Source organism: Gemmobacter aquaticus (assembly GCF_007859075.1).
GTDB classification, from domain to species: domain Bacteria; phylum Pseudomonadota; class Alphaproteobacteria; order Rhodobacterales; family Rhodobacteraceae; genus Gemmobacter; species Gemmobacter aquaticus.
Map to the genome: position 1 here is coordinate 1108172 of NZ_VOAK01000011.1, position 56060 is coordinate 1164231.

The window sequence follows — 56060 nt, forward strand, 5'->3', positions numbered from 1 at the left end:
CGGCTGACAGAGGCGAATCGATACGGATCTCGACAGACATGCAGACCTTCCCATATGCCGTGCGGTACAGCCCGCCTGCGGCATCGCAAACATTGGCGGCAGATCACCGCCGCCACAAGATGCGAAAGGCAAAGATAACCGTCGGCGCAGTACCGAGGCCAGACGATTCAGGGGCGCAAGAGTTCAATTGCCTCGACCCAATCAAATAGCAAAACGAGTTGATCAGAAATACGCGCTATATAACAATATATTGCACGAAAGTATTTAGGCCTCCCTGCCCTGCCTGCAGCATTCCTTTCGCCCCCTGCGCAAAGATGATCTTCCCCCTTGCACTCGATGAATGGCTTCGCTAGATACGCCGCACGGTTGGGGCGTCGCCAAGTGGTAAGGCAGCGGTTTTTGGTACCGCCATACCTAGGTTCGAATCCTAGCGCCCCAGCCAACAACCATCCTTGATCGTTGCGCTGAGTACCCCAATCGGATGGTGATTGGGGTTGGCCCTTGAGGTACCCCAAACGCGTATTTCGGGTTGCCCCGCGAGCATCCACCCGCAAACCGAAGCTGCGCCATGACGAAATTCAGGCGACCAGGCAGTGAGCATACCCTCGAACGATGCAGTCTCAGCCAAGCTTCAACCTGGGTTGCCTCTCTGAGACTTGAACCTCTTCGGGCTGGCACCCGTCCAGCGCAGCATGGCGCGCGTGAACGATGATTGGTATTCATAGCCAAGATCGCCGGAAACCGACTTCGCAGTTGCATTTGGCATCGACATAAGCCTCATGGCGTGGGTTTGACGCACCTCTTCCACCAGATCGGAATACACAAGGCCTTCACCAGACAGCCGTCTTTGAAATGTTCGAACGCTGGTGCCGCTGAGTTTTGCCATTTCTCGAATGGTCGGGATGTCCTCGGCCAACATTGATACCAACATGGTCTTTACGCTGCCCCCGAAACTACCGTCACCGCGGATGGGTTCGAGAGCGGGAAGGCGCCCGCTAAGAAGATGATCACGCGCCACCCTGGGAAAGGGCCGCTCGGCCATCGACGCATCCAGCACAATATGAGTTCCGCGACGCTCGGAGGGCCGGACGGCATCGCCGAACCAGGTACGCAGATGCTTCACACCAAAATCTGGATGTGGCGGCAGATCGATCAGGGTCATTCTCGGACCAGCAGCGCCAGTCATACCAAGCAGCCGATCCGCCATGGCGACCGCATATTGCAACAACAAGTGCTCGGTCTCGGGATCGAACTTGACCGTGTACGAGTGCCAGACGTCGACAGATGACGGCGCGACCTTGATTGCGAGTTGTTCGTGCGAGCAGAAGACTGGCAACACCGCAGATATACGCGAAAGCGCCTCAATGGGTGTACGGGTCCCGAGTGCCACTGCGCCAAGAAGCGCAAGCTCGGTCGTGCTTGCCTCTGCGACGATCCGGCAGGCGACGTCGGGTCCTTCTTTGCGGGCAAGCGCCCGCAGAAAACCGCCGACATGCAGCAACGGAACGGGGCGAAATGGGTCGCCAAACGGCGCTGAAGACAGTCCGAAGGGTTGAAGAAACGGCTCACAATCGATGTCACGCGCCTTCAACCAGCTGATCGCAGGCGACAGCGACAAGGCGCGGATCATCGGAACTGCGTGCGGCATGTGCCCCCCTGCAAGTTGAAACCATCAATGGCTTCATTTCCCTGTCTATTCAAGTTCTGGCACCAAAAGACAAATCCCGCGACCGACTTCAGCCGAGAACATAGGAAACAATCACGAAGGAAGGCCCGGAGGATGCTTTTGGACCGAGAGACGAGCTTTGAATCCTGTTCCGGAATGACTTTTACGGCCCTTCAACCCCCACAAGCGGATTCTGACAGGACTGCATGCCGCCGCAGAGGACTGCGATCGAAATTGTGTGCGGCGGTCGCCGGTTCAGCGTTTCTTGGCATTACGGGGAACGCACTTGCACAGACCGTCGATCCAGACCTAAGCATAGACGAGTTCCGCACCACGGTCGAAGAGGCGTATGTGTACGCCTTTCCAATGCTGGTCGCCTACAAGGTGCTGCACGACTACAATGTGGATCAGAAATCGGGCGCATTCCTTGCCCCGTTCAACCAGCTTCACAACGAAGCGCGGGTGTTCTCTCCCAAAGATACCACCATCGTCACACCTAACAGCGATACGCCCTATTCCATGGTGCAACTCGACCTGCGGGCAGAGCCGATGGTGTTCTGCCTGCCTGAGGTCGACAAGGCCCGCTATTACAGCGTGCAGTTGACCGACATGTTCACCAACAACTTCGGGTATATGGGCAGCCGCACCACCGGCAATGGCGCCGGATGCTACATGGTGGCAGGACCAGAATGGACTGGCGAGACACCCAAGGGCATCAAATCCGTCTTCACCAGCGAAACCGACTTCACCTTCTCGATCTTCCGTACCCAGTTGTTCAACCCGGACGACATGCCGAATGTCGAGAAGGTCCAGGCAGGATACAAGGTGCAGCCTCTCTCGGCCTTTCTGGGTCAGCCTGCCCCTGAGGCCTCACCGGAGATTGACTGGCCGGAACTGACGCCCACCGCCCTTGGCGCCGACTTTCCGAAGTATCTCAACTTCCTGCTGCAATTCGCACCACAGTCCGCGCTCCCCGAGTCCGAACAGAAGCTGCTGGCCAACTTCGCCCGGATCGGGATCAAGGCGGGCGAGCCCTTCGACAGCACGAAGCTTTCCGCCGACCAGCAGACAGCCCTTGGCGACGCGATCAAGTCAGCCACTGCCAAGATTGGAGCCGCGGCGGATTCTATCGGCGTTGCGGTCAATGGCTGGCAGGTTGGCGCCGCTGCGGGTAGCCGCGACTTTTTCAACGGCAACTATGCGCTGCGCGCGGCCGGTGCCAAGGTCGGCATCTACGGTAACGACGCCGAAGAGGCGAGCTATCCCTTCGCCCGCAACGATGTGAACGGGGTGCCACTGGATGGCAGCCGCCACGACTATACGCTGACCTTTCCGGCCGGCGCATTGCCACCGGTTAACGCCTTCTGGTCGATCACCATGTACGACGGCGATACGCAGCTTCTGATCGATAACCCGATCAACCGGTACCTGATCAATGCGCCGATGCTGAAGGATCTCAAGACAAATGCCGACGGCTCGCTGACGCTGTACATACAGCACGAAAGCCCCGGCAAGGATCGGGAATCCAACTGGCTGCCCGCCCCCGCCGGCCCGATCTTCATGGTCATGCGGCTCTACTATCCAAGGACCGAAGCCCCGTCCGTGCTGCCTGTCGGGCAAGGAACATGGCAACCACCGGGAGTCATTCCGGTTCGCAACGATCGCGCGCAGAACGTGACGCGGTTCGGCGACAAGTCGCTGGAAACCGTGGTCCGCACCGATGATCGCTATGGGCATGACAGCTTCTTCCAAGGACCGCGCGGCTGGCCCTACTGGAACATGCTGGAATATCCCAAGCCGATCCAGAACCCGAACCTTTGGCCGGACACCCAGTCCACCTACTTCCTGTCGCGGTTTGCCCTGCCCGCCGGCAGCACTCTGACGCTTCGTGGCGCGTTCCCGCGCGCGCGCTACTTCAAGTATGCGCTCTACAAGTCCGCGCGGGGAACGTTCGTGTCCACGGGCGAGGATCTGGCCGGAAAAGCGATCGTCCCAGATCCGGGATCGACCAATCCGTTCGTCGTCGGCAACAACCGTCTGACCGAGCCCCGTGACTATACCATCAGAATCGTGGCCCAGGATCCGCCAAAGGATGCCAACGACCGCCAGCCCAACACGCTTTATGCAGGCACGGATGGGGGTGAGCTGCAGATGGTGATGCGGATCTACTTGTCAGATCAGGGCAGCGATGGTGCGGGATGGGGCCCCTGGGCCTCGGGGACGTCGAAGCGCGGCCTGCCGACGCTGGAAGGCACGCTTGCCGACGGCACCCTGCTTGAGGGCGAGGCCGCCGCTTCCGCCTTCGGTCGCCCCACCAAGGGTGGCACCGCGCAGCCCTTCACCGCCAAGCAATGGGAGGCGCTGGTGACTGCCAAGGGCAATGACCCGGCGCTTGATCCTGCAACGGCGCCCGCGCGGAAAGAGGTCCGTTGGGAGAAGTACTGGAGCATCCCCTATTCGATCCTGGGGGCCTTCAAGACCCCAGAAGAGCAGGCGAAGATCCCATTTGCGGGCGCCACGGATGCAGGCGGTGACACAGAAACGCAGTACATGATCGTGCATCTGTCGCGCCAGTTCGGCCCGGTTTTCGTGACGCGCGGCAAGCTGCCCACCTTCCCCGACACCTATGCCGGGGCTACCGGTCAGGGGCTTGCGGTCATGCCCGAGGCTCAGACTCAGTACTTCTCGATCGTCAGCTGCGAAGCCGCACCTTCGGGACAGATCGTTGACGGACTGATCGACATGCAGATCCCGGTCGACAAGGACGGCAACTATACCATCGTCTACAGCCGTGCCGAAGACCGCCCGGCCAATGCAACCGAAGAGAACGGCGTTGCATGGATCGAATGGAGCCCGCGTGGCGAGGGGATCAGGGGCCCCGGTAACCGCACCGATTTCGGCATGTTGATGATGCGGATCATGGCCCCTAGCGCGGACTGGGCCGAAAGCCCGGCCAACGTGACCAAGCCCGGCGATGAGGAAAAGATCATGGGCGCCTACTACCCCAAGGGCGAATACACGACCAAAGAGGCATTCGAGGCGCTTGGGGCTGCTCCGTAACCGGGCTGGCAGGTCGCAAGGATGAATGTGCAGTGCCACCCCGCGCCGCGAACACTCAAATCAGCCTCCAGAAACCGGGCCGAACGGCATGGACTGGCCGAGGAAAAGGATATCCAACCATGAATGCTCTCTCGCTTATTCCCGTCGTGACCATGGCCCTTGTGCTGCACGCCGGCCCATCTCTGGCCGAAACACCGTCTAACCTTGAGGCTGCAAACGGCCCGATCCCCGGGGATGTGACGCTCTACGCCAAGGAATTGGCCTGCCAGCAGGCCATCCCGACGCCTGGCTATTTCTCGTCGCTGAATGGCGCCGAAATCTCGGATGCACAGCGCAGTGGCAGGTTTCCCTGCGCCACGTTTACCGGGTCTTTTGATGGCCCCAACACGGTGTTCGCCTTCCGCAGCATCGACGACTACCCTGGCATTTCCTACATCAACAACCGGCGTCCGGGCGAACTTTACATCGTCGGTGGCGAGTATCCGACCAAGGACGACCCCAACATGGTTGGCCCCTATATCGCCAAGGCGGATGCCACCACAGGCAAACAGGTCTGGCGTACCTACCTTGACAACCTCAATGTCACCGGTCGCTGGATTGGCAACGCCAACCTTAACATCCTGGCCGACGGCAACATTGCCTTCGCGTGGTCAAGCTTCATCGCGCTTCTCGATGGTGACACCGGCGAGATTCTGAAAATCAACGCTCTGCCCGGCGGCGAGGCGCCGATCGAGGATGTGAACTTCAAGCATTTGACCATCGCGCCTGACGGCACGCTGATCCTGAAAAGCCAGACCCGCCCGGTTGGCTGTACGCTTCAGGGCACGATGGCCATCATTGAATGCTCGGCGCAAGGGATGAAGCTGCCGAACTCGGTGATGGTCGCGGTCGATCCGAAGACTCTGGACGTCCTGGACATGTTTCAGCTTCCGCAGACCGCCGCCTCGCCGCACATCATTGCGCCCTACGGGGACAAGATCGCGATTTATGTGCCGATGTTCGACATTCTCGCGCGCTACTTCTGGGATCCGGCGACCAAGAAGATCACCGCCGATGATACCTGGGTCGGCCGTCCGCTGGTTGAGGGCCAAAAGGCCCTGACCGCACCTTCGATCATTAATGACTGGGTCGTGGTGCAGACCAACGGATTGCTCAGCAAAGACAAGGGCTCCAGCGTTGTCGTCTTCCACAAGGATGATGTCAGCAAGACCCATTCGATCTTTCCATTTGGCGAGGAGCTTGGCGTCGCAGGGTTCAGCTGGGCTCCGCCAAAGAACGGCACTGATCCGGAAAACAACATGCTCTATTCGGCCGACATGGGGATGAAGAAGGTCGCCGGAATCAAGATCGACCCGGTCACGGGCGAATTGTCTACTGCCTTCGTTCTCGACAACATCACCAGCACGTTCCAGCCTGTTTTTGGCCCGGCGGAGAAGCGGGTGCTGGTGTTGACCAATGTCAAACTGCCCGTCGCCATAGAGCCGGTCCCGCTGGCAATCAAAAGCTCGAACTACACCGAACAGGTGACCTGGCGCGACGCAGCGACCGGAAAGATCTTGGCGGAATCCGATTTCTTCGAGCCGCTCTCTCTCAACGCGCTGACACCTCCGGGATTTGGCGGCCGGGTCTACTTCCCGACGGCAGAGGGCAAGGGGTTTTACGTCCTGCAGCCCATGCCCGCCACCCCTGCCCAATAGCGATCACACGATATGGCAGGGCTAAACTCCAGGAGCGTGAGTTAGCTCGACAGGCGTGTCTTCCCGTCCAAACCGGGTGGACGAAACTGATCTGCCATACACTGCCCAATATCAAGGCCTTCCACTGCTACCGCACTCTTCAACGCTCTCGAGAGATTGTTGGTCGCAGGGTCAGCCTCGATTCCGCCAACTTGGTGCGCTGCCATTGCTTTGTGCCCCCCGATATCTCCTCGATCTGCTTCCAGAGTCCGGCCTATGGAGCGGGCTGAACATGAAGAGATCGAGGTTCACGGAAGAGCCGATCGTTGAGATTTCGCAGAGGCAGGAAGCCGGAGCGAAGACAGAGTTGTGATGCAGGCAATGAATGTCAGAGGGGACGCAAACGCCCGCAGCCCATTGCTCCGCTCCCTCAGCGCAATGGCGCCAAATTCAACCGTTGGCACTGGTTTCGGCTGAACAAAAGCAGGGGGCAGAGCAGCCGGGCAGCATGTTGCCCCCCTTGTCTTCAGCGCGCGGCAATCGCGTTCGTCAGAACATCAAGGACCTTGTCTGATGGCACATCATCGGCAACGAAAGCCTCACCGATACCGCGCGCCAGAATGAAGCGCAGCTTGCCGTCCTGAACCTTCTTGTCCTGCCCCATCAGCTCCAGCAAAGCCTCGGGCCCGGGCAACTCGCCCGGAATATCGGCGACGTCGACCTTCATGCCCATGCTGCGCAGATGGGCCCGCACGCGGCTTGGGGCCTCTTGCGAGCAGAGGCCAAGCCGCTGGCTCAACTCAAAGGCAAGCGCGCATCCAATGGCGACACCCTCGCCATGCAGCAGCCGGTCCGAATAGCCGGTGGCCTTTTCAAGCGCGTGGCAGAAGGTATGACCGAGGTTCAGCAGCGCGCGATCCCCCTCTTCGGTTTCATCGCGTGAGACGATGTCGGCCTTCATCTCGACCGACCGGCGCACGGCGTACTGACGTTTGGTACGATCTGGCGCAAGTTCGGGGCCATTCACCTCCAGCCAGTCGAAGAACGCAGCATCACCAAGAAGGCCGTATTTCACGACCTCGCCATAACCGGCCAGAAAATCGCGTTTGGGCAGACTTTCAAGGATGCCGATATCGGCCAGAACCAGTGACGGCTGGTGGAAGGCGCCTACAAGGTTCTTGCCCTGGGCCGTGTTGATCCCGGTTTTGCCACCGACCGAACTGTCGACCTGAGCCAGCAGCGTCGTGGGGATCTGCACGAAGCGCACGCCGCGGCGCAGGACGGCCGAGGCAAAGCCGACAAGATCGCCGATGACACCACCTCCAAAGGCCACGACGACATCGCGACGTTCCACCTTTTGTTCGAGCAGCCATTCGACGCAGCGGGCAAATTGCGGCCAGCCCTTGGTGCTTTCACCTGCCGGCAGGGCAAGGCTGACGGTCGCAATTCCTTCGGCTGCAAAGGCCGCCTCAAGCGCGGCAAGATGCAGCGGCGCCACGGTCTCGTCCGTGACAATCGCCACCCGTTTGCGGCGCAGCATGGGAGCAATCTCTTGCCCTGCCCGGCCGATCAGCCCCGCCCCGATCCGCACCTCATAGCTGCGCGCACCAAGCGCGACGGGAACCACATCGACCCCGGTCATCTCATTTCCTTTCAAGCACATCGTCATGGTCGCGCAGGGTCTCCAGTACTCGCTGCGCCATTGCCTCTACCGAGATATCCGGCGCCGAGTCCACCACGAGATCGGCCAAGGCATAAAACGGCACGCGCGCTTCATAGAGCGACTGCAAGGTCGCGCGCGGGTTCGGTGTCCGCAGCAGCGGGCGCGTCGTCTTGTGGCGCACGCGCTGCCACAGAAGGTCAATATCGACACGCAGCCAGACCGAAACCCCCGCCTGTGCCACGATTTCGCGGTTCTTCTCGCTCAGAAATGCGCCACCGCCTGTTGAAAGAACGCAAGGCTCGCCGCGCACAAGCCGGGCCAGCACCTCGGACTCGCGGGCCCGAAAGAACGGCTCGCCATCGCGTTCGAATATCTCGGCAATGCTGCGCTGTGCAGCCTTTACGATTTCTTCGTCGGAATCCCGGAAAGGAACGCGAAGAAGCCGCGCAAGCGCCGTGCCAACCGCCGTCTTGCCTGCGCCCATCATTCCCACGAGCACAACCGTCTTCTTCAGCCGCTCGGTCAAATCCGCCCCCAAACCTGGCCTTCTGCCCTGATCACGCGAAAAACCGCGGGTCCGACAAACTTTTCACTCTGAATGGCGTGAAGTCGGCACGATTGCCATATATAATCGACGCAAATTCCGCGCGGGACCGGGCTTTCAAGGTCGCCGTTCGGCAAGAAACGGGCAGATTCGGGAAGGACCCCATGGGACGTATCGTCAAACTGTTGCTGCTGCTGGCAGCTGTCGGATTTGTTGGCCTTGTGGGATTCGCCTATCTTGGGGACCTCTCCCCGGTGCAGCAGCCCGTCACGAAGCCGGTGACGCTGGATGGCAACTGACAGGCGCTTTCGTAGTCTGGTGATCCTGGGCGCTCTTGGCTTCGGGCTGATTCCGGCGGCCGCAGTGCGCGCCGAGGGGCCTCTGTCAGCAATTGACTGGCTCTCGGAGTCGGTGGCGCTTCCGCGAGGCGCAACCATCGTGGCGCCCGAACCTCCGCCACGGAAGGGGCGCTTCCCCTCATCCGTGCCGCTGCCCGACAAGCGCAGCGACGAGCCCGCCGTGACCAAAAGCGCCCGCCCGGCCGAAATCACGGCATCGGTGCTGGGCAAGCCTTCACCGGATGGTGCGGGGCTGCTGTCCGCCACGCGCACCGGATTGCCTTACCGTCTCTGGGGGCTTGCCCGAACCGAGGATATCGCGCGCGGTATCTCGGCCGAGCGTCTGGACACCCTGCCCGCCCTGCAGGGTCTGATGATGACGCTGCTTCTGGCGGAAACCGAGCCGCCCGTTGACAGCGGCGGACGCGGGATATTGCTGCTTGCACGGATCGACAAGTTGCTCGCCATGGGGGCGCTGGATCAGGCGATGGCACTGACCTCGGTCGCCGGACGGCCCGGTCCCGAATTGTTCCGGCGGCGTTTTGACATCTCGCTTCTGGGTGGGACCGAGGACTTTGCCTGCGAGGAAATGGCCGCAGCCCCGCATCTGGCCCCAACCATTCCCGCGCGCGTGTTCTGCCTTGCCCGCGCCGGTGACTGGCAGGCGGCGGCGCTGACACTGGATACCGCGATAGCACTTGGTCAGGTGAAAGAGGACGAGCAAGAGCTGCTACGGCGCTTTCTTGACCCCGGCCTTGCCGACGGGGCCGAGCCCCTGCCCGCCCCCGCCACGCCGACCCCGCTCGTCTGGCGAATGTATGAGGCAATTGGCGAGCCGCTGCCGACACTGGGCCTGCCCATCGCCTTTTCACACGCCGATCTGCGCCCTCAGGCGGGCCTCAAGTCGCAGATCGAGGCGGCCGAGCGGCTTGCGCGCGTCGGTGCGATCAGCCCGAACCTTCTGCTGGGCCTTTATACCGAACAGAAGTCAGCGGCCTCGGGCGGCGTGTGGGATCGTGTGGATGCCTTCCAACGGTTCGATGCCGCAATGGCGTCGGCCGAGCCTGCGCGTGTGTCCGAAGCTCTGGCGCCTGCGTGGGCTGCGATGACCTCGGTCGAGTTGGAGGCGCCTTTTGCCGCGCTTTACGGTGCACGGCTGTCAGAGCTGCCGCTGTCCGAAGATGCCGCGCGGCTCGCCTTCCGGATCGGGCTTCTTTCGACCGAGTATCACGAGGTGGCGACGGTGCGTGCCCGCAGCCAACCGGCCCCTGATCCAACCGAGTCCTTCCTGATCGGGCTTGCGACCGGAGATCTTGCCGGACGCCAGCCATATGACAGCATGTCGCGCGCCATCAGCCCGGCGTTCACATCACCCCGCATCACCGAATCCGCCCAAGCGCTGCTCGACGATCGCCGCACGGGCGAGGCGCTTCTGCAAGCCATTGATGACGTCGGGCGTGGGGTTACGGGCGACCCGCGTGGCGTAACCGAAGGGCTGTCGCTGCTGCGCCGGCTCGGGCTAGAAGATGTTGCGCGACGGACGGCGCTGGAGCTTCTGATCCTCGAAAGGCGCGGCTAGGTCATGGACGGCGCAGCGCCAATGCAGCGGTGGATTTCGACCTTCCTTGACGCGCAGGCGGCCGAACGCGCGGCCGCGCAGAACACGCGTCTGGCCTATGGGCGCGACCTTCTGGATTTCGCAGGTTGGCTTGCGGCGCGCAACACCGACTTTCAGGCCGCGACGCAGCAGGACGTGGAGACCTATCTCGTCGGGCTGGAGGCTCAGGGCCTTTCCAAGGCGACCCGCGCGCGCCGCCTGTCGGCAATCCGGCAGCTGTACCGCTTTGCCCATGAAGAGGGTTGGCGCGCCGATAACCCTGCCCTGCGCATGAAGGGTCCGGGTTCCGAAAAACGCTTGCCGCTCGTCCTGACGCATGAAGAAGTGGACCGCCTGCTTGAGGCCGCGCGCGACAAGGGTCGCTCGCTGGATGACCAGATCCGCAACTGTGCGCTGCTGGAACTGCTCTATGCGACGGGGCTGCGCGTGTCCGAACTGGTGGGCCTGCCGGTCGCGGCTGTGCGGGGTGATCCACGCATGATCCTCGTGCGCGGCAAGGGCGGGAAAGAGCGTATGGTGCCACTCTCGGCCCCGGCGCGAACAGCGGTGGCAGAATGGCTTCAGCGCCGCGACCGCCTTGAAGAGCTTGACCGCAAGTCGGGCAAGCCCGCGTCAAAATTCCTGTTTCCGGGCCGGGGTGCGGCGGGCCATATCACGCGGCATCACTTCTACATCCTGATCAAGCAGATCGCCGTCCTGGCCGGGGTCAGCCCCGCCAAGGTCACGCCCCACAGCCTGCGCCATGCCTTCGCGACACATCTTCTGGCCGGCGGCGCCGATCTGCGTGTGATCCAGACGCTGCTTGGTCATGCGGATGTCGCAACAACCGAGATCTATACGCATGTCCTTGACGATCACCTGCGCGACTTGGTGATGCAGCACCATCCGCTGGCCGACCGAACGGAGTCGAAATGACCGAGCCTGCCTTTGTTTTTGACCTGTCGACTGCATTGACCATCGGGGCGATCGTGCTGCTGCTGATCTGCTCGGCCTTCTTTTCGGGCTCGGAAACCGCGCTGACGGCCGCCTCCCGCGCGAAGTTGCGGGCCCAGGCCGACAAGACCGCCGACCCGGATGCCCACCGGGCGCAGCGTGCCCTGCAGGTAACCGATGACAGCGAGCGCATGATCGGCTCGCTGCTTCTGGGCAACAACATCGTCAACATCCTGTCGGCCTCTCTTGCAACCGCGCTGCTGACGCGCGCCTTTGGTGACGGCGGCGTTGCGCTGGCGACCTTTGTGATGACGGCGCTCGTCCTCGTCTTTGGCGAGGTGCTGCCAAAGACAGTAGCGATCACCTACCCTGAGGCCGTCGCAATTCGGGTGGCGCCCGTCGTGCGCGTGCTGGTCGCAGCCTTCTCACCGCTGGTCGCCACCGTTCGTGCGCTGGTGCGCGGCCTTTTGCGCCTGATCGGCCTGAAGCCCGACAACGAAGGGCGGATGCTCGCCATGCGCGAAGAGATCGTGGGCGCCATTGCCCTTGGCCACAGCGAGGGCGCAGTGGAAAAGGAAGACCGCGACCGCCTGTTGGGCGCGCTGGATCTGTCGGACCGGACGGTGGAAGAGGTGATGAAGCACCGCCGCCACATCGAGATGATTGATGCCGACCTGCCGCCCGAGGAAATCCTCAGCCGCGTTCTCTCGTCGCCCCATACCCGCTTGCCGATGTATCGCGAAGACCCCGAGAACATCATCGGCGTGATCCACGCCAAAGACCTCCTGCGCGAGGTAGAGCGTCTGCTGCGCGATGGCGCGGGCGATCCGGAACAGCTCTCGGGTCTCGATGTGATGAAGGTGGCGATGAAGCCCTACTTCGTCCCCGAAACCACCACGCTCGACGAGCAGATGCGCGAGTTTCTGAAGCGCCGCACCCATTTCGCACTGGTCGTGGATGAATACGGCGCGCTTCAGGGCCTTATCACGCTTGAAGACATCATCGAAGAGATCATCGGCGACATCACCGACGAATTCGACGTGGTCCGCAATGAGGATGTCCCCAAGCAGGATGAAACCGGGAACTATCTGGTTGATGGCGCGATGACGATCCGCGACCTCAATCGCGCGCTGGACTGGAGCCTGCCCGATGATGAAGCCAACACCGTGGCCGGTCTGGTCATCCACGAGGCGCAGATGATCCCGAACGAGGGGCAGATCTTCCGCTTTCACGGTTTCCGGTTTGAGGTTGCCGCCCGTCGCGAGAACCGCATCACCAAGCTGAAGATCCGCCCGCTCTGAGGTCAGAGAACGTCAATCCGATCAGCCAGGCCGTTGAGCGACCGGACACCCTGCAGGAGCAGCGTATCACCATCGCCAAAATCGAACAGCACGCCGCGTGATGTCACCTCGGCATATCGCGCAATGACTTGCCGGTCGGTCAGCCCGCCACCCCAGAGGGATTCGGAAAGGGCCAACCGATCGCCCTGCCCCATGGTGAAATCGGTGACGATATCGGCGCCAGAGGCATTCTCGAACACGAAGACATCCGCGCCCTTGCCGCCCGACAACTGATCGGCACCGGCATTGCCATTCAGACGATCATTTCCGTCGCTGCCGCCCAAGATATCTGCGCCATCGCCGCCACGAAGCGTGTCGTTGCCTCCAGCGCCAGCCAATGTATCGCTGCCGCCGCCGCCGCTCAGGTCATTCCGGCCGGCTGACCCCGTCAGACGGTTGCCAAGGTCGTTGCCGGTCAGGTCGATCGCGCCGACGCCCAGGGCCTGCAAATGCTTGATCGGGCCCGACAGCAGTTCCACATCGCCAGACACTTTCAGCAGCGCATTGTTGACCACATCGAGCTTTACATTGCCCTTGTCGAGGTCAACCTTGACACGGGTGCCGCCACCGATCTCGACGGTGACCTCTTGGCCCCATTTGGCCTGAAGCGCGTAGCCGCCCGCACTTTGGGTTTTTGCGTCGTCCCCGCCGATGATCTTCATCGAGAGGCCAGAGCGCCCTTCACCGATGGAGTAGAAGTCATCCTTGTCGCGGTCGGTGTAGGCAACGCCGGTCACAAAGGTCCGGGAACCAGAGTAGGCATAGTTCTGCACCCCGACCGAGACATTGTAGCCTTGGTAATTCCCGGTGACCTGCGCGTATCCGATTTCACGCGAGTTCTCGCCAAACATCGCCTCGCGGTGTCCCGAGGTGCTGTGCATCCAACCCGCGTGGTGATTACGGATGGCCGCCTCGAGCGAGCTGGTAATCGATACAAGCGCGATGTTCTCGGCCCAGCCCCAGCCATTGGCAAAGGTGTAACCGGCAACCGCCATCCGATCACCCGGGTCATAATAGCGCGACCCCAACCCGCCCTGATAGTGCGAGAAGGTATCTGCATCGATCATCCACTGACCATGCTGGGTCGCGGCCTTGTCCAGCAGGGCATTGGGCGCGAGAACCTGCTTTGCCTGCGTAGAGATCGAACCTGCACCGATCCCGTCATTCAACCCCATGCCATGACGCCGCGCTTCCCCGGCCGGATCAAGGCGCGCGCGGTTCAACAGTTCAATGGCATATTGTTCGGCGGCGGTGATGGCCATGCAGGGCACCTCTTGCGGTTGCATTGCGCCCTGACATGCACCCGAAAGTTGGACATCGCAGGCCAATTTTCAGGCGACAATGTGACATCGCAAACCCGCGGTCGGTGACCGACCACGGGCCAAAGGCAGTCAGCCGTCAGCGCCGGCCGAATATAGAGCCAAGCACCCCCCGCACAATCGCCTGCCCACTGCGGGTCCCGAGCTGGCGGGCGAAACTTTTCGCGAACGCCTCGGTTACGCTGTCGGATTTGCGCGAGGTGCTGCGCGTTTGGGACGTGGTGCTGCGCGCCTTCCCGCCACCGTCATATCTGCGCGCGTGGTTGAAGTCGTCCGACTGCGCACCTTCCTTGCCGAAAACCTGCTCGGAGAGCTTGCCCGTGTCCGATGATTCGGCACTTTTGGCCGCAGCCTCGGCGCGGGCGCGCAGTTTCTCATAGGCCGACTCACGATCAATCATCGTCTCGTACTTGCCTTTCAGGGGCGATGCCGCAATGACCGCAGTCCGCACGGCCACATCAATCGGCCCGACCTGCGATGAAGGCGGACGGATCAGCGTGCGCTCGACAATGCCGGGCGCGCCCTTCGCCTCGAGGAATGAGGTAACGGCCTCACCCGTCCCCACATCGCGAATCGCGTCCTCGGTATTGAACCGCTCGTTCGGTCGATAGGTCTGCGCCGCCAGCCGCAGCGCCTGCTGGTCCTTGGCGGTAAAGGCGCGCAATGCGTGCTGAACGCGGTTGCCAAGCTGGCCAAGGATGTTCTCGGGCACGTCCTGCGGATTCTGGGTGATGAAATAGACGCCCACACCCTTTGACCGGATCAGGCGTGCGACCTGTTCCACCTTTTGAACCAAGGCCTTGGGCGCGTCATTGAACAGAAGATGCGCCTCGTCAAAGAAGAAGACGAGCTTCGGCTTGTCCGGATCGCCCACCTCGGGCAACTCTTCGAACAGCTCGGACAGAAGCCACAGCAGGAAGGTCGCATAGAGCCTCGGGCTCTGCATCAGCTTGTCGGCGGCAAGGATATTCACGCGTCCCCGACCACTCTCATCGAGCAGCATAAGATCGGCCAACTGCAAGGCGGGCTCCCCAAAGAGTTTGGCCCCGCCCTCATTCTCCAACACCAGCAGGCGGCGCTGGATCGCCCCGATCGACGACGTTGAGACAAGGCCGTAACGCGTTGAAATCGTGTTTGCATTCTCGCCAATGAACACCAGCATCGCCTGCAGGTCTTTCAGGTCGAGTAGCGGCAACCCTTCTTCATCGGCCAGCCGGAAGGCGACGTTCAGAACGCCTTCCTGCGCCTCTGACAGCTCCAGCAGGCGCGACAGCAGCAAGGGCCCCATCTCGGACACCGTGGCCCGAATCGGATGCCCCTGTTCGCCGTAAAGATCCCAAAAGGTAACCGGACAGGCGGCATATTGCAGGTCAAGGCCGATGGTCGCCGCACGCTTTGTGAAGGAATCGTGCAGCTTGCCCTCGGCCGAACCAGCCGCCGCCATGCCGGATACATCACCCTTTACGTCCGACAGGAAAACCGGGACGCCTGCGGCCGAAAATCCTTCAGCCAGGATCTGCAGCGTGATCGTTTTACCCGTGCCGGTCGCCCCGGCGATCAGCCCGTGCCTGTTGCCAAATTTCAGCAAAAGATCCTGCGGCAGACCATAGCCCTCGCCGCCGCCGCCCACGAACACGCTTGCTTGCTCACCGCTCACACCGGCCTCCATTCTTGTCCGAACGGGCCAGAGGATACAGCCTTGGCCCCATTGCGCCAGAGGGCTTTGCGGGTCGACCCTATCCGGAAGATAGCGGTGGACAGGTCCCAAATAGAGGTTGACCTGTGGCCGATCCCGCCGTAGCGTCCGTTGCAATGAAGTCGGCCAGTCCGACAGGGAGCAAGAAGCAACGCTTCAAAGGGCCGGTTCGCCGGCCCTTTTTCCATACGTTACGGCATCTTGGCAAAAAACAGCCTCAGCGCGGTGCAGGTCTGGTTTTCCGGACTGACAGCGCCGACGACGCATGCTAAACGGCGGCATCATCATTTGAGGACTGATCGCAATGCCGATGATTGACGCGACGAAGGCTCTGGTATTGACCCTGTCGCTTGGCCTTTCCGGGGCCGCTTTTGCCCAAGATGCCGCCGCCCCTGCAACGCCTGCGCCTGCGACTACGGAAGCTCCGGCCGCCCCCGCTGCTGCGCCCGCCGCCCCTGCAGCCGAGGCTCAGACCGGGCCGGGTTCGATTTACGTCAAGGAAACGTCCGGTGCATGGGAAGTGCGCTGCATGCGCGTGCCCGAGGGCAACCAGGAGCCGTGCCAGATCTATCAGCTGCTGAAAGATGCCCAAGGTGGTCCAGTGGCCGAGATCGCCGTTTTCCCGATGCCCGAGGCTGAAGAGGCTGTTGCCGGCGCGACCGTGTCGGTCCCGCTTGAAACACTTCTGACCGCACGCCTGACCATCCAGATCGACGAGAACAAGCCGCTCGCCTATTCCTATGATTTCTGCGACCAGATCGCCTGCGTCGCACGCGTCGGATTCTCGGATGCGGATCTGGCTGCCATGAAGAACGGCAAAGAGGCCAAGATCACGATCGTCCCGGCCCGCGCGCCCAACCAGAAAGTCGTTCTGACTGCGTCGCTGGACGGTATCACCAAAGGTTATGACAGCCTGCCGCTTCCGGTTCCGCCGAAGCCGCAGAACTGATCTGCCAGAACAAACGGAAAAAGGCCGCACCGAGGGTGCGGCCTTTTTTCAATGGGATACGGCACTTTCCTTACCTGGGTTGTCGCAGTGCAATCACGGCATTCAGCCCGCCAAAGGCAAAGGCATTGGAGAGAACCGCCGTCACGCGCGCCTCTCTTGCAACGTTCGGCACCACATCCAGCGCACATTCGGGATCTGGCTCTTCATATCCAATCGTCGGGGCGATGACGCCATCGCGGAGCGCCATGATGCAGGCAAGCAGTTCCACCGCGCCAGTTCCGCCGATCAGATGACCATGCATCGACTTGGTTGACGAAATCATCAGGCGGTCCGCATGATGGCCAAAGACATCCGCCACCGCTGCGCATTCGGTCCGGTCGTTCGCTGCCGTACCGGTGCCATGCGCGTTGATATAGCCGATATCCTCGGGGTTCAGGCCCGCATCTCTCAACGCCCCCGCAATGGCCCGCGCCGCCCCTTGTTGCGATGGCATGACAATGTCGCCCGCGTCGGATGTCATGGCAAATCCCACAACCTCGGCCAGGATCTCTGCTCCCCGGCGGGCTGCATGCTCATACTCCTCAAAGACGAACACCGCCGCCCCCTCGCCCTGCACCATACCGTTGCGGGTAAGGCTGAACGGACGGCAGGCGTCCTTGGACATCACTCGCAGCCCCTCCCATGCCTTGATGCCACCGAAGCACAGCATGGATTCCGAGCCACCGGTGACCATCGCGCGACACATGCCCGAGCGGACCATGTGGAACGCCTGCCCCATGGCGTGATTGGACGATGCGCAAGCGGTGGATACGGTAAAGCTGGGGCCCTTGAGGTTGTACTCCATCGAAATATGCGACGCGGCCGCGTTGTTCATCAGCTTTGGCACGACAAAGGGATGGACGCGGTTCTTCCCCTCTTCATAGACCGTGCGATAGTTCTCGTCCCAGGTGTTCACCCCACCTGCGGCGGTTCCGAGCACAACACCGGTGTCATAGCCCAGATGGCCGTCAAAGTTCAGACCCGACTGGCCGATCGCCTCTTTGGCGGCGAGCAATGTGAACTGGGTAAACTTGTCGTAGAGTACGATCTGCTGGCGGTTGAAATGGCTGTCAGGGTTCCAGTTGTGCACCTGACCGCCGATCTGGATAGAGAGCCGGTCGCGGTCGCGGATCTCCAGCGGACCGATCCCGCAACGCCCTTCCCTGAACGCGGCCAGCGTACCCTTCACGTCATGGGCAAGCGCATTGATCGTGCCCGCCCCGGTAATGACGACTCGCTTCATGCAGCCTGCTGCCGTGAAACCAGCGACTCCACCGCCGCGATGATCGCCGCGACAGAGGAGATGTCAAAATCCGACTTGCCCGGCTCGTTCGCATTGAAGGGAACCGAGATGTCAAAGGCCTCTTCAATGGCGAAGATGCTTTCGACAAGGCCCAGACTGTCCAGCCCGAGGTCCTGAAGCGTGTCCTCCATCCGGATGTCCGATACATCCATTACGGCCTGCTCGGCCAGAATGGCGATCACGCGATCTTTGACGGTATGTGTCATGTTCACCTCCTGATCCCGTTCTACCGGGCAGATATGGGCGTCATTTCACAGTTTTGAAACAATTTTCTGAAGCTCGGCAACCGTGGCGGCCAGGCGCGGCAGGCGGCGGAGTGCCTTGTTGATCTCCATCTGCGTTTCCATCTTGACGGCCGGGCTGCCGAGGATCACCCGACCTGCAGGGACATTGGTGAAAATCTTGGTCGATCCGCCTGCAATCACGTCATCGCCGACAAAGATATTGTCGCTGACCCCGCATTGTCCGGCCAGAACGACGCGATTGCCGATCCGGCTGGACCCCGCGACGCCCACCTGTCCGCAGATCAGGCTGTCATTGCCGACCTGCACGTTGTGTCCAAGATGCACGAGGTTGTCGATCTTGGTGCCGTTTCCGATGGTCGTGTCGCGGATCGTTCCCCGGTCAATCGCAGCATTGGCACCCACCTCGACATCATCGCCGATGGTCACCGATCCCAGCGAATGGATGCGGGTCCAGCTTTGCTCGCGAATGGCGTCGCGTGCGCCAAGGGTCTCGCGAATTTCCTCGACGCCGCTTTTTTCAGGCGTGACGAAGGAAAAGCCGTCGCCACCGATAACGCAACCCGGCTGCGCGATGAACCGATCGCCGATCCGCACCCGTGCGCCAATCCGGGCGCCTTGCAGGATCAGCGCATCGGCCCCGATTGCCGCCCCCTCGGCGATGCTGACGTGGCTTGCGATGCGCGCGCGCGGGCCGATGCGGACGCCGCGCCCGATCACGACGAAGGGGGCTATGGCCGCGCCCTCACCCAACTCTGCCGTCGGATCGATGATGGCCATGGGGTGCACACCCGGCGCGATATCGGGGCCCTCGTCCAGCATGCGACTGAGTCCGGCCATGGCAAGGCGCGAACGTGGCGCGAAAAGCGCAGCCTCCAGTCCGAGCGCCTGCCAATCGGCCCCTGGCCACAGCAGAGCCGCCTTCGCCCGGCCCTGTGACAGGCCGCCTGCGTATTTCGGATCCATCGCAAGCGCCAGATCATCCGGCCCGGCCGCCTGCGGCTCAGTCGCGCGCTGGACGATCAGATCCAGATTGCCGGCGCCCTCGGCGCCAAGCGCAAGGGCAATGTCACGAAGTGTATGGGCCATGGCACTCTCCAACGCGGGGCGCGCACGCACATATCGACGCACCCACGCAGAAAGATTTAGCCGTGTTGGCCGCCCGGCACCACCCCGGCATCGATCAGCGCATCATAGATCCGCTCATCGCGGCCATAGATATCACGCCGATAGTTCATGCCGCCCCGCACGTCGGGAAATGCGGTGAAATACACCAGATGAACCGGCACATGCTGTTGCAATTTGACCGCCTGCTCACGGCCACTGTCGAGCGCCTTCTTAAAATCCCCTTCAGGATCAGCGCTTTGCACGGCCAAAAGCGCGTGGGCAAACTCAAACGGTTGACCCAGGCGTATGCAGCCGTGTGAGAAGGCACGCACCTCGCGATCGAACAGCGACTTTGATGGCGTGTCGTGCAGATAGATGTTCCACTGGTTCGGGAACATGAACTTCACAAGTCCGAGTGCATTCGCATCCGAGGGTGGTTGACGCATCGAGAACGGGAAGTTCGCGGCCGTGTACTTGCCAAAATTGATCGACCCTCGGTCGATCACGCGCCCATTGCGGTCCACGATCTTCAGATGCCCGGCTGCATTGGGGTTCTTCTTCAGCAGCGGCAGATATTCCTTCGTCGTGATCGACCGTGGCACCGACCAGCTTGGGTTCACCACCATGTACTCCATCTCGTCGGAGAACTCGGGCGTGCGCTGGTCAGGAACGTCCTTGCCGATCACGGCACGGGTCACGAAGGTTTCCTTCCCGTCATCGATGATGCGGGCCGTGAAATCCGTAAGATTGACCCAGATGTGCCTGCGCCCGCGGTCCATGTTGACCCAGCGTTCGCGCTCCAGCGCGACGATGATCGACTTCAATCGCTCTTCTGGGGCTACGTTGAGCGCGGTGATGGTAATCTCGTCAAGCTTGCCATCGGGATCGAGGCCATGCGCAATCTGAAAGCGCTGAACTGCTTTCTGCACCTCGGCATCATAGTCCTGCGTGGCAGAGAGGCGCAGATACCCCATCGACACCAGACGATCGCGCAAGGCTACCACAGCCGCACCGCTGTCACCCGGCTGCAGCGGAGTGTCTGCCAGTGTTGGCCCCCACCCGCCGGCGGCGATCGTGCCATCAATCCGCAGCTTGGCCTTGATAAGCTGGGCATAGCTGGGCGACGCCGGTGCAAGGGTCGACAGGAACGCGCCCAGGTCATCGCCGGTCAGCCGTTCCAGTGCAAGCTGCGGGTCGATGCGCGGCACCTCGCGCACAATCCCCGCATCAACCTTCTTTGGCTGCAGCACCCCGCCATGCAGATCGTGCACATAGCTCAGATAGGCGCGGGTCATCCGCACCTCCAGCCTGCCGCGGTCGCCTTCGGTCTGCGCCGAACGGAACGCGTCCGTCAACGCGCGCGCATCATAGCGCTGCACGGCCAACCCCTGATCCGACGCATGGGCAATCGCCGACAGAAATGCGTTTCTCCGCTCCGCATCCTGCGGACCGGTCCAGATCGGGGCATAGTTGCGTGCGGCATAAAAGGCCGAGATCACCTCGTCCTGATCCGCTGCTGCAATCGCGACTGACTGCACAAAGGGCGAGACCTGCGCCTGTGCGACCGAGAGGGGCGCCAAAGTTAGCAATGCAGAAAGAACTATCTGGGAAAAGGTGACGGCGGGGAAAGTCGTAGTCATGACAACCTCGGTCGGGAAAACTTCTCCCGACCATTTCGGATTTCTGCAGAGGTGTAAATTCACATCCGGCGAATGCGTGGCGGAAATGCCATGAAAAGGAACAGGTGATGTTACCAATCCGCAACAAGGCGTCAGCAAAGCGATTTTCGTCGGTTCCGGCCTGGGGCTTTCAGCAATTCTTTGCCGATCAGCCGTCCATTTCGCACCTGCGGCAAAATCCACGCTTCTGTTACGATTCGTCCTGTGGCATACAATATCTGCACTTGGGGATAAGTGGCAGTAACCGCAGGTACATGCGGTACTAAGGAAGACTGAGGGACAGGCTTAGATGACCAGCTCTGCGAAGACCAGCTTCACGCGGCGAGGCCTTCTTGGCGCGTTTGCAGCAACTGCTGTTGTTGCCGCTCCAACCTATTCCAACGCATTTGGCCTGCTGCGGGGCGCGGGCGACATTCGCCGCATCCGCATGTACTCGGGTCGGACGGGCGAAAGCATCGACACGATTTACTGGATCGAAGGCAAGTACATCAAGGAAGTGCTGAAGGAGATCACCTACTTCATGCGCGACTGGCGCACCGACGACCAGCACACGATGGACCCACGCAATGTTGACATCATGGCCGCTGCACACCGCCTGATGGACGTCTCGGAACCCTATATGCTTCTGTCGGGCTACCGCAGCCCGGCGACCAACGCGATGCTTCGGTCGAAGTCCGGCGGCGTTGCCAAGAACTCGCTTCACCTGCAAGGGATGGCTGCGGACCTGCGTCTGAAATCGCGCTCTGTCGGCCAGATGGCCCGTGCCGCGGAAACCTGCGCGTCGGGTGGTGTCGGTCGTTATTCGGGCTCGGGTTTCGTACACATGGATTGCGGCCCCGTGCGTCATTGGGGCGGCTGAGGTCGACCCGATCCACGCGATGAAGAACGGGCGCCCTGAGGCGCCCTTTTCTTTTTCGGGCTACTCTTCGTCTGCGTCTTCGTCGGCAGCGGCGATCTGACGGCCACGATACCCCATGGCAACGACGAATTTTTCCGAGCTGTCCGAACGGCTTGCCGGTGGCTTCACATTGGCGACCTTGCGGAAGTTCTTCTTGAGAACAACCTGCATTTCGTTCTCGGCACCGCCTGCCAGCACCTTGGCGACAAAGGTTCCCTCATCTTCCAGCACGTCAAAGGCAAAGGCCAGGGCCGCCTCGATCAAAGCGATGATGCGCAGGTGGTCGGTTCCCTTGTGGCCCGAGGCGGCGGCGGCCATGTCGCTCATGACCACGTCGGCGCGACCGCCGAGCCAAGCCTTCACCTGATCGTCGGCCCCATCGGACAGGAAGTCGAGCTGATGGATCTCGGCCCCCGCGATCGGCTCGACCTCTTGCAAGTCGACACCAAGAACCCGCCCCTGCGGCTTTTTGGGGTTTTCGCCAAGCGCGTTCACACGAGGGACCGCCACCTGGCACCACCCACCCGGAGCGCAGCCAAGATCGACCACGCGCGCGCCAGGTTTCAGAAACCCGTACCGGTCATCCAGTTCCATGATCTTGTAGGCGGCACGTCCACGATACCCCTCTCGCTTGGCGCGCTGGACATAAGGATCGTTCAACTGCCGCTCCAGCCAGAGCGTCGACGAGAGCTTGCGCCCCTTGGCAGTCTTGACCTTGACGCGCAAATCGCGCTGGCCGCGACCGGATGTATTCTTGCCGTCGCCGGATTTGCCAGGTGTTTTCATTTGTAAGGTCCGTCTCCAAGAACGCCATCGGCGCTCATCTGTGCGTATAGAAGCCCCTCGCGCAGGCCACGGTCGGCGACGGACAGCCGGTCCGTCGGCCAGATCCGCATCAACGCCTGAAGGATCGCGGCGCCCGACATGATCAGCGCGTGCCGGTCTCGGCCGATACGCGGATCAGTGCGTCGCCCCTCGGGGCCAAGGGAAAGATAGTCACGAATGACCGTGTCGATCTGATCCGAGGTCATGGAAAGACCATCGACCTTTGTGCGGTCATAGCGGCGCAGACCGAGGAAACTTGCGGCCACTGTCGTGACGGTGCCCGAGGTGCCGATGATCTGAAACCCCTCACGCGGGTTTTCCGAGTTGTAGGGCGAAAAGCTTGCGAGGTTTTCCTCGAAGAACCAGCTCATCAGGGCAAAACGCGCGGCGTCATCCTCGACATCGTTGAACTGGTCCTTCAGCGTGGCGACGCCAAGCGGAACCGAAATCCAGTCGACGACGCGGGCCGAGGGCAGATCATCGCGCGGCGTGAAACCTGCATGCAGCCGCATGATCGCCCGCGACCGATCCTCGGGTGGCACCGCCGAGAGGTCGATCCAGACCAGTTCGGTTGATCCACCGCCGATATCCACCACCAGAAGCTGCTCGGTCCTTCGCGACACAAGCGGCGCGCAAGAGATCACGGCAAGGCGCGCCTCTTCCTCAGGCGCAATGATCTCGACCGTCAGCCCGGTTTCACGGCGGATCTGGCGCATGAAATCGCGCGAATTCCGTGCGCGCCGGCAGGCCTCGGTCGCGACCAGACGCATTCGTGTCACGCCATGCTTTTCGATCTTTTTCTGGCAGATCCGCAAGGCCTGCACTGTTCGCCCCATAGAGGCGCGCGACAGTCGGCCCGAGGCTTCAAGCCCCACGCCAAGCTGGACAGTCTTGGAAAAGCTGTCCACCACCTGAAACTGGCTGCCCTTCGGTTGGGCAATCAGCATCCGGCAACTGTTTGTCCCCAGATCGAGCGCCGCATAGAGATGCGGACCCGGCTGGGCGGATCGAGGGGCCGACGGTTCGACCGCGCGCGCCGGTGTTTCATCGGCTGCGGGCTGCGGGATCGCGTCCTCCCCTCGGGGACGCTCGGGCGCCATGATCGCCCTCCATATGTGGTTACCTCCACGGTAGACGCGATGTGACGTCCGCGCAAGCGCCGATCCCGTGCCCGGGGCGGTGGCGTCGCGGCAGATGAAGAAATCTCATGCTTTTCATGCAGCTTTTTCCGAAACTGGCCCCTCCACCTGTGGCGGAGTTGCCGGTAAAAGAGGCGCGCGGTTACCGCTGTCGCTTGCTGCGCGGGACATGTCGAAAACCGACACCGGATGCGTCGCAGGCGGGCATAGAACGTGTGTCATGAAGATGAGGGGAATCAGCCGATGCCAGAGGTCACAATCGTCTACTGGCGCGACATCCCGGCCCAGGTGATCGTGGGCAAGGGACGGCGGGGCGCAAAGGCGCAACTGTCCGAGCGCTTTGAACAGGCGATCGACCGCTGTGCCATGAAGGTGGGGGCAAAGGATGCCGACGCCTATCTGGCCGAGTGGCGCAAGGCTGCCCCCTTCGAGGCCGAGGGCGAGGCGGAGGAACTGGCGAAAGCCTGGGCCGCCCGGCTTGAGGCTGATTATGACACCGCGCGCCTTAAAGCGCTGATCGATGCCGAGGGCCGGGCCTGACCGCCTTGTCCGACAGCCGCACCCATAGCCTCAGGAGCCGCCTCATGGCGCTGTTCAGTTTCCGCCGCGACACCACCCCTGCCCCGACCGGCGCCCCGGCCGAGGTCGAAGCCTTCCTCAAGGGCTACTCGATGGAGGTGATGCCCCGCACCGCCGAGAAGGTCGAGGATTTCCGCGCGATCCTGCCCAAGGGAACCCGCGTCTACATCGCGCATATCGAAGGCACCCCGATCGAGGACATGGTCGCTACGGCAAAGCGGCTGAACGCAGATGGCTTTCCGGTCATGCCGCACTTCCCCGCGCGCATCATCAAGGACCGCGCCACGCTGGCCGACTGGATCGCCCGCTACAAGGGCGAGGCAGACGTCAAGCAGGCGCTGCTACTGGGCGGCGGCGTGAACACGCCGGCGGGTGAGTTCGACGCTTCGATGCAGCTGATCGAGACTGGCCTCTTTGACGGGTTCGAGCGGCTTCATGTCGCGGGCCACCCCGAAGGCAACAAGGATATCGACAAGGACGGCGGAGACCGCATCGTCATGCAGGCGCTGAAATGGAAGCAGGATTTCGCAAACCGCACCGACGCCAAGATGGCCATCGCGACCCAGTTCTGCTTTGAGGCGCAGCCCGTGATTGACTGGGTGAACCGCATCAATGCTGAAGGCATCCAGATCCCGGTCCATATTGGCGTCGCAGGACCGGCCAAACTGCAGACCATGATCAAGTTCGCCATTGCCTGCGGCGTCGGCCCCTCCTTGCGCGTGCTGCAGAAGCGCGCCATGGACGTGACCAAGCTGCTCCTGCCCTATGAGCCCACCGAATTCGTCACAGATCTGGCCGCCCATAAGGCGAAGAACCCCGGCTTTGGCATTGAATCGGTTCACTTCTTCCCGCTGGGTGGTATCAAGACCAACGCCCAGTGGGCTATCGACAACGGCGGCGCCTCGGGCGTTCCGGCCAATCAAGCATAAGGACCAAAAAATGACCCGGACCGTTCTCGAATCCAAGACCAAGACCGTTGTCATCGGCTTTGACGAGCCCTTCTGCGTCATCGGCGAACGCATCAACCCCACGGGCCGCAAGAAACTGGCGGCCGAGCTGGAGGCGGGCAACTTCGACACCGTAATCAAGGACGCGCTGGAGCAAGTCGCCTGCGGGGCGAATGTCCTTGATGTGAACTCTGGCGCCGTCTTCACCAACAAGATGGCCGAAGACCCGCGCTATGCCGACAACAACTTTGTCGAACCGCCGCTGATGAAGGCACTGATCGAGATCATCCAGCAGACTGTGGACGTGCCGCTTTGCATCGACTCGTCGGTTCCTGCCGCACTGGAAGCCGGTCTCGCCGCCTGCGAGGGTCGTCCGCTTCTGAACTCGGTCACCGGCGAGGAAGAGCGGCTGGAACTGGTTCTGCCGCTGGTCAAGAAATACAACGTGCCGGTCGTCGCGATCTCGAACGACGACACCGGCATCTCGCCCGATCCCGATGTCCGCTTCGCTGTGGCCAAGAAGATCGTCGAACGCGCGGCCGACTTTGGCATCCCGGCGCATGATATCGTGGTCGACCCGCTGGTCATGCCGGTGGGCGCAATGGCCTCGGCCGGCCAGCAGGTCTTCGCCCTCGTCCGCCGTCTGCGCGATGAGCTGGGCGTGAATACCACCTGCGGCGCCTCGAACATCTCGTTCGGCCTGCCGCAGCGCCACGGTATCAACGCAGCCTTCCTGCCGATGGCGATCGGCGCGGGCATGACCAGTGCCATCATGAACCCGGTCCGTCAGGTAGAGATGGAGGCGATCCGCGCCGCCAACTTCCTTATGAACCACGATGCGAATGGCGGCGAATGGATCCGCTTTGCCAAGGTGATCGAGGCTGTTGAAGCCGGCGCGACCTTTGCTGAAGCATCGGCAGCAGCCTCTTCCGCGACCTCGGGCCGTCGTGGCGGTCGTCGCGCCCGCGGCTGATCAGCAGGGCCTGCGCAAGCACCATGCCCCCGCCTTGTCGCAAGGCGGGGGTTTCATCATCTGCCCTGCCAGTGTCGACCTTTACCCGCGATATGACGCCAGCAGACATTGCACCCGCCACCCGATGTCCTAGAACCGAGGGGCGAACAGGAGGCCCACATGACCGAAGATGCTTTGGTGATCTTTACCCCCTCGGGAAAGCGGGGGCGTTTTGCCCTTGGCACGCCGGTCCTGCAGGCCGCCCGGCACCTGGGTGTCGATCTCGATTCCGTCTGCGGCGGGCGCGGCATCTGCTCCAAGTGCCAGATCACGCCGGGCTATGGCGAGTTCCCGAAGTTCGGCATCCATGTCGATGACGAGGCGCTGTCGGAATGGAACAGCGTCGAGGAGCGTTACAAGTCGAAGCGGGGCATGATCGACGGCCGCCGCCTTGGCTGTCAGGCCAAGGTCATGGGCGATGTGGTGATCGACGTGCCACCGGAAAGCCAGGTCCACAAGCAGGTCATCCGCAAGTCCGCCACACAGCGCGACATCGTCATGGACCCTGCGACCCGGCTTTTGTACATCGAGGTCGCCGAACCCGACATGCATGAACCCTCGGGCGATTTCGAACGCGTGAAGCAGGCGCTTGCCGAGCAATGGCAAGTGGGTGAGGTCGAAACCGACCTTCATGTCCTGCGCCGCCTGCAGCCCGTCCTGCGCAAGGGCGAATGGAAGATCACCGTGGCCCTGCATCGCGGCAACCACGACGCGCGCGACCGTATTCTGGAAATCTGGCCGGGCTACCATGAGGGCGGCCTTTACGGTCTGGCCATCGATCTGGGATCGACCACCATCGCGGCGCATCTGTGCGACCTGCGCGACGGCGCGGTGCTCGCCTCAAGCGGGCTGATGAACCCGCAGATCCGCTTTGGCGAAGATCTGATGAGCCGTGTGAGCTACGCGATGATGAACCCCGGCGGAGACGTCGAGATGACGCGCGCGGTGCGCGAGGCGATCAACGCGCTGGCCGCATCCATCGCGGCCGAGGCGAAGGTCGCGTCCGCGGATATTTTCGAGGTGGTCTTCGTCTGCAATCCGGTGATGCACCACCTGCTTCTGGGCATCGACCCGGTCGAACTGGGTCAGGCCCCCTTTTCGCTGGCACTTTCAGGCAGCCTCTCGCTACCCGCGCGCGAACTTGACCTCTCCAACCTGAACCGGGCGGCACAGGTTTATGTGCTGCCCTGCATCGCGGGCCATGTGGGCGCCGACTGCGCCGCCGTCGCGCTGTCGGAAGAGCCGGGTAAATCCGATGATATGGTGCTGATCGTTGACGTCGGCACCAATGCCGAGATCCTCTTGGGCAATAAGGAGCGGGTCTTGGCCTGTTCCTCACCCACCGGCCCCGCATTTGAAGGTGCGCAGATCTCCAGTGGCCAGCGCGCAGCACCGGGGGCGATCGAGCGGGTCAGCATCGACCCCGTCACAAAGGAGCCGCGATTCCGCGTGATCGGATCGGACCTCTGGTCGGATGATCCGGGCTTTGCCGATGCGATCAAGACCTCGGGCATCACGGGTATCTGCGGGTCGGGCATCATCGAGGCGGTGGCCGAGATGCGGATGGCAGGCGTGCTCGATGCCTCGGGGCTGATCGGGTCAGCCGATCAGGTGGGCACCGCGCGGTGCGAGCCGCATGGGCGCACCCATTCCTATCTGCTGCACGATGCATCTGTCGACGGCGGGCCGGTGATCCGGGTCACACAGGGCGACATCCGCGCTATTCAGCTTGCGAAATCCGCGCTTTATGCCGGCGCGCGGCTTCTGATGGATGAGCTTGGCATCGACCATGTCGACCGCGTGACGCTGGCCGGGGCCTTTGGCGCCCATATCAGCCCGAAGCACGCCATGGTTCTGGGCATGATCCCCGATGCACCGCTGGAAAAGGTGACCAGCGCGGGCAACGCGGCTGGCACCGGCGCGCGCATCGCGCTGTGCAACCGTGCCGCCCGTGATGCGATCGAGGCGACGGTGCATGACATCGTGAAGATCGAGACCGCCATTGAGCCGCGCTTTCAGGAACACTTCGTCAATGCCAATGCGATCCCGCATGCGGTGGACCAGTTCCCCAATCTGGTGGGTGTCGTAAGCTTGCCTGACGTATCCTACAACCCCGCGACCAGCGGGGGCGATGGAGGACGGCGCCGGCGCAGAGGTTGACTTTGCGCGCCCCGGGCTAGATCAAAAGCCATGGATGATCCGGTCGCTGATTTGCTGATCCGATGTGCTGCGCAGGATCGCACGGCCTTTCGCGCGCTATATGCCGCGACGAGTGCGAAACTCATGGGTGTGCTGCTGCGTATGTTACAGGATCGGCATGAGGCGGAGGAAGCCTTGCAAGAGGTCTATACGCGCATCTGGCTGCGGGCGCAGCGCTTTGATCCTGCACGTGGGCGCGGGATGACTTGGGTCATCGCTGTCGCCCGGCATCTCGCGATCGACCGCCTGCGGGCACGCCCCATTGCGACCGAAGAGGCCGACTACGAGCATATCCCGGACAGCACGCCACGCGCCGAAAGCCGCCTTGTCGCCCTTGGCGAGGCCCGGCGTATCGTCGATTGTTTCGGAACCCTTGAGCCCGCCCGCGCGGCCGCACTGCGCGGCGCCTATCTGGATGGCCTAAGCTATGCAGACCTTGCCAACCGCCATTCCGTTCCGCTGAATACCATGAGGACATGGTTGCGGCGCGGGTTGATGGCCCTGCGCAACTGCATGGACGGACAGAGATGAGCGCCGAGGACCGGGACATTGCGGGCGAATACGTGCTGGGTACCCTGCCCCATGCTGATCGGATTGCCTTCAGCGCGCGCCTTAAGACAGACCCCGCGCTGCAAAGCCTGGTCGCAGACTGGGAGGCGCGGTTGGCCGACCTGAACGACGAATATGCCCCGGCTGAGGCGCCCGATCTGCTGCCCGCGATCGAGGCGCGCCTGTTCCCGAAACCAGCGCGCCGCTGGCCGCTCTGGCTGGGTGGGCTGATCGCGGCGGCGGCAGTCATGGTTGGCGCCTTGTATCTGCCGCCGATCCTCTCACCTGATGTCCCCACCGTCATTGCCCGGTTGGGAGAGCCCGATGCAGCCCTGCGCTTTGAGGCGCTTCATGACGGTGAGGCATTGATCGTGCAGCGCGTGGCCGGGGCCGCGCCTCCGTCTGATCGCGCGCATGAGGCATGGCTGATTGCGCCGGGCGCCGCACCTGTCTCACTTGGCCTCATCGGGGCCGAGCCGCTGCGTGTGCCCTATCCCGACCCGCCGCAAGGCTGGACCATTGCCGTCTCGCTTGAGCCCGCAGGCGGTTCCCCGGTCGGCGCGCCGACGGGTCCGGTACTGGCCGCAGGCGAGATCAACCTCTGATCACGAGAGCGTGAGCGCGAAACTCGGACGGAAAACCCCTCGTAGCTTCTGGTGTCCGGCGGGAATGGCCCGCCGTCGATCAAGGGAGACACAAGATGAAATCCATCCGTATGGCCGCCGCGATCCTTGCACTGGGCACCACCGCCGCCTTTGCCGCAAACCCCGAGGTGGGCGGCGCGCCGATGTATGAGACGAAGAACATCGTCGAAAATGCCGTGAACTCGAAAGATCACACCACACTGGTTGCTGCCGTTCAGGCCGCAGGCCTGGTTGAAACCCTGTCGGGCGCTGGCCCCTTCACCGTCTTTGCGCCAACCAATGCAGCCTTCGAGAAACTGCCTGCCGGCACGGTCGAGACGCTGCTCAAACCCGAGAACAAGGATCAGCTGACCAAGATCCTGACCTGCCACGTCGTTGCGGCCAACGCCCTTTCGGGCGCCATCGAAAAGATGGTCGCCGACGACAAGGGGATGCATCCAGTCAAGACCGTCGGCGGGTGTGAGTTCACCGCGATGATGGATGGCGACAAGATCCAGATCAAGGATGGGCAGAACAATGTGGCGACCGTAACCATTGCCGACGTCAAGCAATCGAATGGCGTGATCCATGTGATCGACACGGTTCTGCTGCCCGCCATGTAATCTCAGCGCGCCTGCCGCTTGTCCCCACCCCTCAGGGCACAGGCGGCGGTCTCGGCAAGGGCCGCCCCTCCCCAGGGCGGCCCTTCGCCGTCGTGCCTTATCCCCTCTTGACGTGGGCGGGCGGCTGACATACCTCAATCGCCACGCGGGTGTAGCTCAATGGTAGAGCCGCAGCTTCCCAAGCTGATGACGAGGGTTCGATTCCCTTCACCCGCTCCAATCCACCTCCCTGAAACCGCTTTTCTTCGCTGGCCCAACGGGCTAGCAAGCTGCATCACGTTTCAGGAGGTATCCCATGAACAGCGACATCAAACGCCTTGGCACCGGCGCCCGGATGAGCGAAGCGGTCTGCTACAATGGCATCGTCTGGCTGGCCGGTCAGGTCGGCAACCCCGGCGAGTCGGTGACCGAGCAGACCCGCACCTGCCTGGCCGAGGTGGACCGGATTCTGGCAGAGGCCGGCACCGACAAGACCCGCATCCTGTCGACGCAGATCTGGCTCGCGGACATGACTGACTTTGCCGAGATGAATGCCGTCTGGGATTCCTGGGTGCCGCAAGGCCACACCCCCGCGCGGGCAACCGGCGAGGCGAAGCTGGCCGCACCGGGCTATCTGGTTGAAGTGATCGTAACGGCCGCGCTGAAGTAAGCAAACGGGGGGCTTTGCGCCCCCCGAACCCCCGAAGGGTATTTTGGCCAAGAGGAAGGGTCAGCCGCGCAGATAGGCGACCAGCTGCTGCGTCGAGCCGTCCTTGACCGATGCGCTCTCCGTGCCCTCGAGGATCGGTTGCAGCGCAAGGGCAAGCTCTTTGCCCAGTTCCACGCCCCATTGGTCATAGCTGTTGATACCGAGGATCACCCCTTCGACGAACACGCGGTGCTCGTAAAGCGCGATGATCTGGCCCAGCGTGAAGGGTGTCAGCTGCGGGATTGCAAGCGTCGTCGACGGACGATTTCCCGGAAAAACACGGTGGCGGGCCTGACGTTCAAGCTCGGCACCGGTCAGACCCTTTTTGGCCATGATGGCACGCGCCTCTTCAAGGCTGCGGCCGCGCATCAGCGCCTCGGACTGGGCAAGGCAGTTCGCGACAAGCAACAAATGCTGATGGGCCAGATCCGGTTCATGGCCCTTGCGCGCCACGATGAACTCGCACGGTACAATGCGCGTGCCCTGATGGATCAACTGGTAGAATGCGTGCTGGCCATTCGTGCCCGGCTCACCCCAGACCACCGGGCCCGAGTCATAGGGCAGATCCGCACCGTCCATGCCCACGCGCTTGCCATTCGATTCCATCTCCAACTGCTGAAGATAGGCCGGCAGGCGCGAGAGGCGCTGATCATATGGCAGTACCGCGCGCGTCGCATGACCGCAGATCTGGTTGTGCCAGACGCCGACAAGCGCCAACAGAACAGGCAGGTTTTCGGCGAACGGCGCGCTTTGGAAATGCGCGTCCATGTCGGCGCCGCCCTTGAGGAAGTCATCAAAGGCTTCCGGCCCGATCGCGATCATCAGCGAAAGCCCGATCGGCCCCCACATGGAGTAGCGACCGCCCACCCAATCCTCGAACCCGAAAACACGCGCTGCATCAATGCCATAGGCGGCAGTCTTTTCTTGCGCGGTCGATACCGCAGCAAACTGGGCGGCAGGATTTGCCACCTTTCCTGCCATCCACGCCTTGGCGGTGTTGGCGTTCGTCATGGTTTCGATCGTGGTGAATGTCTTGGAGGCGACGATCACCAATGTCGTCTCGGGATTTAGCCCCTTGAGCGTATCCGCGATATGCGCGCCATCGACGTTCGACACGAAATGGCAGCGCGGGCCGTCAGCAAACGGGGCGAGCGCCAGATAGGCCATTGCGGGGCCGAGATCGGAGCCGCCGATGCCGATGTTCACCACATCGGTGATCTTTCCACCCTGGCCCGTAAACCGCCCCGCGCGCACATCATTGGCAAAGGCCGCGCAACGGGCATGGATCGCCCTGACTTCGGGCATCACATCGTGGCCGTCAACGATAACCGAGGCCGAGAGGTTGCGAATTGCCGTATGCAAAACGGCGCGGCCTTCGGTTTCATTGATCTTGGCGCCCGAGAACATGGACTCGCGCTTTTCCGCAACTCCCGCGCCTTGCGCAAGTTTGACAAGCAGATCAACGGCCTGCGCATCGATCTGCGTCTTGGAATAGTCAAACAGCATATTGCCATAGCTCAGCGAAAACTGCGCGGCCCGATCCGGGGCCGCGAACAGTTCGGCAATGGTCACTCCGGCGGTTGCCGCCCTGTGCTGGCGCAGCGCATCGAAACGGGTGGTCATCGTCGGGTCTCCCTGTTCATTCCGCCCAGTGGACGGTGGCATTCTTGAGCACCGCAGAAATCGGTGCCTCCAGCGGCGGCAGATGCGCCGCGCGTTCAATGGCCGCGCGCTTCTCGGCGCCAGTAATCAGAATGTGGATATTCATCGCCCCCGCCAGATGCGGTGCCGTGATGGTGATGCGCGGCTCGCCCGCCGCCTCTGCACGCATAGGCAGAAGGATCGGCGCATCGGAAGCAAGTGCTTCTTCCAGCCGGTCGGCACCGGGAAACAGGCTTGCGGTATGCATATCGGCACCCATGCCAAGCAGCAGGACCGAGATCGGAAGGTGCGGACGGATCCCCTCGGACAACGCATCGAGTGCGTCCTCGGGCACGTCGGTCGCGGCATAGAGCGGTACAAGTTTGGCGTTCAACGCCTTGCCCCGCAACAATCTTTCACGCAAGAGCCGCGTGTTTGACCGGGGGCTTTCCTCATTCACCCAGCGTTCGTCGTTAAGGAAGACAGAGACATTTTCCCAGTCCAGATCCACCCCCGACAGCGTATCGAAGATCGGCCCCGGCGTGGTCCCGCCCGGCACGCAAAACGACGCGCGCCCCTCACGACGCAGGAAGTCCCCAAGCTCTCCGGCGATCTGGTCGGCCAGTGCGAGCATCAACAGATCGCGGTCGGGGTACTCGACCAGCTTCATTCCTTGATCTCCCGCCAGCGGCGGCCATCGCGGTGCATCAGCATCAGCGCATCTTCCGGGCCCGATGAGCCTTGATCATAGCCTCTTGGCCGGTCGCCGCGCGACTCCCATCCTTCGATGATCGGGTCGGTCCAGGCCCAGGCGGCCTCAACCTCGTCGCCGCGCATGAACAAGGTCTGGTTGCCACGGATCACATCCATGATCAAACGCTCGTAAGCATCGGGAATATCAGAAACTTCCGGCCCAAGCGCGTCGGCAAAGCTCATATCGAGCGGAACCTGCATCAGCCGCATTCCGCCCGGACCGGGTTCCTTGATCATGACCGTCAGATTCATCCCCTCATCCGGCTGCAGGCGGATGACGAGCACATTCTCGCGCCAGCCCGCAGCATCGTCAAAGATCGAATGCGGGGGCTCCTTGAAGGTGATCGCGATTTCAGAGGCACGCGCCCGCAGTTTCTTGCCGGTCCGCAGATAAAAGGGCGTGCCCTTCCAGCGCCAGTTCGCGATGTGAACCTTGAGCGCGATATAGCTCTCGGTCCGCGATTCCGGGTTCTCGCTGTCTTCAAGATACCCCGGCGCGCCCTTGAACGGCAGATACTGCCCCCGCACGATGTCTTCCGCAGGAACAGGCTGCAACGCGCGGATAACCTTCAGCTTTTCATCCCGAACGGCATTCGGGTCAAAGTGATAGGGCGGCTCCATCGCGATCAGGCAAAGAAGCTGCATCAGGTGGTTCTGAACCATGTCGCGCATGGCGCCGGACTTGTCATAATAGGACCCGCGACCTTCAACCCCGACCGTCTCGGCCACGGTGATCTGGACATGATCGATGAACTGGCTGTTCCAGAGCGGTTCAAACAGGATATTGGCGAAGCGCACTGCCATCAGGTTCTGGACGGTTTCTTTGCCCAGATAGTGGTCGATGCGATAGATCTGCCGTTCTTCGAAATGGCTCGCGAGCACAGTGTTCAGCGCCCGTGCCGACCCCAGGTCGCGACCAAAGGGCTTTTCCACAACGATGCGCGAGTCGGAATTGGCGATCTCATGGCTGTGCAATTTCTCTGCCAACTCACCAAACAGCGCAGGCGCGACTGAGAAATAGAAGGCCCGCACCACATCGGGGCGCATCATCTCTTTCAGTTGATGCCAGCCATCCTCGCCCTTGGAGGCGTCGATCGAGACATAGTCCAGCCGGTCAAGAAACTCGGCAATCACTGCCGGATCCTGACGGTCCTTGGCAACAAATTCCGCAATGGCCTTTGCAACAAGCTCGCGAAAGCCTGCCCGATCCATTTCGGAGCGCGCGGCCCCGATGATGCGGCTTTCACCGGTGATCTGGCCTGAAAGGAAGCGCCGGTAAAGGCCCGGAAGGATCTTGCGCCGTGCAAGATCGCCGGTGGCGCCGAAGATCACAAGATCGAACACTTCGACCGGAATGACACGCGAAACCATGGCCTCTCCTCGCTCTGCGCTGCGATTGTTAGCGCTAACGACGCTGGTTTAGCTTCTGCGTCGACAAAAGTCTAGCACCGCCATGACGCGGGGCAAGAAAGTTCCTGCCGAGCGCGGCCTGACCGCATCATTCGCTGTCCAGCACTTCCCAGCGAACCTCTTTCGCCTCTGGTTCTGCACAGAGAATCGACACGGCCTTGTCCAGTGCCGCCTCGGCTCGGACGCCAGCGCCCACGCCCACAACTGCCGAAACCTCGGTCGTGGCTCCATCTGCCGATGGCCGCGCGATCATCTCTGACATGCCCAATCCGGCCAATGACAGCGCCTTGACCGTTGCGCGCCGCAGACCATGCTCTTGTTCGGTCTGGCCGGTCACGACCATGCGGAAGCGGCGCGGCACGGGCTGGCCCGCAAGAAAACGCGTATCGATCCAGTTCACGATGGGCCTGAGCGCCAGATTGATGAACATCACGACCGCCGTCAGGACGCCGGCATAAAGAAAGGCACCTGCCCCGGTCAACATGCCCACGGCGGCCGAACACCAGAGTGTTGCGGCCGTATTCAACCCATGCACGCTGAACCCGTCACGAAAGATCAGCCCGGCGCCAAGGAAACCCACGCCAGACACGATCTGCGCGGACACACGCGTCGGGCTGGCCTCGCCCGGAAACAGCCCGGAGAAGATTACAAAGCTTGCCGCGCCGAGCGCCACCAACGCGTTTGTGCGTACCCCAGCCATGCGCTGGCGCGCCTGCCGCTCCATCCCGATGACCGAGCCGAAGAGCATGGCCAGAATCATGGTACCTGCAACGGTATCAAGCAGTTCCAGGTTCATGCCACACCGTCCTGTCGAAAGGGATCAAGCTTCCAGCTCTGCATCCCAATACAGGTAGTCGGTCCAACTGTCATGCAGATGGTTGGGCGGAAAGCGTCGACCATGGGCCTGCATCTCTTCGGCCGTGGGCGCCCTCGGCGCGCGGGTCAGTCGCATGCCGGCCTGCTTCAGCGTCTTGCTGCCCTTTTTCAGGTTGCAGGGCGAACAGGCCGCCACCACGTTTTCCCAACTTGTGATCCCGCCGCGCGACCGCGGCAAGACGTGGTCAAAGGTCAGATCGCCCTTCGATCCGCAATACTGGCAACAGAACTCGTCCCTCAGAAAAAGATTGAAGCGCGTGAATGCCACGCGCTTCTGGGGTTTGACGTATTCTTTCAGCACGACGACCGAAGGTATGCGAAACTCGGTTCGTTGACTGTGCACGACTGCGTCGTATTCCGCCACGATCTGCACCCTGTCGAGGCACACGGCCTTTATCGCTTCCTGCCAGGGCCAGAGGCTGAGCGGATAGTAAGAAAGTGGACGGTAATCTGCGTTCAGCACCAATGCCGGATAGTGCCGCAAACTTGCGGGGTCGCGCACGAAACTGGTCCTGAAGTCGCCGTCCATCAGAAAAAACTCCGCCTTGGTCTGCCAGCATGACCGGCCTGACGAGGCGGGGGGAGCCCCTCCCCGTAAGAAAACTATATATCGCGTCGGCGGGCTGGCAAGCCCCATGTTCTCGAGTTTGCTTCTGCCATGCACGGGTAACATTGTGATGAAAGCGGCAGCACATTGCGCCGCTATCGCGTTTCCTTCGGGCGCAGTGCAAACCAGATCAGCGCGCCGCCTGCCAGAACGAGGAATGGAAGCATGGCCATGTTGACCGCCGACCACCCTGCCTGCACCGATCCGCCCGCACAATTCATCAGCCCACCCGAGGCAAAGGATGCCATCGAGACCCCGCCAAACACGATAAAGTCGTTCAGGCCCTGCATGGTTCCGCGTTCATGCGGCGCATGATGGGCGGCAAGCATCGATGTGGCGCCGATAAAGCCGAAGTTCCAGCCAATGCCCAAGAGCATCAGGGCTATGTAAAAGTTCTCAAGCTCAACCCCGGCCATGGCAACCGCACCAGCACCGGCAAGGATCAGAAGGCCAAGCGCGATCACGCGCTCAACGCCAATGCGTGCGATGATGTGACCCGTCACGAAGGACGGAGCATACATCGCAAGCACATGGGCCGAGACGATATTGGCTGCATCGCTGGTCTTGAACCCGCATCCCACCACGGCCAAGGGCGATGAGGTCATCACAAGGTTCATCAATGCATAGCTGACGGTGGCACAAATCACGGCAACCGCGATTGCCGGCGTCGCCAGCAACTCGCGCCGCGTACGTCCCGACGGCACATCCGCCTTGCGACCAAGGCCGGGCCGCACATCGCGCAGCGCCGCGAACAGCGGCAAACCCGCAAGGTTCAGCAGGATGACCGCGACATAGCTGCCCAGAAACGGCACAACCATCGCCTCGGCGCTGAGCTTCACCAGCTGCGGGCCGAACAAGGCCGAGGCGAGCCCGCCTGCCATGACGCCGGATATGGCCTTGGGACGGAACGCCTCGGATGCAAGGTCGGCCGCGGCAAAGCGATAGAACCCTTGCGCCGACATATAGCCACCGGTCAGCAGGCTTGCCGCGCAGAACAGCCAGAAATGACCGACATAAAGGCCAAAGGCCGCCAACGTTGCCCCCGCCGCACCGGCAAGAGCGCCCACGTAAAACCCGGTGCGTCGTCCCTTCCTCTGCATCAGCATCGACAGGGGCTGGGCCCACAGCATCGAGCCGATCACGGTCAAGGATATCGGAAGGGTCGCCCAGCACGGATTCGGGGCAAGACTGCTGCCCGCCAGCCCCGCGATGGTGAAAATGATTGGCATCTGGGCGCCAAGAACCGCCTGCGCGGCCACAAGCACCCACATGTTGCGCCGTGCGGCACTATCGTCAGGGATCGGCATGGTTGTCATGGGCAGAGGTAATCGCGCCCGGCCGCCTTGTGCAAGCGCGAAGCGTGGCGCTAGCCTGTGACAAATCGGAGGGGTCATGGTTGGTCGCATCATCGAAGGTCCGGGCGACATCGCCGAAGGCATGGGCTGGCTGGCAGCACGCGATTCGCGCTTTGCCGACGCCTATGCGCTAACGGGCCCCTTACCGCTGCGACGCAAGCCCGAAGGGTTTGCCGAACTTCTAAGCGCGATTGTCAGCCAGCAGGTCTCTGTTGCCTCGGCCCGCGCGATCTGGGCCCGGGTCGAAGCCGCAGGCCTGATCACGCCAGAAGCCGTGCGGCGCGCCTCGGAGGATGATCTGCGCGCCTGCGGCCTGTCGCGACCCAAGATGCGGTACGCACGGGCGCTGGCGGAATCAACGATTGATCTGGCCGCCTTGCGCGATATGCCAAATGAGAATGTCATCGCACAACTTGTTGAAATACCTGGAATCGGCCGATGGACGGCCGAGATCTATGCGATGTTCAGCCTTGGTCGCGCCGATGTCTTTGCCCACAATGATCTCGCCTTGCAGGAAGGTGCGCGGCTTCTTCTGAACCTTCCCTCGCGCCCCAATGAGCGGCAAATGCAGGCCCTTGCGCTGGACTGGAGCCCTTGGCGGGCAGTTGCGGCGCGGCTTTTATGGGCCTACTACCGGGTGGCCAAGGATCGTGAAGGGGTCAGATAATGCTGAAATCACAGCGGCGCGCACCGAAATCGGGCAAGGTCCGGTCGATGGTGATCTTCGTGCACGGCTATGGGGCCGATGGGGCCGATCTGCTCGGGCTTGCCGATCCGCTGGCACCGCATCTGCCCGATACCGTCTTCTATAGCCCTGACGCGCCGGAGCCCTGTGCCAACAACCCCTTCGGCTTTCAGTGGTTTCCTATCCCCTGGCTGGACGGCTCGACCGAGGAACAGGCCCGCGCTTCTATGGCGGTATCGGTGGATAAGCTGAATGCCTTCATCGACGCCAAGCTGAAGGATGAAAACCTCGAACCAGAAGCCCTTGCGCTGGTTGGGTTTTCACAGGGAACGATGATGAGCCTGCATATCGCGCCCCGCCGCGATCGCGCCATCGCCGGTGTCGTCGGATTCTCGGGCCGCCTTTTGGTGCCCGAGCTGCTGGAGGCCGAGGCCCGCGTCAAGCCGCCTATCCTGCTGATCCACGGCGATGCCGACCAGATGGTTCCTTTCGAGGACATGGGCCGCGCGGGCAACGCGCTGGTCGAAGCCGGGTTCGAGACCTATGCCCATGTCATGAAGGGCACCGGCCACGGCATTGCGCCCGACGGGCTACAGGTCGCCCTGTCCTTCCTGCTGGACAAGCTGCCAAGCTAGATCAAAAGCGTCCGGTAAAGGCTTGCCACAAAAGGCGTCCGCGCCTGCGGAACTCGGGCACGACCAGCGCGCCCTGCGCCACAAGCGCGGGGTTTTCCGCTGCGAGTTGCAGCACCGGGCGCGCCAGATAGGCCGCCATTAAGGCACCGCGTGGCAAGCGCGCTTTCCGTGCACGATCCAGTCGCGCCAGCCCCTGCCGCGCAAGCGCCGCAACTCCCGCTGGCGTCCCGTCGATCAGGGGAACTCGGCCCAGATCCTCGAGCTGCGGTACGGCTCGCAGATAGTTGGCCAAAGCTGCAGCCGTGCCTGCCGCGCGCGCGGCCGGTTCAAGGTCATCACTGCCGCCGGTCGCCTTGACCGCAAGCCACATCAGCGCGCCGCCCGTCGCATCCAGATAGGCCCAAAGCGCCGCCTCATCGGTATGGGGGTCGCGGTAGATGTCCCATTGGCGTGCCGTCGCCATGCCATCCAGAGCGTCCAGCGGCAGGGCGCGCGTGCGGATCAGCTTGCCCAGCGGGCTTGTCACCTCATGCGGTGCCGTCGGGCCAAGCGCCTCGGCCGCGATGACATCACGCCACCATTGCAGGCGCATCTCGGCGATCATCGCCTCTTTGCTGGCCCAAGGTGCGCGGGCCAACTCGGCGTTGAAGGCATAAAGCACGGCCAGCGCCGGTCTGTCCGCAACCGGGGCCGCCATAAGAGCTGTAAAACGCTCCGGGTCGGCGCGTTCGACAATGCTGGCGCAGGCAAGCTCGGTCATTCTGCGGGAACCACCCGGTCGCGGATCAGCTTCCACTGGATCGCCTCGAGCAGTGCCTCAAAGCTTGCGTCCACTATGTTCGGGCTGACCCCCACGGTGGACCAGCGCCGGCCCTGCCCGTCCTCGCTGTCGATGATCACGCGCGTCACGGCCTCGGTTCCACCATGGGTGATGCGGACCTTGAAGTCGACAAGCTTCATGTCATCGATGCAGGCCTGATACGGGCCCAGATCCTTTGCCAGCGCCTTTGACAGCGCATTGACCGGGCCGCGGTCCGAGCCGTCATCGTCCATGCTGTCCGACACGGACATTACCTTTTCGCCGCCGATCTTCACGACCACGACGGCCTCGGACAGGCTGATCATCTGATTATACTTGTTCTTCCGCCGCTCGACGGTGACGCGATAGCGCTTCACCTCAAAGAAATCGGGGCAAAGGCCAAGCGCGCGGCGTGCGAGCAGCTCGAAACTCGCTTGCGCTCCGTCATAGGCATAGCCCTCGTCCTCGCGCGCCTTGATCTGGTCAAGGATGCCGACCAGACGCGGGTCATTCGGGGCGACCTCAATACCGGCGGCCGCCAGACGCGCCCGCAGGTTCGACTGCCCAGCCTGATTGGACATCGGGATGACGCGCGCATTTCCGACCACCGCGGGGTCGATGTGTTCGTAGGTGGATGGGTCCTTCAGGATCGCACTGGCGTGCAGCCCCGCCTTGTGCGCAAAGGCCGAGGCGCCGACATAAGGCGCGCTGCGCAGAGGAACCCGGTTCAGGATGTCGTCCAGCATGCGCGAGGTCTTGACCAGACCGGCCAGCGCCTCCGCCGTGATCCCGGTTTGAAGCGTCGAGCGGAACGGCTCTTTCAAAAGCAGCGTCGGGATCAGCGATACGAGGTTTGCGTTGCCGCAACGCTCACCCAGCCCGTTCAGCGTTCCCTGAATCTGCCGCGCCCCGGCCCGGACTGAGGCCAGAGAATTGGCCACCGCATTGCCGGTATCGTCATGGCAGTGGATACCCAGATGGTCGCCGGGAATGCCCGAGGCAATCACGGCGCGCGTGATCTCGAACACATCTTCGGGCAGCGTGCCGCCGTTGGTATCGCAGAGAACGATCCAGCGCGCACCTGCCGTGAACCCGGCATGCAGGCATTCCAGCGCATAGCCTGGGTTCGCCTTGTAGCCATCGAAGAAATGCTCGGCATCCAGCATCGCCTCGCGCCCTTTGGCAACGACATGCGCAATCGAGGCACGGATGTTTTCCACATTCTCGTCCAGCGTGATGCCAAGTGCGGTGGTGACGTGAAAATCATGCGTCTTGCCGACCAGACAGACGGCAGGCGTACCAGCATCCAGCACAGCGGCCAGAACATCGTCATTTTCGGCCGATCGCCCGGCGCGCTTGGTCATCCCGAAGGCGGTAAAGGTCGCCCGCGTCTGCGGGCGGTCGCGGAAGAAGTCGCTGTCGGTGGGGTTCGCCCCCGGCCAGCCACCCTCGATATAGTCCACCCCAAGCATATCAAGCGACCGGGCGATCTGCTGCTTTTCGGCAAGAGAAAACTGCACGCTCTGTGTCTGCTGGCCGTCACGCAGGGTGGTATCAAACAGGTAAAGACGCTCGCGCATGTGGCTGGCTTTCAAGGAAATTTCAGTCTTCATCCACAACGCGGAACAGCGCGGGAACAGCAGGGCAAGGCCGCATCTCGTTGCGGATCACGTCTGAAAGCCGGGTCTGGTGCAAAAAGACATAGACATGCGCCGAAAGCCCCTCCCACAGACGGTTGGTCAGCGATTGCGCCCGGCTACCCGAAACGCCGCCGCTCGCGCCAGCCCCGGTGTGCATCGCGTTCACCGTCTCCTCGACGGCCTCCATCACCTCTGACACGCGGATCTCGGCGGGTGGTTTCGCCAGACGATAGCCGCCACCGGGGCCGCGCACCGCCTCGACCAGACCGGCCCGGCGCAGCTTGACGAAAAGCTGTTCAAGGTAGGGAAGCGAAATGTCCTGCCGCTTCGAGATCTCGGAAAGCGAGACAAGTTCCTCGGGCCTCGCCAGCGCCAGATCGGCCAGCGCGACCATGGCATAGCGGCCTTTCGTCGAGAGTTTCATGTTCGCCTCTCCCCAAATCCATTGACGCCACCGGCAGGCGGGCTTAACTCAGCCTCAGCCCCGGCCTTGCCGCACGGGATTAATTCAACCGCCCGGATTGCGCAATCTCCATGGGTGGTAAGACAGCAAAGGCGACGAAATGCCCGAAGTGATCTTTGCCGGCCCCGAGGGCCGTCTTGAAGGACGTTATCACCCGCAGAAGGACCGTGACGCCCCAATTGCGATCGTGCTTCATCCGCATCCGCAATTCGGCGGAACGATGAACAACAAGGTTGTCTACAACCTGCACTACGCCTTCTACAATCTGGGCTTCACGGTGCTGCGGTTCAACTTCCGCGGCGTGGGGCGCAGCCAGGGCGAATACGATCAGGGGATTGGTGAGCTTTCGGACGCGGCCTCGGCGCTCGACTATCTGCAAAGCATGAACCAGAACGCCAAGCATTGCTGGGTCGCGGGCTTTTCGTTCGGCGCCTGGATCGGCATGCAACTTCTGATGCGCCGGCCCGAGATCACGGGCTTTGTCTCGGTTTCGCCCGATGCGTCGCGCTATGATTTCAGCTTCCTCGCACCCTGCCCGTCCTCGGGGCTGATCATCAACGGCTCGGCCGACCGGATCGCCCCGCCGAAGGACACGCAATCGCTGGTGAACAAGCTGCACGAGCAGAAGGGCATCACCATCACGCACGAACTGGTTGAAGGCGCCGATCACTTCTTCACCAATGAGGAAGCGCATATGAAACCGATGATCCAGACGGTTTCGACCTATGTGAAGCGCCGGCTTGGGGAAGGAACACGCTGACATGGGTGTAACCGAAGACCTGGCCGATGCACTTGCCCGCGATGTTCTCGCCGCGCAGGACGAGATGGGGCAGGAACGGTTCTACCTTGAGGTCGCAAAGATGCTGGCAAGCATGTCGCCGTCGATGGAGGAAGGCTTCATGACGGCGATGCGTGTGCGCCTGGCGGAACGGCGCGCCCGCGATCTGCTGGTGCGCAAGCTCGATGCCCATCGCAAGGCCGCCAAAGGTGACTGACCGGCTGGTGCGGCAGTTCGCCTTTCTGAACGAGGCGGACCGGTTGAAATCTGTTAATCGTGCCAATGTGTTGATGGACGGATCTCGCCCTGAGAACACGGCAGAGCATAGCTGGCATCTTGGGCTGTGGGCGCTGGTCATGGCGGATCTGGCTCCAGAGGTCGATCTGGCCCGCGTTATCGCCATGCTCGCGCTACACGACCTGCCAGAGATCGACTGCGGCGACCATCCGATCCATCTGGAGCATGATGCCGACCATGTCCTGCGTGTCGAGCAAGAGGCCGCGCGCCGCATCTTTGGCCTGTTGCCCGATGATCTGGGCATGGAATTCCTCGACCTGTGGCACGAGTTTGAAGCGTCTCAGACCACTGAGGCGCAGTTTGCCAAACGGCTGGACCACAGCCAGCCGATCTTTCAGGTGCTAATGGCCGAATCCCCGCTCCCGGACCATCTGCAGGTGGCGCGTGACAATCTGGCCTCGGGCCGGGCGGCGCGCTTTAGCCATGAATGGCCCGAGGTGCACGCCCTTGCCAGCGACTGGCTGGCGGGCCAACCGGGCGCCGACCTGCCCGACCTGCGCGCGCGCTTGGCCTTTCTCGCCGAGGCGGACCGGCTGAAAACCGTGATGCGCGCGACGACACTGGTTGATGGATCGCGGGCCGAGAACTCGGGCGAACATTCCTGGCATCTGGCGCTTTATGCCCTGACGCTGGCCGATCAGGCCGGCCCCGGTGTCGATGTTGCGCGCGTGATGCAAATGCTGATACTGCACGATCTTGTCGAAATCGATGTGGGCGACGTGCCAATCCACAGTGCAAATGGCAATGCCCATGGCTCGGCCGAGACACAGGCCGCAGAATCCGCTGCGGCAGATCGGATTTTCGGGTTACTTCCCAATGATCTATCGAGAAAACTTCGCGCACTTTGGGATGAGTTCGAGGCCGCCGAGACGCCGGACGCCATCTTTGCAAAAAGCCTCGACCGGGTTCAGCCCGTGATGGCGAACCTGATGTCGGGCGGTGGAACCTGGATCACCTACCAGGTGACGATCGAGCAACTCGAGTCGCGCGTCGGCGCCAAAGTTGCCCGCGGCGCCCCGCAACTCTGGCCATGGGTCCGGGCACAGGCCGCGGGGTTCTTTGGCTGATTTACGGCAGGCTGCGCCCGGACTTCAGGGTCGGAACCACGTCGCGCATCTTGTTGCCCTGCTTCAGCCAGCCCCGCACCGCGCAGGCCGAGGCTTTGTAGATCGGCAGTGCTTTCTTGGGATCCGTCCCCGCTGCGCGCTGGAAATCAAGCGTCGTTTTGGGCAACGGCACACGCGGCGGCTTGGCGCAGACCTTCTTGTCTGCCGCCTCGGGTGGCTCACCCGAGATGATCACCGCCACCCCTTCGTCGAACCAGAGCGGCAGCGTCTGGCGCAGAAGCCCGATCATGGGTTGCGCCCCGTGCAATGTGGCATGGGCATACTCGTGGGTATAGGCGCCGGTATCGCGCCAGGCCTCGGAATTGATGGTGACCAGCAGTTTGCCATAGGTCACACCCTTGAACTGCATGCCGTTGGCCTTGTCGCAGGCCTTGGTCACGCAGACGCGCCATTGCGGCGTGCCGGTCGACCCGAGCGCTTTCTTGACGCGATTTCCCGCCGCTCCGATCCGTCGCACGACTTCGTCTGCCTGCTCGGCATTGGCATTGGCATCGATCCAAAGGCCCGGCATATGCTCTCGCATCGCCTTGCGCGACGGCAGCACCTGCGCGGATGCCGCGCCCGCAATCAGAGCCAGAACGCACGCTGCCGCTGTCAGTTTTCGCATCGTCTCAACCTTCCTTCGCCTGTTCGCTCATTTTTGGTATGCAATTGCATACCGGGCTTCCCAAGGGCCAGCTTTTCCGCTATGCAGCATTCATCCGAATCCTCAACCTGAAAAGGCCAGGCGCATGACCAAGATCAAGGTGGCAAACCCGGTCGTCGAACTCGACGGCGACGAGATGACCCGGATCATCTGGGACTTCATCAAGAAAAAGCTGATCCTTCCCTATCTGGACATCGACCTGAAGTACTACGACCTCGGTATCGAAGAGCGTGACCGCACCAACGACCAGATCACCGTGGATTCGGCGCTGGCCATCCAGAAATACGGCGTCGGCGTGAAATGCGCCACTATCACGCCGGACGAGCAGCGGGTCGAGGAATTCGGCCTCAAGCAAATGTGGAAATCGCCCAACGGCACGATCCGCAACATCCTTGGCGGCGTGATCTTCCGCGAACCCATCATCTGCAAGAACGTGCCGCGCCTTGTTCCCGGCTGGACCAAGCCGATCGTCGTCGGCCGTCATGCCTTTGGCGATCAGTATCGCGCCACCGACTTCCGCTTCCCCGGCAAGGGCAAGCTGACGCTGAAGTTCGTGGGCGAAGATGGCGAAGTGATCGAGAAGGAAGTGTTCAACGCGCCGGGCGCCGGTGTGGTCATGGGCATGTACAACCTCGACGAGTCGATCATCGACTTTGCCCGCTCGTCGCTCAACTATGGCCTGCTCAAGGGCTGGCCGGTGTACCTGTCGACCAAGAACACCATCCTCAAGGCCTATGATGGCCGCTTCAAGGATCTGTTCGCCAAGGTCTATGCCGAAGAGTTCGAGGACAAGTTCAAGGCCGCCGGCATCCATTACGAGCACCGCCTGATCGACGACATGGTCGCCTCGGCGCTGAAATGGTCGGGCGGCTATGTCTGGGCCTGCAAGAACTATGACGGCGACGTGCAGTCCGACACCGTGGCGCAGGGCTTTGGCTCGCTCGGCCTGATGACCAGCGTGCTGATGACCCCCGATGGCAAGATCGTCGAGGCGGAAGCTGCCCACGGCACCGTGACCCGTCACTACCGCCAGCACCAGCAGGGCAAGGAAACCTCGACCAACTCCATCGCGTCGATCTTTGCCTGGACCGGCGGCCTCAAGCACCGCGCGACGCTGGACGGCAACGAGGCGCTGATGAACTTTGCCAAGACGCTGGAAAAGGTCACCGTGGATGCCGTCGAGGACGGCTACATGACCAAGGACCTCGCGCTGCTGGTCGGCCCTGACCAGAAGTGGCTGACGACCATGGGCTACCTCGAGAAGGTGGACGAGTACCTGAACAAGGCCCTTGCGGGCTGATCGGATCGGGGGGCCAGACGGCCCCCCTTTTCATTCGACGCCTGCTGTGCGAACACCTGCGCCATGACCGAGATCATCGCCGAACATCCCGCCAAGCACAGCCTGCTCGATGATGCACAGGGCCTGCTTTACGGTGGCTTCATGGCGGCCTTCGGCATCGTCGTCCTGACTCAGCTTGGTTTTGTCACCGGCCAGACGGCGGGCCTTGCCGTGCTGATTTCCTACGCGACCGGTTGGGCCTTTGGCCCGGTGTTCTTTGTGATCAACCTGCCCTTCTACTGGCTGGGCTGGAAACGCATGGGGCCGGCTTTCGTCGCCAAGACCTTTATAGCTGTCGCGCTGCTGTCGGTCTTTTCGGCCATCCTTCCGCAGTACATGAGCTTTCAGACCCTTCACCCCGCCGTGGGTGCCGTGCTCTTTGGCTTCGCCTCGGGCTCGGCCTTGCTCGCGCTGTTTCGCCATGGTGCGAGCCTTGGGGGCGTCGGCGTGGTCGCGCTGTGGCTACAGGATCGCACCGGGTTCAAGGCGGGCTGGACGCAGCTTCTGTTCGATCTGTTTGTCTTCAGCCTTGCTCTGATGCTGCGCGATCTGACCACGGTGGCGTGGTCATTCCTCGGCGCCGTCGTGGTCAACCTGATCATCGCCCTGAACCATCGCCGCGACCGCTACATCGCGACCTGAGCCATTCCGGCAACGCATGGCAGCCATGCCCAATGCGTGCAGGATTTTTCCGCTGCGATGCGGCAAAATAAGGTCATGCACACTGACCTTTCCACCCCCCGCTACACGCTGACAGAGGATGCCCAGGGCCTGCTGGTCGCCACGACCGAGGCCGCGCTAGGCATTCACCTTCTGCGCGCCGCGGGTTTGATCACAGGCGGGACCGCCGGGCTTGCCCTGCTGATCGCCTATGCCTTTGGCTGGGGATTTGGGCTTGTGTTCTTCGTGGTGAACCTACCCTTCTACGCCTTCGCCTGGGCCCGCAAGGGACCGGCATTCGCGGTCAAGTCCTTCGTCTCGGTCACGGCCGTTTCGCTTCTGGCCGAAGCGATGGCACCCTTTGTCCCTGTAGATGGCATCCACCCGGCGGCCGCAGCCATTCTCTTCGGCGTGGTCTGCGGCGTGGGTCTGTTGGGGCTCTTCCGCCATGCCTCAAGCCTCGGTGGTGTGTCGATCGTCGCGCTGATCCTGCAGGACCGCACTGGCATCCGCGCAGGCTGGATCCAGCTTGGCTATGACATCACGCTTTTCTCCGTGGCGCTCACCGTTCTGCCCGCCGACCGCGTCATGTGGTCAGCTCTTGGCGCGCTGATCCTGAACGCAATTGTCGCGATGAACCATCGGCGCGACTGGTATGTGGTGACCTAACGCGCTTTCGCACAGGTTTCACTGGCCTTTCCGCCCTGCCTCCTGTAAGGCGCCCCCAACACGAGACAGGAAAGAGATACCTCCGATGGAGCTTCGCAACATCGCGATCATCGCGCACGTTGACCATGGCAAGACGACCCTTGTTGACGAACTGCTGAAACAGTCCGGCACCTATCGCGACAATCAGGCGACAACCGAACGCGCCATGGACAGCAACGACATCGAGCGCGAGCGCGGGATCACGATCCTTGCCAAAGCCACCTCGGTCGAATGGAATGGCACGCGCATCAACATCGTCGACACCCCCGGCCACGCCGATTTCGGCGGCGAGGTTGAGCGGATTCTGAACATGGTCGATGGTGTGGTCCTGCTGGTGGATGCCGCCGAAGGCCCGATGCCGCAGACGAAATTCGTGACCTCCAAGGCCCTCGCCCTTGGCCTGCGCCCCATCGTGGTGCTGAACAAGGTCGACAAGCCCGACGCAGAACCCGACCGCGCGCTGAACGAAGTGTTCGATCTTTTCGCAAACCTTGGCGCCAATGACGAGCAACTGGACTTCCCGCATCTCTACGCCTCGGGTCGTGCAGGCTGGGCGGATGAGGGGCTTGACGGCCCGCGCAAGGACCTGACCGCGCTGTTTGAGCTGGTCGTGCGCCACGTTCCTGCCCCCAAGCAGCTCGCAAAACAAAACGAACCGTTCCAGATGCTGGCAACGACACTGTCCGCCGACCCCTTCATCGGCCGCATCCTGACCGGTCGGGTCGAGGCGGGCACGCTGAAGGTCGGCGCCTCGCTGAAAGCCCTGACCCGCACCGGCGAGCGGATCGAGCAGTTCCGCGTGACCAAGATCCTCGCTTTCCGCGGCCTGTCGCAACAACCGATTGACGAGGCCGTTGCAGGTGACATCGTCACCATCGCCGGCATGACCAAAGCCACCGTGGCCGATACGCTTTGCGATCTGTCGATCGAGACTGCACTGCCTGCGCAGCCCATCGACCCGCCGACCATCAGCGTCACCTTCGGCATCAACGACAGCCCGCTTGCGGGCAAGGACGGAAACAAGGTGCAGTCGCGCGTGATCCGTGAGCGCCTGCTGAAAGAGGCCGAAACCAACGTGGCGATCCGCGTCGAGGATACCCCCGGCGGCGAGGCTTTCATCGTTTCGGGCCGTGGCGAATTGCAGATGGGCGTGCTGATCGAGAACATGCGCCGCGAAGGTTTCGAGCTTTCGATCTCGCGCCCCCGCGTGATCTTCAAGGAAGAAGACGGTGTGCGGATGGAGCCGGTCGAGGAGGTCATCGTCGATGTCGATGACGAATACTCGGGCGCTGTCATCGAAAAGCTGACGGGTGAGCGTAAGGGTGATCTGGTCGAGATGAAGCCCGCCGGCGTCGGCAAGACCCGGATCGTCGCCCATGTACCCTCGCGCGGGCTGATCGGCTACCACGGCCAGTTCCTGACCGATACCCGCGGCTCGGGCGTGCTGAACCGCATCTTCCACGGCTGGGTTCCGCACAAGGGCCCGATCCAGGGCCGCCGTCAGGGCGTGCTGATCTCGATGGAGAACGGCACCTCTGTCGCCTATGCGCTGTGGAACCTCGAAGAGCGCGGCAAGCTGTTCATCGGCGCGCAAGAAGCGGTCTATGAGGGGATGCTGATCGGCGAGCATTCGCGCGACAATGACCTTGAGGTGAACCCGCTGAAGGGCAAGAAGCTGACCAACGTGCGTGCCAGCGGCACGGACGAGGCTGTGCGTCTGACCCCGCCGGTCCGGATGTCGCTGGAAGAGGCGATCGCCTATATCGACGACGATGAACTGGTGGAAGTGACGCCCAAGATCGTTCGCCTGCGCAAGCGCGAGCTTGATCCGCACGAGCGCAAGCGCCAGGCCCGCGCCGAGTAACTGGCGCAGAGATCACAAAAGCAGGAATACGTCAAAGGGCAGAGGTTTTCTCTGCCCTTTCCTCATTTCAGTATCCCGGCGTAACGGGGTTCAGGCCACAGCGGCAAGGCGGCAAGGTAGGAACGGCTCCACCGTCACGGCGTCGCCATGGAAGGTGCAGAAGCTTGATGGGGGAACTTCCAGCCAGTCCTCCTCATCGGCCTCCAGCGGCTCTGACACCACGGCGCGGCCATTCCGCGTTGCCGACCAACGATGGTAAAGGCTGGGCGCCTGATCGTCCGTCGCGTAGCGCATGGCATAAAGCCGCGCGCCGTCTGACATGGCAACCGTCAGACGCAGATGCGGCGCTGCGCCCTTTTCGCGCGCAAGGCGGATGAAGGTGGCCGCTGCCCGCTCCATCGCACCACGCGGATCGTGGTCCAGCCCCTCGGCAAGCGCCGCCAGAAACAGCGCCTCGCTATCGGTTGCACCCTTGCGATAGGGGTAAAGCGCGTCGGGGATCAGCATGTCGGCATGGCGGCGAAACCCGTCATAGCCGCCAACCTGCCCGTTATGCATGAAGCTCCATCTGCCACAGGTAAAGGGGTGGCAATTGTTTCGGCTTGTCGCCGTTCCGGTGGAAGCCCGCACATGCGCAAGGAACAGCCCGGATTTCACGGTTGCCACCAGTGAGCGAAGGTTCGGATCGCTCCAGGCCGGCATGACATCGCGATAGAGGCCAGGCTCAGGCCGATCACCATACCAGGCAATCCCGAACCCGTCCGCGTTGATGGCGGTCCGACATTCCGTCGCGCAGTGGCTTTGGTGAATCAGCGAGTGCCTGGGGCGGCTGACAATCTCTTCAAGATAGATCGGCGTACCGATATATGCGGCCCAACGGCACATCAGCGCCCCCTTGCGGGTCGATCCGCCAAACGCCCTACACCCATGCCCTGCCCCATTTTATTGGCATTTCTGCACAAGCATTATACCGCATGTTGAAAAAACATGAAGCGCGTATGAACGGCAAATGACGCTTGTCTTGTGGAGGTTTTCACCACAATCATCACTATATGGAGAAACTTGATCACCTCGACCGCCGCATTCTCGCCATCCTGCAACGCGATGCCGGACTTTCGCTCGAAGAATTGGGCGACCGAGTCGGCCTGTCGCGCAATGCCGTCTGGCGCCGTGTGAAGGCGCTGGAAGAGGCAGGCATCATCCGCGCCCGCGTGGCACTGCTTGACCCCGAGAAGCTTGGCCTCGGTCTTACCGTATTCATGATGATCAAGGCCGAACGCCATACGACTGACTGGCTCGACAACTTCACGCGCGCCACCGCCGACATGCCTGAAATCCTCGGCGCCTATCGCATGACCGGGGATCTGGACTACCTGATCCGCGCGCGTGTGGCCGACGTAAAGGCCTATGACCGGCTCTACAAAGACCTGATCGCGCGAGTGGACCTGCACGATGTCTCGGCCAGCTTCGTCATGGAGGAAACGAAAGAGACGACGGCCCTTCCCGTCTGATCTTTGTTCTGGCCCAAGTACCTTGTGGGACCGGGGACAAAGCCCCCGGTCCTCGTACACTTACTCGGCCTCTTCCACGACGACCAGATCGCGCACGCTGGCGCCTTTGGCGTGGGAAAGTGCGGCCTGATATTCGGCGCTGTTGTAGCAGGCCACGGCTGCTTCCAGAGAGGGGAAACGCGCCACGACATTGCGCGCGCGGTCATTGCCCTCAAGCTGAACGTAACGGCCGCCACGGGCGAGGAAAACCCCGCCATGCGCCGCAATCGCCGGCCCTGCGCCCTTGGCGTAAATGCCATAGGCCTCAGGGTCGGTCACGGTGACATGGGCAATCCAGAGTGCTGACGGCATCGCTTATCCCTCCAACACGGCTTCGGCGGCCGCGATGGCCTTGTCGGCCAAAGCGATATCCGCACCGCCCGCCTGCGCCATATCCGGCCGACCACCACCGCCCTTGCCGCCAAGAGCCTCTGCCGCGGCCTTCACCAGCGCGACGGCAGAAAGTCTGCCGGTCAGATCACCGGTCACGCCTGCCGCAACAGCCGGTTTGGCCCCGGTATCCGCAATCAGCAGCACCGCGCCCGACACGATCTTGGCCTTCAGCTCGTCAATCAGCCCCGGAAGATCCTTCCCAGACACGCCTGTAAGGACCTGAGCAATGAACTTCACGCCATTGATTTCCTTGACTTCCGGCCCACCTGACTTGCCACCCATCGCAAGCTCGCGGCGCAATTGCGCAACTTCGTTCTCAAGCTTGCGGCGCTCATCGAGCAGCGACTTGGCGCGGTCGGCAAGCTCGGCCGGCGGCACCTTCAGCACAGCAGCGACATCGGCCAGAATCCGCACCTGCCCGGCAATATGCGCGAGCGCCGCCTCACCCGTCAGCGCCTCAACCCGGCGGACGCCCGAGGAGGACGCGCTGTCCGACAGCAGCACAAAGGCCCCGATCTCGCCCAGTTGCCGCACATGCGTGCCGCCGCAGAGCTCGATCGAATAGGTCTGGCCATCGGTGCCCTTGCCCGACCCCGATTTGCGGCCCATCGAAACGACGCGCACCTCATCGCCGTACTTCTCGCCGAAGAGCGCCTGTGCGCCAAGCGCGCGAGCATCATCGGGCGACATGATGCGGGTCTCGACCGCGCCGTTCTGCCGGATATAGCCATTCACCTCGGTCTCGACCGCCGCCAGTTCTTCGGCCGTCATCGCTTTGGAATGGGCAAAGTCAAAGCGCAGACGATCCGCCGCATTCAGCGAGCCGCGCTGCGCGACATGATCGCCCAGCACATTCCGCAGCGCCTCGTTCAGAAGGTGCGTTGCCGAGTGGTTGGCCCGGATCGACTGCCGGCGGCCATGATCCAGCTCCAGCTTGGCCGGCTGCCCTTTGACCACGGCACCTTCGACAACCTCGGCGACATGATACACGACACCGGCAGCCTTGCGGGTATCGGTCACGCGCACCATGCCGGTATCCGTGCGGATGATGCCCTGATCCCCGACCTGACCGCCGCTTTCGGCGTAGAACGGCGTCTGGTTCACGATGATGTTGATGACCTGGCCCTTTGCCTCGTCAGACGAGCCGATCAGCGCGCCGTCCTTGACGATGGCAAGGATCTGGCCCTCGGCCGCCTCACCGTCATAGCCCAGAAACTCGGTCGCGCCATGCTGTTCGGCCAGTTCGAACCAAACCTTGGCATCCTTGGCCTCGCCCGTGCCTGACCACGAGGCCCGTGCCTTGGCGCGCTGTTCCTCCATCGCGCTGTCAAAACCCGCGACATCAACTGCGCGCCCTTTTTCACGCAGCGCGTCTTGTGTCAGATCAAGCGGGAAGCCGTAGGTGTCATAGAGCTTGAATGCCGTCGCGCCCGGCAGTTCCGCCCCTTCGGACAGGCTCGACAGCTCTTCGTCCAGAAGTTTCAGCCCGCGATCGAGCGTTGTGCGGAACCGGGTTTCCTCAAGCCGCAGCGTCTCTTCGATCAGGGATTGGGCGCGCGACAGCTCGGGGTACGCAGCGCCCATCTGGCGCACGAGCGTCGGCACAAGCCGGTACATCGCGACATCGCGCATCCCCAGCATCGACAGATGGCGCATGGCGCGGCGCATGATCCGGCGCAGCACATACCCACGTCCTTCGTTCGAGGGCATCACGCCATCGGCGATCAGGAACGAGGTCGAGCGCAGGTGATCGGCCACAACGCGGTGGTGCACCTTGCCCGGCCCATCAGGATCGGCCGAGGTCAGATGCGCAGATGCCTCGATCAGGCTGCGCATGAGGTCAGTGTCATAGTTGTCGTGCTTGCCCTGCAGCAGTGCGCCGATCCGCTCCAGCCCCATGCCGGTATCGATCGACTGCATGTCGAGCACGCGCATCGAGCCGTCCTCGAACTGCTCGTTCTGCATGAAGACGTTGTTCCAGATCTCGATGAAGCGGTCGCCGTCCTCTTCAGCCGATCCGGGCGGCCCACCCCAGATGTGATCGCCGTGATCATAGAAGATCTCGGTGCAGGGACCGCAGGGGCCGGTTGGCCCCATCTGCCAGAAGTTGTCCTTTGTCGGGATGCGGATGATCTTGTGATCGGCAAAACCGGTCACCTTCTTCCAGATCTCGGCGGCCTCGTCATCGGTGTGATAGACAGTGACCAGAAGCTTTTCGGCCGGGATGCCAAAATCCTTGGTCAGCAACTCCCAGGCAAAGTTGATCGCGCCTTCCTTGAAGTAGTCACCAAAGCTGAAATTGCCCAGCATTTCAAAGAAGGTGTGGTGGCGCGCGGTGTAGCCCACATTGTCCAAATCGTTATGCTTGCCGCCGGCCCGCACGCATTTTTGCGATGTCGTGGCGCGAACATAGTCGCGCTTCTCAACCCCGGTGAAGCAGTTCTTGAACTGCACCATGCCCGAGTTGGTGAACATCAGCGTGGGGTCATTGCGCGGCACCAGCGGAGAGCTGTCCACCACCGTATGACCGTTGCGCTTGAAGTAATCGAGGAAGGTGGACCGGATGTCGTTCAACGACGGCATGGATGTCGTGGCTCCGCGGCTGCGCCAGAAGGCGAAATTCAATCCAGTTCCGTTTAGCCGTGCATGGCGGGACTGTCCACCTTTGCAACAGTCACGCAAAGAAAAAGGGCGTCACAAGACGCCCTTTGTTTCCCGCCGCTTAGCGTGAAATTTGATCACATGTCGACGACATCATCCTCGGCTGCGCCTTCCGAGATGTGGAAGTCGAGCCCGTTGGCCGCGCGGATCTTGTCCTCGATCTCCAGCGCGACGCCCGGGTTGGCCTTGAGGAAGGCTTTCGCATTCTCTCGCCCCTGGCCGATCCGCTCATCACCGTACGAATACCAGCTGCCCGACTTTTCGACCACACCAGCCTTCACGCCGATATCCACCAACTCGCCGGTCTTGGAGATGCCTTCGCCGTACATGATGTCGAACTCGACCTGCTTGAAGGGCGGCGCGACCTTGTTCTTCACCACCTTCACGCGGGTCGCGTTGCCCACCACTTCCTCACGGTCCTTGATGGAGCCGATGCGGCGAATGTCGAGACGCACGCTCGCGTAGAACTTCAGCGCATTGCCGCCGGTCGTGGTCTCCGGGCTGCCGAACATCACACCGATCTTCATCCGGATCTGGTTGATGAAGATGACCATGCAGTTCGAACGCCCGATCGACGCGGTCAGCTTGCGCATTGCCTGGCTCATGAGACGGGCCTGGGCACCCACCGTAGCATCGCCCATGTCGCCCTCGATCTCGGCCTTGGGCGTCAGCGCGGCGACCGAGTCGACGACGATCAGGCTAACCGCGCCCGAACGCACCAGCGTATCGACGATCTCCAGCGCCTGCTCGCCCGTATCGGGCTGGCTGATCAGCAGTTCATCAAGGTTCACACCCAGCTTCTTGGCATATTGCGGGTCGAGCGCATGTTCCGCATCGACAAAGGCGCAGACCCCGCCCTTTTTCTGTTCTTCAGCCACGACATGCAGCGTCAGCGTCGTCTTGCCCGAGCTTTCCGGGCCATAGATCTCGACGATCCGGCCCTTGGGCAGGCCGCCGATACCAAGCGCGATATCAAGACCGAGCGAGCCGGTCGACGTAGCCTCGATATCCATCGCCGGGCTGTTGGCGCCCAACTTCATGATCGAGCCCTTGCCGAACTGCCGTTCGATCTGTGCCAGCGCGCTTTCCAGCGCCTTCGTCTTGTCCATGTCGCGCTTTCCGTTCAGGTCGAAGAGTGTTGCCGCAGCCATTGTTCTGGTCCTTATCACACAGCAATGACATCAGGGCAATGTGCCGATGCAAGGCTGATGTTCCCGACTTGTTCCATTGCTTTATGAGGGCAAAACGAGAACATTTCAATCTCATTCTGCATAGATTGAGCTTTCTTCCGTTTTGGTTAAGAGAGGGTTTACGGAAGGTCGCAAAATTGGCGACCTGGCGGCGATTGAGGAACCTATGCTTGTTTTCTGGCATCAGCAGCTGACCATGCTGGCCACCCCAAAGACCGGAACCACCGCGATCGAATCCGCTCTCGAATCGATGGCTCACCTCGCAATCCAGCGGCCACCGCAGCTGAAGCATGCAACAGTGCGCAAGTATCATCGCTTCATCGGACCCTGGCTTGAAAGCGCAGCGGGCCGCCCCTTCACCGTCATCGCAACCATGCGCGAGCCGCTGGACTGGCTGGGCAGCTGGTATCGCTATCGGCAGCGCGAGGATATCGGCGAAGAGCGCAAGAGCACCGCCGGCATGAGCTTTGACCAATTCGTGCAGCTCTACTGTTCCGACACGCCCCCTGCCTCGGTCGCTGTCGGCTCTCAGGCGAATTTCCTTGCGCCAAAGGTCGACCGCAGCGGCGAAAAGGGCCTCGACCGACTGTTTCGGTATGAGCGTATCGACGACCTGATCAATTTTCTGGAAGACCGGCTCAATTGCGAGATCATCTTGCCGCGGTTGAACGTCTCACCCGAGGCATCCTTGGAGCTTGACCCCAAGACAGAAGCCAAGCTGCGCCGCCA

At 62.1% G+C, this 56060-nt stretch carries 53 protein-coding genes and 2 tRNA genes (2 of these 55 running past the window's edge); 29 read left to right on the plus strand and 26 right to left on the minus strand.

Features of this window, described 5'->3' with window-relative positions:
- Positions 1-40: the 5' portion of a GNAT family N-acetyltransferase gene (locus tag FQU74_RS07565; RefSeq protein WP_146285790.1), read on the minus strand. Its footprint begins 425 nt before the window's first position; the window shows 40 of its 465 coding nt (coding positions 1-40); its start codon is at positions 38-40; its stop codon lies beyond the left edge, outside the window.
- A 327-nt stretch (positions 41-367) separates the two neighbouring features.
- Here FQU74_RS07565 and FQU74_RS07570 point away from each other — a divergent pair.
- Positions 368-442 (plus strand) — tRNA-Gln (locus tag FQU74_RS07570).
- Positions 443-631: 189 nt separating this feature from the next.
- Here the strand turns inward: FQU74_RS07570 and FQU74_RS07575 are convergent.
- Positions 632-1630, minus strand: coding sequence for an AraC family transcriptional regulator (locus FQU74_RS07575; protein WP_206665001.1), 999 nt, complete (start codon positions 1628-1630; stop codon positions 632-634).
- A gap of 387 nt (positions 1631-2017) precedes the next feature.
- Between FQU74_RS07575 and FQU74_RS07580 the strand changes: the two genes are divergently transcribed.
- Entirely contained in the window at positions 2018-4726 is a 2709-nt protein-coding gene (locus FQU74_RS07580; protein WP_229704301.1) for a DUF1254 domain-containing protein, read from the plus strand.
- A 119-nt stretch (positions 4727-4845) separates the two neighbouring features.
- On the plus strand, positions 4846-6423 hold the full coding sequence (locus FQU74_RS07585; protein WP_146285792.1) for a hypothetical protein: 1578 nt from the start codon (positions 4846-4848) through the stop codon (positions 6421-6423).
- A 505-nt stretch (positions 6424-6928) separates the two neighbouring features.
- Here FQU74_RS07585 and aroB read toward each other — a convergent pair.
- Positions 6929-8044 (minus strand): 3-dehydroquinate synthase, encoded by a 1116-nt coding sequence (aroB, locus tag FQU74_RS07590; protein ID WP_146285793.1) that lies wholly within the window; start codon positions 8042-8044, stop codon positions 6929-6931.
- A 1-nt stretch (position 8045) separates the two neighbouring features.
- Positions 8046-8591: a shikimate kinase gene (locus FQU74_RS07595; RefSeq protein WP_146285794.1), complete on the minus strand. Its 546-nt coding sequence runs from the start codon at positions 8589-8591 to the stop codon at positions 8046-8048.
- A 182-nt stretch (positions 8592-8773) separates the two neighbouring features.
- Between FQU74_RS07595 and FQU74_RS19700 the strand changes: the two genes are divergently transcribed.
- The 4 genes from FQU74_RS19700 to FQU74_RS07610 are packed head-to-tail and all read left to right on the plus strand — an operon-like array spanning position 8774 to position 12799.
- Positions 8774-8908 (plus strand): hypothetical protein, encoded by a 135-nt coding sequence (locus tag FQU74_RS19700; RefSeq protein ID WP_268236738.1) that lies wholly within the window; start codon positions 8774-8776, stop codon positions 8906-8908.
- Positions 8898-10526, plus strand: coding sequence for a hypothetical protein (locus FQU74_RS07600; protein WP_146285795.1), 1629 nt, complete (start codon positions 8898-8900; stop codon positions 10524-10526). The genes FQU74_RS19700 and FQU74_RS07600 overlap by 11 nt, the downstream gene beginning before the upstream one ends.
- A gap of 3 nt (positions 10527-10529) precedes the next feature.
- The gene (locus FQU74_RS07605; protein WP_170246203.1) at positions 10530-11480 is read left to right on the plus strand and encodes a site-specific tyrosine recombinase XerD; all 951 of its coding nucleotides are present in this window, start codon (positions 10530-10532) and stop codon (positions 11478-11480) included.
- Entirely contained in the window at positions 11477-12799 is a 1323-nt protein-coding gene (locus FQU74_RS07610; RefSeq protein ID WP_146285797.1) for an HlyC/CorC family transporter, read from the plus strand. The genes FQU74_RS07605 and FQU74_RS07610 overlap by 4 nt, the downstream gene beginning before the upstream one ends.
- 2 nt (positions 12800-12801) lie before the next feature.
- Here FQU74_RS07610 and FQU74_RS07615 read toward each other — a convergent pair whose 3' ends face one another.
- Positions 12802-14100, minus strand: coding sequence for a CAP domain-containing protein (locus tag FQU74_RS07615; RefSeq protein ID WP_158635553.1), 1299 nt, complete (start codon positions 14098-14100; stop codon positions 12802-12804).
- 136 nt (positions 14101-14236) lie between these two features.
- Complete coding sequence (locus FQU74_RS07620; protein ID WP_146285799.1) at positions 14237-15826, minus strand: helicase HerA-like domain-containing protein; 1590 nt, start codon at positions 15824-15826, stop codon at positions 14237-14239.
- A gap of 331 nt (positions 15827-16157) precedes the next feature.
- Here FQU74_RS07620 and FQU74_RS07625 point away from each other — a divergent pair, with 331 nt between their 5' ends.
- Positions 16158-16802, plus strand: coding sequence for an invasion associated locus B family protein (locus tag FQU74_RS07625; RefSeq protein WP_146285800.1), 645 nt, complete (start codon positions 16158-16160; stop codon positions 16800-16802).
- Positions 16803-16872: 70 nt separating this feature from the next.
- Here FQU74_RS07625 and FQU74_RS07630 read toward each other — a convergent pair whose 3' ends face one another.
- From FQU74_RS07630 to FQU74_RS07645, 4 genes are read right to left on the minus strand one after another with little or no spacing between them, the layout of a single operon-like run.
- Positions 16873-18084: a beta-ketoacyl-[acyl-carrier-protein] synthase family protein gene (locus tag FQU74_RS07630; RefSeq protein WP_146285801.1), complete on the minus strand. Its 1212-nt coding sequence runs from the start codon at positions 18082-18084 to the stop codon at positions 16873-16875.
- Positions 18081-18350, minus strand: a complete 270-nt coding sequence (locus FQU74_RS07635) for an acyl carrier protein (RefSeq protein ID WP_146285802.1) — start codon at positions 18348-18350, stop codon at positions 18081-18083. Before FQU74_RS07635 ends, FQU74_RS07630 begins: the two co-directional genes overlap by 4 nt.
- Before the next feature lie 45 nt (positions 18351-18395).
- Positions 18396-19475 (minus strand): UDP-3-O-(3-hydroxymyristoyl)glucosamine N-acyltransferase, encoded by a 1080-nt coding sequence (locus tag FQU74_RS07640; protein WP_146285803.1) that lies wholly within the window; start codon positions 19473-19475, stop codon positions 18396-18398.
- A 56-nt stretch (positions 19476-19531) separates the two neighbouring features.
- Positions 19532-21133: a L,D-transpeptidase family protein gene (locus FQU74_RS07645; RefSeq protein ID WP_146285804.1), complete on the minus strand. Its 1602-nt coding sequence runs from the start codon at positions 21131-21133 to the stop codon at positions 19532-19534.
- A gap of 328 nt (positions 21134-21461) precedes the next feature.
- On the opposite strand from FQU74_RS07645, the gene mepK reads away from it, so the two are divergent.
- On the plus strand, positions 21462-22031 hold the full coding sequence (mepK, locus tag FQU74_RS07650) for a peptidoglycan L,D-endopeptidase MepK (protein WP_146285805.1): 570 nt from the start codon (positions 21462-21464) through the stop codon (positions 22029-22031).
- Between the two features lie 60 nt (positions 22032-22091).
- Here mepK and FQU74_RS07655 read toward each other — a convergent pair whose 3' ends face one another.
- Entirely contained in the window at positions 22092-22856 is a 765-nt protein-coding gene (locus tag FQU74_RS07655) for an RlmE family RNA methyltransferase (protein WP_146285806.1), read from the minus strand.
- Positions 22853-23995: a Ppx/GppA phosphatase family protein gene (locus FQU74_RS07660; protein ID WP_146285807.1), complete on the minus strand. Its 1143-nt coding sequence runs from the start codon at positions 23993-23995 to the stop codon at positions 22853-22855. The genes FQU74_RS07655 and FQU74_RS07660 overlap by 4 nt, the downstream gene beginning before the upstream one ends.
- A 282-nt stretch (positions 23996-24277) precedes the next feature.
- On the opposite strand from FQU74_RS07660, the gene FQU74_RS07665 reads away from it, so the two are divergent.
- From FQU74_RS07665 to FQU74_RS07705, 9 genes are all read left to right on the plus strand, one after another.
- The gene (locus tag FQU74_RS07665; protein WP_146285808.1) at positions 24278-24574 is read left to right on the plus strand and encodes a virulence factor; all 297 of its coding nucleotides are present in this window, start codon (positions 24278-24280) and stop codon (positions 24572-24574) included.
- Between the two features lie 44 nt (positions 24575-24618).
- Positions 24619-25542, plus strand: coding sequence for a methylenetetrahydrofolate reductase (locus FQU74_RS07670; protein ID WP_146285809.1), 924 nt, complete (start codon positions 24619-24621; stop codon positions 25540-25542).
- Positions 25543-25552: 10 nt separating this feature from the next.
- Entirely contained in the window at positions 25553-26533 is a 981-nt protein-coding gene (locus FQU74_RS07675; RefSeq protein ID WP_146285810.1) for a methyltetrahydrofolate cobalamin methyltransferase, read from the plus strand.
- 159 nt (positions 26534-26692) lie between these two features.
- Positions 26693-28732, plus strand: a complete 2040-nt coding sequence (locus FQU74_RS07680; RefSeq protein ID WP_146285811.1) for an ASKHA domain-containing protein — start codon at positions 26693-26695, stop codon at positions 28730-28732.
- Between the two features lie 30 nt (positions 28733-28762).
- The gene (locus tag FQU74_RS07685) at positions 28763-29302 is read left to right on the plus strand and encodes a sigma-70 family RNA polymerase sigma factor (RefSeq protein ID WP_146285812.1); all 540 of its coding nucleotides are present in this window, start codon (positions 28763-28765) and stop codon (positions 29300-29302) included.
- Entirely contained in the window at positions 29299-29925 is a 627-nt protein-coding gene (locus FQU74_RS07690) for an anti-sigma factor (protein ID WP_158635554.1), read from the plus strand. The genes FQU74_RS07685 and FQU74_RS07690 overlap by 4 nt, the downstream gene beginning before the upstream one ends.
- A 95-nt stretch (positions 29926-30020) precedes the next feature.
- Positions 30021-30566, plus strand: a complete 546-nt coding sequence (locus tag FQU74_RS07695) for a fasciclin domain-containing protein (RefSeq protein ID WP_146285814.1) — start codon at positions 30021-30023, stop codon at positions 30564-30566.
- Positions 30567-30711: 145 nt separating this feature from the next.
- Positions 30712-30785 (plus strand) — tRNA-Gly (locus FQU74_RS07700).
- Between the two features lie 76 nt (positions 30786-30861).
- Positions 30862-31215 (plus strand): RidA family protein, encoded by a 354-nt coding sequence (locus FQU74_RS07705; RefSeq protein ID WP_146285815.1) that lies wholly within the window; start codon positions 30862-30864, stop codon positions 31213-31215.
- Positions 31216-31275: 60 nt separating this feature from the next.
- Here FQU74_RS07705 and pgi read toward each other — a convergent pair whose 3' ends face one another.
- From pgi to FQU74_RS07735, 6 genes are all read right to left on the minus strand, one after another.
- Positions 31276-32877, minus strand: coding sequence for a glucose-6-phosphate isomerase (gene pgi / locus FQU74_RS07710; protein ID WP_146285816.1), 1602 nt, complete (start codon positions 32875-32877; stop codon positions 31276-31278).
- A gap of 16 nt (positions 32878-32893) precedes the next feature.
- Entirely contained in the window at positions 32894-33565 is a 672-nt protein-coding gene (gene pgl, locus FQU74_RS07715) for a 6-phosphogluconolactonase (protein WP_146285817.1), read from the minus strand.
- On the minus strand, positions 33562-35019 hold the full coding sequence (gene zwf, locus FQU74_RS07720; protein ID WP_146285818.1) for a glucose-6-phosphate dehydrogenase: 1458 nt from the start codon (positions 35017-35019) through the stop codon (positions 33562-33564). Before zwf ends, pgl begins: the two co-directional genes overlap by 4 nt.
- A gap of 127 nt (positions 35020-35146) precedes the next feature.
- Positions 35147-35854 (minus strand): MgtC/SapB family protein, encoded by a 708-nt coding sequence (locus FQU74_RS07725; RefSeq protein WP_146285819.1) that lies wholly within the window; start codon positions 35852-35854, stop codon positions 35147-35149.
- A gap of 24 nt (positions 35855-35878) precedes the next feature.
- Positions 35879-36463, minus strand: coding sequence for an HNH endonuclease (locus FQU74_RS07730; RefSeq protein ID WP_146285820.1), 585 nt, complete (start codon positions 36461-36463; stop codon positions 35879-35881).
- Between the two features lie 173 nt (positions 36464-36636).
- Positions 36637-37848, minus strand: coding sequence for an MFS transporter (locus FQU74_RS07735; protein WP_373289007.1), 1212 nt, complete (start codon positions 37846-37848; stop codon positions 36637-36639).
- Positions 37849-37933: 85 nt separating this feature from the next.
- On the opposite strand from FQU74_RS07735, the gene FQU74_RS07740 reads away from it, so the two are divergent.
- Both FQU74_RS07740 and FQU74_RS07745 read left to right on the plus strand, forming a co-directional pair.
- A complete protein-coding gene (locus FQU74_RS07740) occupies positions 37934-38563 on the plus strand; it encodes a DNA-3-methyladenine glycosylase family protein (RefSeq protein ID WP_146285822.1) in 630 nt (209 codons plus the stop codon).
- The gene (locus FQU74_RS07745; RefSeq protein WP_146285823.1) at positions 38563-39216 is read left to right on the plus strand and encodes an alpha/beta hydrolase; all 654 of its coding nucleotides are present in this window, start codon (positions 38563-38565) and stop codon (positions 39214-39216) included. Before FQU74_RS07740 ends, FQU74_RS07745 begins: the two co-directional genes overlap by 1 nt.
- 1 nt (position 39217) lies before the next feature.
- Here the strand turns inward: FQU74_RS07745 and FQU74_RS07750 are convergent, their stop codons facing one another.
- Genes FQU74_RS07750 through iscR form a run of 3 tightly spaced genes read right to left on the minus strand, consistent with a single transcriptional unit; the run spans position 39218 to position 42079 of the window.
- Positions 39218-39976, minus strand: coding sequence for a squalene/phytoene synthase family protein (locus FQU74_RS07750; protein ID WP_146285824.1), 759 nt, complete (start codon positions 39974-39976; stop codon positions 39218-39220).
- Complete coding sequence (gene cimA / locus FQU74_RS07755) at positions 39973-41595, minus strand: citramalate synthase (protein ID WP_146286240.1); 1623 nt, start codon at positions 41593-41595, stop codon at positions 39973-39975. Before cimA ends, FQU74_RS07750 begins: the two co-directional genes overlap by 4 nt.
- Before the next feature lie 22 nt (positions 41596-41617).
- Positions 41618-42079, minus strand: a complete 462-nt coding sequence (iscR, locus tag FQU74_RS07760; RefSeq protein ID WP_146285825.1) for a Fe-S cluster assembly transcriptional regulator IscR — start codon at positions 42077-42079, stop codon at positions 41618-41620.
- Between the two features lie 139 nt (positions 42080-42218).
- Between iscR and FQU74_RS07765 the strand changes: the two genes are divergently transcribed.
- From FQU74_RS07765 to FQU74_RS07775, 3 genes are read left to right on the plus strand one after another with little or no spacing between them, the layout of a single operon-like run.
- Positions 42219-42878, plus strand: a complete 660-nt coding sequence (locus FQU74_RS07765) for an alpha/beta hydrolase (RefSeq protein ID WP_146285826.1) — start codon at positions 42219-42221, stop codon at positions 42876-42878.
- Position 42879: 1 nt separating this feature from the next.
- The gene (locus FQU74_RS07770) at positions 42880-43113 is read left to right on the plus strand and encodes a hypothetical protein (RefSeq protein ID WP_146285827.1); all 234 of its coding nucleotides are present in this window, start codon (positions 42880-42882) and stop codon (positions 43111-43113) included.
- Positions 43082-44260 carry an HD domain-containing protein gene (locus tag FQU74_RS07775; protein ID WP_229704300.1) on the plus strand — a complete coding sequence of 393 codons (1179 nt, stop codon included), beginning with the start codon at positions 43082-43084 and terminating at the stop codon, positions 44258-44260. The genes FQU74_RS07770 and FQU74_RS07775 overlap by 32 nt, the downstream gene beginning before the upstream one ends.
- Before the next feature lies 1 nt (position 44261).
- Here the strand turns inward: FQU74_RS07775 and FQU74_RS07780 are convergent, their stop codons facing one another.
- Positions 44262-44927, minus strand: a complete 666-nt coding sequence (locus FQU74_RS07780) for a hypothetical protein (protein WP_146285828.1) — start codon at positions 44925-44927, stop codon at positions 44262-44264.
- 124 nt (positions 44928-45051) lie between these two features.
- On the opposite strand from FQU74_RS07780, the gene FQU74_RS07785 reads away from it, so the two are divergent.
- The 4 genes from FQU74_RS07785 to typA all read left to right on the plus strand — a co-directional run bounded on the left by FQU74_RS07785 (position 45052) and on the right by typA (position 49537).
- Positions 45052-46266 carry an NADP-dependent isocitrate dehydrogenase gene (locus FQU74_RS07785; RefSeq protein ID WP_146285829.1) on the plus strand — a complete coding sequence of 405 codons (1215 nt, stop codon included), beginning with the start codon at positions 45052-45054 and terminating at the stop codon, positions 46264-46266.
- A 63-nt stretch (positions 46267-46329) separates the two neighbouring features.
- Positions 46330-46947 (plus strand): YitT family protein, encoded by a 618-nt coding sequence (locus FQU74_RS07790; protein ID WP_146285830.1) that lies wholly within the window; start codon positions 46330-46332, stop codon positions 46945-46947.
- 75 nt (positions 46948-47022) lie between these two features.
- Entirely contained in the window at positions 47023-47634 is a 612-nt protein-coding gene (locus FQU74_RS07795) for a YitT family protein (RefSeq protein ID WP_146285831.1), read from the plus strand.
- A gap of 85 nt (positions 47635-47719) precedes the next feature.
- A complete protein-coding gene (gene typA / locus FQU74_RS07800) occupies positions 47720-49537 on the plus strand; it encodes a translational GTPase TypA (protein WP_146285832.1) in 1818 nt (605 codons plus the stop codon).
- Between the two features lie 90 nt (positions 49538-49627).
- Here typA and FQU74_RS07805 read toward each other — a convergent pair whose 3' ends face one another.
- Positions 49628-50422: a class II glutamine amidotransferase gene (locus tag FQU74_RS07805; protein ID WP_146285833.1), complete on the minus strand. Its 795-nt coding sequence runs from the start codon at positions 50420-50422 to the stop codon at positions 49628-49630.
- A 167-nt stretch (positions 50423-50589) separates the two neighbouring features.
- On the opposite strand from FQU74_RS07805, the gene FQU74_RS07810 reads away from it, so the two are divergent.
- Positions 50590-51048: an Lrp/AsnC family transcriptional regulator gene (locus FQU74_RS07810; RefSeq protein WP_146285834.1), complete on the plus strand. Its 459-nt coding sequence runs from the start codon at positions 50590-50592 to the stop codon at positions 51046-51048.
- Positions 51049-51108: 60 nt separating this feature from the next.
- Here FQU74_RS07810 and FQU74_RS07815 read toward each other — a convergent pair whose 3' ends face one another.
- The 3 genes from FQU74_RS07815 to recA all read right to left on the minus strand — a co-directional run bounded on the left by FQU74_RS07815 (position 51109) and on the right by recA (position 55292).
- The gene (locus FQU74_RS07815; protein WP_146285835.1) at positions 51109-51399 is read right to left on the minus strand and encodes a DUF1330 domain-containing protein; all 291 of its coding nucleotides are present in this window, start codon (positions 51397-51399) and stop codon (positions 51109-51111) included.
- A gap of 3 nt (positions 51400-51402) precedes the next feature.
- Positions 51403-54063 carry an alanine--tRNA ligase gene (gene alaS / locus FQU74_RS07820; protein ID WP_146285836.1) on the minus strand — a complete coding sequence of 887 codons (2661 nt, stop codon included), beginning with the start codon at positions 54061-54063 and terminating at the stop codon, positions 51403-51405.
- A 155-nt stretch (positions 54064-54218) separates the two neighbouring features.
- Positions 54219-55292, minus strand: coding sequence for a recombinase RecA (recA, locus tag FQU74_RS07825; RefSeq protein WP_146285837.1), 1074 nt, complete (start codon positions 55290-55292; stop codon positions 54219-54221).
- Between the two features lie 205 nt (positions 55293-55497).
- Between recA and FQU74_RS07830 the strand changes: the two genes are divergently transcribed.
- Positions 55498-56060 carry the 5' portion of a sulfotransferase family protein gene (locus FQU74_RS07830; protein ID WP_146285838.1) on the plus strand. 52 nt of this gene lie beyond the right edge of the window, so 563 of the gene's 615 nt are visible here — the first part of the coding sequence; it begins with the start codon at positions 55498-55500; its stop codon lies beyond the right edge, outside the window.

What these genes read in the sequence shown, in the direction of transcription:
- recA (WP_146285837.1), bottom strand. Translation starts at nt 55,292, where the DNA reads ATGGCTGCGGCAACACTCTTCGACCTGAACGGAAAGCGCGACATGGAC.
- FQU74_RS07685 (WP_146285812.1), top strand. Translation starts at nt 28,763, where the DNA reads ATGGATGATCCGGTCGCTGATTTGCTGATCCGATGTGCTGCGCAGGAT.
- iscR (WP_146285825.1), bottom strand. Translation starts at nt 42,079, where the DNA reads ATGAAACTCTCGACGAAAGGCCGCTATGCCATGGTCGCGCTGGCCGAT.
- FQU74_RS07680 (WP_146285811.1), top strand. Translation starts at nt 26,693, where the DNA reads ATGACCGAAGATGCTTTGGTGATCTTTACCCCCTCGGGAAAGCGGGGG.
- FQU74_RS07620 (WP_146285799.1), bottom strand. Translation starts at nt 15,826, where the DNA reads ATGGAGGCCGGTGTGAGCGGTGAGCAAGCAAGCGTGTTCGTGGGCGGC.
- FQU74_RS07695 (WP_146285814.1), top strand. Translation starts at nt 30,021, where the DNA reads ATGAAATCCATCCGTATGGCCGCCGCGATCCTTGCACTGGGCACCACC.
- FQU74_RS07805 (WP_146285833.1), bottom strand. Translation starts at nt 50,422, where the DNA reads ATGTGCCGTTGGGCCGCATATATCGGTACGCCGATCTATCTTGAAGAG.
- FQU74_RS07605 (WP_170246203.1), top strand. Translation starts at nt 10,530, where the DNA reads ATGGACGGCGCAGCGCCAATGCAGCGGTGGATTTCGACCTTCCTTGAC.
- mepK (WP_146285805.1), top strand. Translation starts at nt 21,462, where the DNA reads ATGACCAGCTCTGCGAAGACCAGCTTCACGCGGCGAGGCCTTCTTGGC.
- FQU74_RS07640 (WP_146285803.1), bottom strand. Translation starts at nt 19,475, where the DNA reads ATGGCCCATACACTTCGTGACATTGCCCTTGCGCTTGGCGCCGAGGGC.
- FQU74_RS07610 (WP_146285797.1), top strand. Translation starts at nt 11,477, where the DNA reads ATGACCGAGCCTGCCTTTGTTTTTGACCTGTCGACTGCATTGACCATC.
- FQU74_RS07675 (WP_146285810.1), top strand. Translation starts at nt 25,553, where the DNA reads ATGACCCGGACCGTTCTCGAATCCAAGACCAAGACCGTTGTCATCGGC.
- FQU74_RS07770 (WP_146285827.1), top strand. Translation starts at nt 42,880, where the DNA reads ATGGGTGTAACCGAAGACCTGGCCGATGCACTTGCCCGCGATGTTCTC.
- FQU74_RS07740 (WP_146285822.1), top strand. Translation starts at nt 37,934, where the DNA reads ATGGTTGGTCGCATCATCGAAGGTCCGGGCGACATCGCCGAAGGCATG.
- FQU74_RS07725 (WP_146285819.1), bottom strand. Translation starts at nt 35,854, where the DNA reads ATGAACCTGGAACTGCTTGATACCGTTGCAGGTACCATGATTCTGGCC.
- FQU74_RS07735 (WP_373289007.1), bottom strand. Translation starts at nt 37,848, where the DNA reads ATGCCGATCCCTGACGATAGTGCCGCACGGCGCAACATGTGGGTGCTT.
- FQU74_RS07625 (WP_146285800.1), top strand. Translation starts at nt 16,158, where the DNA reads ATGCCGATGATTGACGCGACGAAGGCTCTGGTATTGACCCTGTCGCTT.
- FQU74_RS07690 (WP_158635554.1), top strand. Translation starts at nt 29,299, where the DNA reads ATGAGCGCCGAGGACCGGGACATTGCGGGCGAATACGTGCTGGGTACC.
- FQU74_RS07575 (WP_206665001.1), bottom strand. Translation starts at nt 1,630, where the DNA reads ATGATCCGCGCCTTGTCGCTGTCGCCTGCGATCAGCTGGTTGAAGGCG.
- zwf (WP_146285818.1), bottom strand. Translation starts at nt 35,019, where the DNA reads ATGGTTTCGCGTGTCATTCCGGTCGAAGTGTTCGATCTTGTGATCTTC.
- typA (WP_146285832.1), top strand. Translation starts at nt 47,720, where the DNA reads ATGGAGCTTCGCAACATCGCGATCATCGCGCACGTTGACCATGGCAAG.
- FQU74_RS07795 (WP_146285831.1), top strand. Translation starts at nt 47,023, where the DNA reads ATGCACACTGACCTTTCCACCCCCCGCTACACGCTGACAGAGGATGCC.
- FQU74_RS07615 (WP_158635553.1), bottom strand. Translation starts at nt 14,100, where the DNA reads ATGGCCATCACCGCCGCCGAACAATATGCCATTGAACTGTTGAACCGC.
- FQU74_RS07630 (WP_146285801.1), bottom strand. Translation starts at nt 18,084, where the DNA reads ATGAAGCGAGTCGTCATTACCGGGGCGGGCACGATCAATGCGCTTGCC.
- FQU74_RS07645 (WP_146285804.1), bottom strand. Translation starts at nt 21,133, where the DNA reads ATGACTACGACTTTCCCCGCCGTCACCTTTTCCCAGATAGTTCTTTCT.
- FQU74_RS07730 (WP_146285820.1), bottom strand. Translation starts at nt 36,463, where the DNA reads ATGGACGGCGACTTCAGGACCAGTTTCGTGCGCGACCCCGCAAGTTTG.
- FQU74_RS07670 (WP_146285809.1), top strand. Translation starts at nt 24,619, where the DNA reads ATGGCGCTGTTCAGTTTCCGCCGCGACACCACCCCTGCCCCGACCGGC.
- FQU74_RS07815 (WP_146285835.1), bottom strand. Translation starts at nt 51,399, where the DNA reads ATGCCGTCAGCACTCTGGATTGCCCATGTCACCGTGACCGACCCTGAG.
- alaS (WP_146285836.1), bottom strand. Translation starts at nt 54,063, where the DNA reads ATGCCGTCGTTGAACGACATCCGGTCCACCTTCCTCGATTACTTCAAG.
- pgi (WP_146285816.1), bottom strand. Translation starts at nt 32,877, where the DNA reads ATGACCACCCGTTTCGATGCGCTGCGCCAGCACAGGGCGGCAACCGCC.
- FQU74_RS07780 (WP_146285828.1), bottom strand. Translation starts at nt 44,927, where the DNA reads ATGCGAAAACTGACAGCGGCAGCGTGCGTTCTGGCTCTGATTGCGGGC.
- aroB (WP_146285793.1), bottom strand. Translation starts at nt 8,044, where the DNA reads ATGACCGGGGTCGATGTGGTTCCCGTCGCGCTTGGTGCGCGCAGCTAT.
- FQU74_RS07745 (WP_146285823.1), top strand. Translation starts at nt 38,563, where the DNA reads ATGCTGAAATCACAGCGGCGCGCACCGAAATCGGGCAAGGTCCGGTCG.
- FQU74_RS07660 (WP_146285807.1), bottom strand. Translation starts at nt 23,995, where the DNA reads ATGGCGCCCGAGCGTCCCCGAGGGGAGGACGCGATCCCGCAGCCCGCA.
- pgl (WP_146285817.1), bottom strand. Translation starts at nt 33,565, where the DNA reads ATGAAGCTGGTCGAGTACCCCGACCGCGATCTGTTGATGCTCGCACTG.
- FQU74_RS07635 (WP_146285802.1), bottom strand. Translation starts at nt 18,350, where the DNA reads ATGACACATACCGTCAAAGATCGCGTGATCGCCATTCTGGCCGAGCAG.
- FQU74_RS07585 (WP_146285792.1), top strand. Translation starts at nt 4,846, where the DNA reads ATGAATGCTCTCTCGCTTATTCCCGTCGTGACCATGGCCCTTGTGCTG.
- cimA (WP_146286240.1), bottom strand. Translation starts at nt 41,595, where the DNA reads ATGCGCGAGCGTCTTTACCTGTTTGATACCACCCTGCGTGACGGCCAG.
- FQU74_RS07750 (WP_146285824.1), bottom strand. Translation starts at nt 39,976, where the DNA reads ATGACCGAGCTTGCCTGCGCCAGCATTGTCGAACGCGCCGACCCGGAG.
- FQU74_RS07655 (WP_146285806.1), bottom strand. Translation starts at nt 22,856, where the DNA reads ATGAAAACACCTGGCAAATCCGGCGACGGCAAGAATACATCCGGTCGC.
- FQU74_RS07785 (WP_146285829.1), top strand. Translation starts at nt 45,052, where the DNA reads ATGACCAAGATCAAGGTGGCAAACCCGGTCGTCGAACTCGACGGCGAC.
- FQU74_RS07765 (WP_146285826.1), top strand. Translation starts at nt 42,219, where the DNA reads ATGCCCGAAGTGATCTTTGCCGGCCCCGAGGGCCGTCTTGAAGGACGT.
- FQU74_RS19700 (WP_268236738.1), top strand. Translation starts at nt 8,774, where the DNA reads ATGGGACGTATCGTCAAACTGTTGCTGCTGCTGGCAGCTGTCGGATTT.
- FQU74_RS07775 (WP_229704300.1), top strand. Translation starts at nt 43,082, where the DNA reads ATGCCCATCGCAAGGCCGCCAAAGGTGACTGACCGGCTGGTGCGGCAG.
- FQU74_RS07600 (WP_146285795.1), top strand. Translation starts at nt 8,898, where the DNA reads ATGGCAACTGACAGGCGCTTTCGTAGTCTGGTGATCCTGGGCGCTCTT.
- FQU74_RS07810 (WP_146285834.1), top strand. Translation starts at nt 50,590, where the DNA reads ATGGAGAAACTTGATCACCTCGACCGCCGCATTCTCGCCATCCTGCAA.
- FQU74_RS07665 (WP_146285808.1), top strand. Translation starts at nt 24,278, where the DNA reads ATGCCAGAGGTCACAATCGTCTACTGGCGCGACATCCCGGCCCAGGTG.
- FQU74_RS07705 (WP_146285815.1), top strand. Translation starts at nt 30,862, where the DNA reads ATGAACAGCGACATCAAACGCCTTGGCACCGGCGCCCGGATGAGCGAA.
- FQU74_RS07790 (WP_146285830.1), top strand. Translation starts at nt 46,330, where the DNA reads ATGACCGAGATCATCGCCGAACATCCCGCCAAGCACAGCCTGCTCGAT.